At 72.1% G+C, this 57077-nt stretch carries 46 protein-coding genes and 3 pseudogenes (1 of these 49 running past the window's edge); 18 read left to right on the top strand and 31 right to left on the bottom strand.

The window, feature by feature from the left end:
* Nucleotides 1-266 carry the 3' portion of a Dps family protein gene (locus ACGFZK_RS02890; protein WP_393847265.1) on the top strand. Its footprint begins 205 nt before the window's first position, so only the last 266 of its 471 coding nucleotides appear in the window; its start codon lies off the left edge, out of view; the stop codon is at nucleotides 264-266.
* A gap of 75 nt (nucleotides 267-341) precedes the next feature.
* Here ACGFZK_RS02890 and rph read toward each other — a convergent pair whose 3' ends face one another.
* Nucleotides 342-2942 (bottom strand): rifamycin-inactivating phosphotransferase, encoded by a 2601-nt coding sequence (rph, locus tag ACGFZK_RS02885; protein WP_393847031.1) that lies wholly within the window; start codon nucleotides 2940-2942, stop codon nucleotides 342-344.
* Between the two features lie 184 nt (nucleotides 2943-3126).
* Between rph and ACGFZK_RS02880 the strand changes: the two genes are divergently transcribed.
* Together ACGFZK_RS02880 and ACGFZK_RS02875 are read left to right on the top strand one after the other, a co-directional pair.
* Entirely contained in the window at nucleotides 3127-3762 is a 636-nt protein-coding gene (locus ACGFZK_RS02880) for an HIT family protein (RefSeq protein ID WP_393847030.1), read from the top strand.
* Entirely contained in the window at nucleotides 3759-4232 is a 474-nt protein-coding gene (locus ACGFZK_RS02875; protein WP_393847029.1) for an SRPBCC domain-containing protein, read from the top strand. The genes ACGFZK_RS02880 and ACGFZK_RS02875 overlap by 4 nt, the downstream gene beginning before the upstream one ends.
* Here ACGFZK_RS02875 and ACGFZK_RS02870 read toward each other — a convergent pair.
* The 4 genes from ACGFZK_RS02870 to ACGFZK_RS02855 all read right to left on the bottom strand — a co-directional run bounded on the left by ACGFZK_RS02870 (nucleotide 4216) and on the right by ACGFZK_RS02855 (nucleotide 10611).
* Nucleotides 4216-5703: a SulP family inorganic anion transporter gene (locus ACGFZK_RS02870; RefSeq protein WP_393847028.1), complete on the bottom strand. Its 1488-nt coding sequence runs from the start codon at nucleotides 5701-5703 to the stop codon at nucleotides 4216-4218. The two genes, ACGFZK_RS02875 and ACGFZK_RS02870, sit on opposite strands and share 17 nt — an antisense overlap.
* Nucleotides 5704-5862: 159 nt before the next feature.
* Complete coding sequence (xdhC, locus tag ACGFZK_RS02865) at nucleotides 5863-6732, bottom strand: xanthine dehydrogenase accessory protein XdhC (RefSeq protein ID WP_393847027.1); 870 nt, start codon at nucleotides 6730-6732, stop codon at nucleotides 5863-5865.
* A gap of 1 nt (nucleotide 6733) precedes the next feature.
* Nucleotides 6734-9139, bottom strand: a complete 2406-nt coding sequence (xdhB, locus tag ACGFZK_RS02860; protein WP_393847026.1) for a xanthine dehydrogenase molybdopterin binding subunit — start codon at nucleotides 9137-9139, stop codon at nucleotides 6734-6736.
* On the bottom strand, nucleotides 9136-10611 hold the full coding sequence (locus tag ACGFZK_RS02855) for a xanthine dehydrogenase small subunit (protein WP_393847025.1): 1476 nt from the start codon (nucleotides 10609-10611) through the stop codon (nucleotides 9136-9138). Before ACGFZK_RS02855 ends, xdhB begins: the two co-directional genes overlap by 4 nt.
* A gap of 475 nt (nucleotides 10612-11086) precedes the next feature.
* Here ACGFZK_RS02855 and ACGFZK_RS02850 point away from each other — a divergent pair, with 475 nt between their 5' ends.
* Nucleotides 11087-11377, top strand: a complete 291-nt coding sequence (locus tag ACGFZK_RS02850; RefSeq protein WP_393847024.1) for a hypothetical protein — start codon at nucleotides 11087-11089, stop codon at nucleotides 11375-11377.
* Nucleotides 11374-11964 (top strand): hypothetical protein, encoded by a 591-nt coding sequence (locus ACGFZK_RS02845; protein ID WP_393847023.1) that lies wholly within the window; start codon nucleotides 11374-11376, stop codon nucleotides 11962-11964. The genes ACGFZK_RS02850 and ACGFZK_RS02845 overlap by 4 nt, the downstream gene beginning before the upstream one ends.
* A gap of 77 nt (nucleotides 11965-12041) precedes the next feature.
* Here ACGFZK_RS02845 and ACGFZK_RS02840 read toward each other — a convergent pair whose 3' ends face one another.
* The 3 genes from ACGFZK_RS02840 to ACGFZK_RS02830 are packed head-to-tail and all read right to left on the bottom strand — an operon-like array spanning nucleotide 12042 to nucleotide 16113.
* On the bottom strand, nucleotides 12042-13238 hold the full coding sequence (locus ACGFZK_RS02840) for an NAD(P)/FAD-dependent oxidoreductase (protein ID WP_393847022.1): 1197 nt from the start codon (nucleotides 13236-13238) through the stop codon (nucleotides 12042-12044).
* Complete coding sequence (locus tag ACGFZK_RS02835; protein ID WP_393847264.1) at nucleotides 13235-14659, bottom strand: FAD-dependent oxidoreductase; 1425 nt, start codon at nucleotides 14657-14659, stop codon at nucleotides 13235-13237. The genes ACGFZK_RS02840 and ACGFZK_RS02835 overlap by 4 nt, the downstream gene beginning before the upstream one ends.
* A gap of 14 nt (nucleotides 14660-14673) precedes the next feature.
* The gene (locus tag ACGFZK_RS02830) at nucleotides 14674-16113 is read right to left on the bottom strand and encodes an FGGY family carbohydrate kinase (RefSeq protein WP_393847021.1); all 1440 of its coding nucleotides are present in this window, start codon (nucleotides 16111-16113) and stop codon (nucleotides 14674-14676) included.
* Nucleotides 16114-16602: 489 nt separating this feature from the next.
* On the opposite strand from ACGFZK_RS02830, the gene ACGFZK_RS02825 reads away from it, so the two are divergent.
* The 3 genes and pseudogenes from ACGFZK_RS02825 (at nucleotide 16603) to ACGFZK_RS02815 (ending at nucleotide 19711) form a co-directional block, all read left to right on the top strand.
* Nucleotides 16603-17583 carry a hypothetical protein gene (locus ACGFZK_RS02825; RefSeq protein WP_393847020.1) on the top strand — a complete coding sequence of 327 codons (981 nt, stop codon included), beginning with the start codon at nucleotides 16603-16605 and terminating at the stop codon, nucleotides 17581-17583.
* 219 nt (nucleotides 17584-17802) lie between these two features.
* A pseudogene (locus ACGFZK_RS02820) lies at nucleotides 17803-19226 on the top strand (amino acid permease).
* A gap of 80 nt (nucleotides 19227-19306) precedes the next feature.
* Nucleotides 19307-19711 (top strand): hypothetical protein, encoded by a 405-nt coding sequence (locus tag ACGFZK_RS02815; protein WP_393847019.1) that lies wholly within the window; start codon nucleotides 19307-19309, stop codon nucleotides 19709-19711.
* A gap of 73 nt (nucleotides 19712-19784) precedes the next feature.
* Here the strand turns inward: ACGFZK_RS02815 and ACGFZK_RS02810 are convergent, their stop codons facing one another.
* Nucleotides 19785-21002, bottom strand: coding sequence for a cytochrome P450 (locus tag ACGFZK_RS02810; RefSeq protein WP_393847018.1), 1218 nt, complete (start codon nucleotides 21000-21002; stop codon nucleotides 19785-19787).
* A gap of 984 nt (nucleotides 21003-21986) precedes the next feature.
* On the opposite strand from ACGFZK_RS02810, the gene ACGFZK_RS02805 reads away from it, so the two are divergent.
* From ACGFZK_RS02805 to ACGFZK_RS02795, 3 genes are all read left to right on the top strand, one after another.
* Entirely contained in the window at nucleotides 21987-22220 is a 234-nt protein-coding gene (locus ACGFZK_RS02805; RefSeq protein ID WP_393847017.1) for a hypothetical protein, read from the top strand.
* A gap of 70 nt (nucleotides 22221-22290) precedes the next feature.
* Entirely contained in the window at nucleotides 22291-22794 is a 504-nt protein-coding gene (locus ACGFZK_RS02800) for a nucleoside deaminase (RefSeq protein ID WP_393847016.1), read from the top strand.
* A gap of 232 nt (nucleotides 22795-23026) precedes the next feature.
* The gene (locus ACGFZK_RS02795; protein ID WP_393847015.1) at nucleotides 23027-23518 is read left to right on the top strand and encodes an SRPBCC family protein; all 492 of its coding nucleotides are present in this window, start codon (nucleotides 23027-23029) and stop codon (nucleotides 23516-23518) included.
* A gap of 92 nt (nucleotides 23519-23610) precedes the next feature.
* Here ACGFZK_RS02795 and ACGFZK_RS02790 read toward each other — a convergent pair whose 3' ends face one another.
* The 3 genes from ACGFZK_RS02790 to ACGFZK_RS02780 all read right to left on the bottom strand — a co-directional run bounded on the left by ACGFZK_RS02790 (nucleotide 23611) and on the right by ACGFZK_RS02780 (nucleotide 26618).
* On the bottom strand, nucleotides 23611-24057 hold the full coding sequence (locus ACGFZK_RS02790; protein WP_393847263.1) for a DUF2809 domain-containing protein: 447 nt from the start codon (nucleotides 24055-24057) through the stop codon (nucleotides 23611-23613).
* A 52-nt stretch (nucleotides 24058-24109) separates the two neighbouring features.
* Nucleotides 24110-24754, bottom strand: coding sequence for a GAP family protein (locus ACGFZK_RS02785; RefSeq protein ID WP_393847014.1), 645 nt, complete (start codon nucleotides 24752-24754; stop codon nucleotides 24110-24112).
* A gap of 241 nt (nucleotides 24755-24995) precedes the next feature.
* Entirely contained in the window at nucleotides 24996-26618 is a 1623-nt protein-coding gene (locus ACGFZK_RS02780; protein ID WP_393847013.1) for an MFS transporter, read from the bottom strand.
* Between the two features lie 708 nt (nucleotides 26619-27326).
* On the opposite strand from ACGFZK_RS02780, the gene ACGFZK_RS02775 reads away from it, so the two are divergent.
* From ACGFZK_RS02775 to ACGFZK_RS02760, 4 genes and pseudogenes are all read left to right on the top strand, one after another.
* Nucleotides 27327-28316 carry a hypothetical protein gene (locus tag ACGFZK_RS02775; RefSeq protein ID WP_393847012.1) on the top strand — a complete coding sequence of 330 codons (990 nt, stop codon included), beginning with the start codon at nucleotides 27327-27329 and terminating at the stop codon, nucleotides 28314-28316.
* Entirely contained in the window at nucleotides 28313-29428 is a 1116-nt protein-coding gene (locus tag ACGFZK_RS02770; protein ID WP_393847011.1) for an NAD(P)/FAD-dependent oxidoreductase, read from the top strand. The genes ACGFZK_RS02775 and ACGFZK_RS02770 overlap by 4 nt, the downstream gene beginning before the upstream one ends.
* Nucleotides 29429-29558: 130 nt before the next feature.
* Entirely contained in the window at nucleotides 29559-31361 is a 1803-nt protein-coding gene (locus tag ACGFZK_RS02765; RefSeq protein ID WP_393847010.1) for a carbamoyltransferase, read from the top strand.
* A gap of 73 nt (nucleotides 31362-31434) precedes the next feature.
* A pseudogene (locus tag ACGFZK_RS02760) lies at nucleotides 31435-32109 on the top strand (histidine phosphatase family protein); the annotation flags it as partial.
* A 37-nt stretch (nucleotides 32110-32146) separates the two neighbouring features.
* Here ACGFZK_RS02760 and ACGFZK_RS02755 read toward each other — a convergent pair.
* The 7 genes and pseudogenes from ACGFZK_RS02755 to ACGFZK_RS02725 all read right to left on the bottom strand — a co-directional run.
* A complete protein-coding gene (locus tag ACGFZK_RS02755; protein ID WP_393847009.1) occupies nucleotides 32147-32824 on the bottom strand; it encodes a potassium-transporting ATPase subunit C in 678 nt (225 codons plus the stop codon).
* A gap of 6 nt (nucleotides 32825-32830) precedes the next feature.
* Nucleotides 32831-34930: a potassium-transporting ATPase subunit KdpB gene (gene kdpB / locus ACGFZK_RS02750; RefSeq protein WP_393847008.1), complete on the bottom strand. Its 2100-nt coding sequence runs from the start codon at nucleotides 34928-34930 to the stop codon at nucleotides 32831-32833.
* Nucleotides 34927-36591: a potassium-transporting ATPase subunit KdpA gene (kdpA, locus tag ACGFZK_RS02745; RefSeq protein WP_393847007.1), complete on the bottom strand. Its 1665-nt coding sequence runs from the start codon at nucleotides 36589-36591 to the stop codon at nucleotides 34927-34929. The genes kdpB and kdpA overlap by 4 nt, the downstream gene beginning before the upstream one ends.
* An 8-nt stretch (nucleotides 36592-36599) precedes the next feature.
* On the bottom strand, nucleotides 36600-36689 hold the full coding sequence (gene kdpF, locus ACGFZK_RS02740) for a K(+)-transporting ATPase subunit F (RefSeq protein ID WP_393847006.1): 90 nt from the start codon (nucleotides 36687-36689) through the stop codon (nucleotides 36600-36602).
* 404 nt (nucleotides 36690-37093) lie between these two features.
* Nucleotides 37094-38239, bottom strand: a complete 1146-nt coding sequence (locus tag ACGFZK_RS02735; RefSeq protein ID WP_393847262.1) for an RNA polymerase sigma factor — start codon at nucleotides 38237-38239, stop codon at nucleotides 37094-37096.
* Between the two features lie 8 nt (nucleotides 38240-38247).
* Entirely contained in the window at nucleotides 38248-38655 is a 408-nt protein-coding gene (locus tag ACGFZK_RS02730; RefSeq protein ID WP_393847005.1) for a YciI family protein, read from the bottom strand.
* A gap of 129 nt (nucleotides 38656-38784) precedes the next feature.
* A pseudogene (locus ACGFZK_RS02725) lies at nucleotides 38785-39042 on the bottom strand (diaminopimelate decarboxylase); the annotation flags it as partial.
* A 481-nt stretch (nucleotides 39043-39523) separates the two neighbouring features.
* Between ACGFZK_RS02725 and ACGFZK_RS02720 the strand changes: the two are divergent.
* The gene (locus ACGFZK_RS02720; protein WP_393847004.1) at nucleotides 39524-40132 is read left to right on the top strand and encodes a response regulator transcription factor; all 609 of its coding nucleotides are present in this window, start codon (nucleotides 39524-39526) and stop codon (nucleotides 40130-40132) included.
* Nucleotides 40133-40225: 93 nt separating this feature from the next.
* Here ACGFZK_RS02720 and ACGFZK_RS02715 read toward each other — a convergent pair whose 3' ends face one another.
* The 8 genes from ACGFZK_RS02715 to ACGFZK_RS02680 form a co-directional block, all read right to left on the bottom strand.
* On the bottom strand, nucleotides 40226-41995 hold the full coding sequence (locus ACGFZK_RS02715) for an ATP-binding cassette domain-containing protein (protein ID WP_393847003.1): 1770 nt from the start codon (nucleotides 41993-41995) through the stop codon (nucleotides 40226-40228).
* Nucleotides 41992-43848, bottom strand: a complete 1857-nt coding sequence (locus ACGFZK_RS02710; protein WP_393847002.1) for an ATP-binding cassette domain-containing protein — start codon at nucleotides 43846-43848, stop codon at nucleotides 41992-41994. Before ACGFZK_RS02710 ends, ACGFZK_RS02715 begins: the two co-directional genes overlap by 4 nt.
* Nucleotides 43849-43921: 73 nt before the next feature.
* Nucleotides 43922-44065 carry a SapB/AmfS family lanthipeptide gene (locus ACGFZK_RS02705; protein WP_375931643.1) on the bottom strand — a complete coding sequence of 48 codons (144 nt, stop codon included), beginning with the start codon at nucleotides 44063-44065 and terminating at the stop codon, nucleotides 43922-43924.
* Nucleotides 44062-46710, bottom strand: a complete 2649-nt coding sequence (gene lanKC / locus ACGFZK_RS02700) for a class III lanthionine synthetase LanKC (RefSeq protein WP_393847001.1) — start codon at nucleotides 46708-46710, stop codon at nucleotides 44062-44064. Before lanKC ends, ACGFZK_RS02705 begins: the two co-directional genes overlap by 4 nt.
* A gap of 162 nt (nucleotides 46711-46872) precedes the next feature.
* Entirely contained in the window at nucleotides 46873-48138 is a 1266-nt protein-coding gene (locus tag ACGFZK_RS02695; protein ID WP_393847000.1) for a TerD family protein, read from the bottom strand.
* Between the two features lie 149 nt (nucleotides 48139-48287).
* Nucleotides 48288-48500 (bottom strand): hypothetical protein, encoded by a 213-nt coding sequence (locus ACGFZK_RS02690; RefSeq protein WP_393846999.1) that lies wholly within the window; start codon nucleotides 48498-48500, stop codon nucleotides 48288-48290.
* A gap of 190 nt (nucleotides 48501-48690) precedes the next feature.
* Nucleotides 48691-49896, bottom strand: a complete 1206-nt coding sequence (locus ACGFZK_RS02685; RefSeq protein WP_393846998.1) for a beta-ketoacyl-[acyl-carrier-protein] synthase family protein — start codon at nucleotides 49894-49896, stop codon at nucleotides 48691-48693.
* Complete coding sequence (locus ACGFZK_RS02680) at nucleotides 49893-50144, bottom strand: acyl carrier protein (protein WP_393846997.1); 252 nt, start codon at nucleotides 50142-50144, stop codon at nucleotides 49893-49895. The genes ACGFZK_RS02685 and ACGFZK_RS02680 overlap by 4 nt, the downstream gene beginning before the upstream one ends.
* Nucleotides 50145-50351: 207 nt before the next feature.
* Here ACGFZK_RS02680 and ACGFZK_RS02675 point away from each other — a divergent pair, with 207 nt between their 5' ends.
* Entirely contained in the window at nucleotides 50352-51131 is a 780-nt protein-coding gene (locus ACGFZK_RS02675) for a lysophospholipid acyltransferase family protein (protein WP_393846996.1), read from the top strand.
* Between the two features lie 39 nt (nucleotides 51132-51170).
* Here ACGFZK_RS02675 and ACGFZK_RS02670 read toward each other — a convergent pair whose 3' ends face one another.
* The 4 genes from ACGFZK_RS02670 to ACGFZK_RS02655 all read right to left on the bottom strand — a co-directional run bounded on the left by ACGFZK_RS02670 (nucleotide 51171) and on the right by ACGFZK_RS02655 (nucleotide 56164).
* Complete coding sequence (locus ACGFZK_RS02670) at nucleotides 51171-52208, bottom strand: beta-ketoacyl-ACP synthase 3 (protein ID WP_393846995.1); 1038 nt, start codon at nucleotides 52206-52208, stop codon at nucleotides 51171-51173.
* Between the two features lie 10 nt (nucleotides 52209-52218).
* A complete protein-coding gene (locus tag ACGFZK_RS02665; RefSeq protein ID WP_393846994.1) occupies nucleotides 52219-53673 on the bottom strand; it encodes a hypothetical protein in 1455 nt (484 codons plus the stop codon).
* A 19-nt stretch (nucleotides 53674-53692) separates the two neighbouring features.
* On the bottom strand, nucleotides 53693-55165 hold the full coding sequence (locus ACGFZK_RS02660) for a hypothetical protein (RefSeq protein ID WP_393846993.1): 1473 nt from the start codon (nucleotides 55163-55165) through the stop codon (nucleotides 53693-53695).
* Nucleotides 55166-55465: 300 nt separating this feature from the next.
* Nucleotides 55466-56164, bottom strand: a complete 699-nt coding sequence (locus tag ACGFZK_RS02655) for a TetR/AcrR family transcriptional regulator C-terminal domain-containing protein (protein WP_393846992.1) — start codon at nucleotides 56162-56164, stop codon at nucleotides 55466-55468.
* 141 nt (nucleotides 56165-56305) lie between these two features.
* On the opposite strand from ACGFZK_RS02655, the gene ACGFZK_RS02650 reads away from it, so the two are divergent.
* A partial coding sequence (locus ACGFZK_RS02650) for a DUF4386 domain-containing protein (protein ID WP_393846991.1) occupies nucleotides 56306-57077 on the top strand: 772 nt, incomplete at its 3' end.

Raw genomic sequence — 57077 nt, 5'->3', positions numbered from 1 at the left:
AGCGCGCCTCCGCCCTGGGGATCACCCCGGACGGCCGGGCGGCGACGGTGGCGTCCGCCACGGCGATCACCGGCGTGCCCGAGGGCTGGATCAAGGACGTGGACGCCGTCCGCATCCTCGTCGACGCCCTCAGCACCGTGATCACCCGCATGCGCGACCGCATCCGGTCGACGGACGAGCCCGACCCGGTCACCCAGGACCTTCTGATCGCCGTGACGGGTGAGCTCGAGAAGCACCACTGGATGTTCGCCGCCGAGAACGCCTGAGCGAACCGGGGGCGTGGCCCCGGCGGGGGCCGCGCCCCCGCCGGCACGTGCCGGGGCGGCCGTGGGGTGGTTCGGTCAGGGCAGGATCTCGATGTACCCGTCGGTTCCGTGCACGCGGATCCGCTGCCCGTCGTGGATCAGCCGGGTGGCCTGCTCCACGCCCACGACGGCCGGCAAGCCGTACTCCCGGGCGATCACCGCGCCATGGGTCATCAGGCCGCCCACCTCCGTCACCAGGCCCGCGATTCCGACGAACAGCGGCGACCAACTGGGGTCCGTGAAGGTCGTGACCAGGATGTCGCCCGCTTCCAGATCGGCCTCCGCCATGTCGAGGACGACGCGGGCCCTCCCCTCGACGGTCCCGGCGGAAACCGGCAGGCCGACCAGCGCGCCGGCCGGCACGTCGTCGCGCCGGTACGCGCCGGTGAGCGCCTCACCCTCCGAGGTGAGCACCCGGGGCGGGGTGAGCGCGTGGTACGCCGTGAACGCCTCCTTGCGCTGCTGGAGGAGCTGTCGGTCGACCACCCGGTTCGAACGCACGACCTCGTGGAGTTCCTGGAAGGTGAGGTGGAAGACGTCCTCCTTCTCCGGCAACACGCCCGCCCGCACGAGGCGCTCGGCCTCCTCCAGCAGGGCCTGCTTGTACACGAAGTAGCGGCTGATGATGCCGTACTTCGGGTACTCCCGGTACCCGATGAAGGTTTTGACCCGGTCGATCATCCGCTTGGCCTCGTCGGCCTTGCGGTCCCCGTCCGGCAGGGCCCGCAAGCGTGACAACACGTCCTGTTCCTTCTCCTGCGCCTTCTGCCGCCCCTGCTCGAAGCGCCGCTCGGCGGCGCCCGCTTCGAAGTTCCGCACGTTGTCGAGGATCACGGGCACCAGCGTGGTGGGGCGCTCGCGCCACCGCGGCCTCGTGATGTCGATCTCGCCGACGCACCGCATGCCGTACCGGTCGAGGTACGCCTCCATGGCGTCGCGCGCCTCGGTCCCGCCCGCGAGCTTCGCCAGCTCGTCCAGGAAGCCCTCGTCCCGGGCGCCCTGAAGGAACGCCACCACCTCCGGCAGCGGGCGGATGACGTCCGCGACGTCGAGCAGAGCCAGTCCCATCTCCGACGTGATGTTGTCGGGGGCGGACAGGGTCAGCGTGTCGGCCGCGTTCTTCTCGCCCAGCCATTCGTGCAGTTTCTCGTTGAGCCACCACGTGGCTTCCATACCCGCCATGATCGCCTGATGGCTCAGCGGATCACTGAGGACCCGCTTGTGCTCCTCGAAGGCCTCCAGCAGGAAGTCGAACAGCGCCGGTCCGCTCTTCGTCCGGATGTCGCGCTCCAGGGCGGCGATGGACACCCGGCTGCGCTCGATCAGCTCGGTGACGATGGCCGGATCGGTCTCGATCGGAGCGGGCGCACCGCCGGCCGGCGGCCCGGCGGGACCCGCGTCCGGGAGCGACGGGACGAAGTCGTCGCGGTCGAGGACGGTCTCCAGAGCATCCCTGATCAGCGGATCGCCCTTCCCCAGGGCGTCCAGGAGGCCGGCGCGGCTCGCAGGCGAGGCCAGGCGCCGGGTGACGTCGACGAACAGCCTCCCGCCGGCCTCGTGCATCGGCACCATGGCCGTCAGCTGCCACATGGAGAACCCCAGGGGCTTCATGGGGTCGGTCATCATCTGCCCGTGACCGACGGAGACGTAGACGTGGTTCTCCTGGTCGCCGGCGTCCGGGATGGGGAACAGCGTCGTGATCGGCCGGCTCTGAACGATCCGGAAGCCGTCGTCGACCAGGCACCATTCGATGTCCTGCGGTCGGCCGAAGTGAGCTTCGATCCGCCGCCCGAGCTCCACGAGCCGCACCACCTGCGCATCCGTCAGCGCCGGCTGCTCCTGCCGCTGCGCGTCGATCGCCACTTCCTGCGTACCACCGGCCGGCAGGGCGTGCACGGCACGCTGTTTGGCGGCGATCGTCCTGGCGACGACTTCGCCGTTGCGCACCGTGAAGACGTCCGGGTTCACCAGGCCGGAGACCAGGGCCTCGCCGAGGCCGAAGCCGGCGTCGACGGTGGAGAGCTTCCGGTTGCCCGTGACGGGGTCGGCCGTGAACAGGATGCCGGACGCGTGCGGGAAGGCCATCTGCTGCACGACCACGGCCATGTCGACCGTACGGTGGTCGATGCCGCTGCGCTGACGGTAGGTCACGGCCCGCTCGGTGAACAGCGAGGCCCAGCACCGGCTGACGTGCCGGAGGATCGCCGTCGGCCCCACGACGTTCAGGTACGTGTCCTGCTGGCCCGCGAAGGAGGCCGTCGGCAGGTCCTCCGCCGTCGCGCTGGACCGGACGGCGTAGGCGGTCTGCTCACCGCGCCGGGCGAGCGCTCCGGTGATCGCCGCCGCGAGGTCGTCCGGGACGGCGATCCCTTCGATGGTCCGGCGGATCTGCGCGCTGAGCGTGCGGATCGCCTCCCGGTCGTCCGGGTTCACGCGCGACAACCGATCGAGCAGATCGTCGATCGACGGTGCCTGCGCCATGATCTGCCGGAAGGCGTGCGTCGTCACGCAGAAGCCGGGCGGTACGCGGATGCCGTCGATCCGTGACAGCCCGCCCAGGTGTGCACCCTTGCCACCGACGACCGCAACCTGTCCCTCGTCGACCTCTTGAAGATCCAACACGTACTGCACGATCACGTCGTGGCTCCATTTCCGCAGGTTGTGGCTTCGGTTGACGATTCTGCGCTGTGACCCGGGCCTTGCGGCAAGCCCCCCGGCGCGCTATAAATTGAGAGTGGCAAGGAGAGGGCTCTCCTTGCCTTTGTCTTTGCCGCCCATGAGAGTTGACGAGCTCCGGCGGACCGGCGTGAGGCGAGTGGGGATGGGCGGAACCGAACCGTCCGAGCCGCAGCCGCAGCCGCATGCTTCGGCCGGCGGGCGGCGGCCCATGGGTCTCGACTCCTACGAGGACCGCGCGCGACGCGGGCCGTGCTTCGTCTGCGCGTTCCTGGGCGGGCATCCGGACTACGCGCACGAGCTGGTCCTCGAGGACGAGGATCACGTGGCCTTCCTCGACCGGTGGCCGACCCTTCCGGGGAAGGTCCTCGTCGCGCCGAAGGCGCACATCGAGCACGTCGTCCGCGACCTGGACGAAGCGGCCTACACCCGGATCATGCTGTTCGTACGCGAGATCGCCCTGGCGGTCGAAGACGTGTGCGGCGCGGAGCGGACGTACCTCTACTCCCTGGGCAGCCGGCAGGGCAACGCCCATCTGCACTGGCACATCGCCGGCCTCCCACCCGGTACTCCCTATCGTCAGCAGCAGTTCCACGCCCTGATGACCGAGAACGGCGTGCTGTCCGTGTCCGCCGAGGAAGCTGCCGACCTGGCCGCGCGTCTGCGCGGAGCCGTTGCCGCCCGCAGGGCCGGACCGGCCGCCGGAAGCGCTCGCCCGTCACCGGGTCCGGGGCCGTGCTTGCGCACATTCGGGACCGGACGGGGCAGAATCGGTCCATGAGCAGGAAGGACCGGGCCGGCCGGATGATCGCCGCTCCACCCGCGGCCGTCTACGCAGCCCTCCTCGACCGGGAGTCCCTGGAGACCTGGCTGCCGCCGGACGGGATGCGCGGGCGGATCGAGCGGTGGGATCCCCGGCCCGGCGGGGGGTTCCGGATGGTCCTGACCCATCTCGATCCCGCCGGCGGCCCAGGCAAGACCTCCGATGCGACGGACGTCGTCGAGGTCGTCTTCGCCGACCTGGCGCCGCCGGAACGTGTGGTGCAGCGGGCCGTCTTCGAGGCCGACGACCCGAAGTACGCCGGGACCATGACGATGACCTGGCACCTCGCCGCTGCCGGTGACGGGACCGAGGTGGCCGTCACCGCCGAGGACGTGCCGCCCGGTATCGACCAGGCCGTACACGAGGCCGGGATCGCCTCCTCGCTGGCCAACCTGGCGTCGTACGTCGAGGTCAGCCGGCGGCGGTGAGTTCGCCGCTGAGCGTCCTGTGCAGGCGGGCACTGGGCCCGTTCAGGCCGGTGATCTCCACCGTCTTGCCGCGCTGCGCGTAACGGTGCTCGATCGCGTCGAGCGCCGCGACCGACGAGGCGTCCCAGATGTGGGCGGCGGACAGGTCGATGACGATCTTGCCGGGGTCGCCGGCGTAGTCGAACCGGCCGACGATCTCGTTGGAGGAAGCGAAGAAGAGCTGGCCGCTGACGGCGTAGACGACCTGGCTGCCGTCGGGGTCGGTGACCGAGGTGACCTCGGCGAGCCGGGCCACGCGCTTGGCGAAGATGACCATCGCGGTGACGGATCCGGCGACGACGCCGACGGCGAGGTTGTGGGTGGCGACCACGCAGGCCACGGTGACGACCATCACGGTGATCTCGCCCGCGGGCATGCGGCGCAGGGTCCCGGGTGCGACGGAGTGCCAGTCGAAGGTCGCGAAGCAGACCATGACCATGACGGCGACCAGGGCGGCCATCGGGATGTCGGAGACGACCGGGCCGAAGACGATGCACAGCACCATCAGGAACGCGCCCGCGAGGAACGTGGACAGCCGGGTGCGGGCGCCGGAGACCTTTACGTTGATCATGGTCTGGCCGATCATGGCGCAGCCGCCCATGCCGCCGAAGAACCCGGTGACGATGTTCGCGATGCCCTGCCCGACGGCTTCCCGGGTCTTCGACGAGGAGGTGTCGGTGATCTCGTCGACCAGCTTCGCCGTCATGAGCGACTCCATCAGCCCGACGAGCGCCATGGCGAAGGCGTACGGGGCGACGGTGCTCAGCGTGTCGAGGGTGAACGGCACGTCGGGCAGGCCGGGAACGGGCAGGGAGGACGGCAGCGCACCCTTGTCGCCGACCGTCGGCACGGCGATTGCGGCGGCGACGGTGATCACGGTGAGGATCACGATCGACACGAGCGGGGCCGGGACCGCCGTCGTGATCCTCGGGAAGAGCACCATGAGGGCCAGGCCGGTGGCGAGGAGCGGGTAGACGGCCCACGGCACGTTGCGCAGCTCCGGAACCTGGGCCATGAAGACGAGGATCGCGAGCGAGTTGACGAAGCCGACCATCACCGAGCGCGGGATGAACCGCATCAGCCTGCCCACGCCGAGCGCGCCGAGGGCGATCTGGAACACCCCGGCCAGGATCACCGCGGCCACCAGGTACCCGAAGCCGTGCTGCCGGTTCAGCGGCGCGATGACCAGGGCCACCGCACCGGTGGCGGCGGAGATCATCGCGGGCCGTCCGCCGACCACGGCGATCGTCACGGCCATGGTGAAGGAGGCGAACAGGCCGATCGCCGGATCCACCCCGGCGATGATCGAGAACGAGATCGCCTCCGGAATGAGCGCCAGCGCGACCACCAGGCCGGCCAGCACCTCGGTGCGGAGCACCTTCGGCGACAGCCAGGACGGGCGGAGGCCGCGCAGGCGCACGGGTATGGACACGGCGGGGTGCGGCAAGGGAAGCAGACCTGTCAGGCGGGCACACCGCCGACGGGCAGGCGTACGGAAGGACGGGGAACGACCCTCAAAGGTACCGCGCGGGCCCAGGGCTACGTCGGCCCCCCGTGGGCCGACGTAGCGCCGGGACTGCTCGGGCACCTTCTAGGCGGCACCGGAGCGTACGTGGACCGCGGGGACCGCCGGCTCCGTGGCCGGCGCCGCCACCGGGAGGTCCTGTTCGAAGGCGCGGAGCAGGTCCGCCGCGACGCTCACCGCGATCGTGGCGGGCTCCTTACCGGTGATCTCGGTCAGTCCGATCGGGGTCTTGATCCGGGCGATGGTGGCGTCGTCGTGGCCCCCCTCGGTGGCCAGGCGCTTGCGGAACCGCACCCATTTGGCGGCCGAGCCGATCAGCCCGATGGAGCCGAGACCGGGGGTACGCAACGCGGCGTCGCACAGGGCGGCGTCCTCCGCGTGGTCGTGGGTCATGATCAGGACGTGGGTGCCGGGCGGCAGCTCCGCGAGCACCTCCTCCGGAAGCAGCGGTGTGTGGTGCACGTGGACCTGTGCCACCGCGTCCGCGAGCACGTCGAGCCGTTCGTCGGTGAGTATGTCGGAGCGGCTGTCGACCAGGTGCAGATCGAGGTTCTGGCGGGCCAGGATGCGTGCCAGCTCCAGTCCGACGTGCCCGACGCCGAAGATGGCCACCGCCTGGACCACCGGCAGCGGTTCGAGCAGCAGGCTGACGGCTCCGCCGCAGCACTGCACGCCGTGCGGTCCGGTCACCTTGTCGTTGAGTGCGAACTCCATCAGCTCCGGCTCCGGATCGGGTTCACAGGTCAGCTGGCGGGACCGGTCGATGGCGACGGCCTCGATGTTGCCGCCGCCGATGGAACCCCAGGTCTCGGTCCGTCCCACCACGAGTTTGGCACCGGCACCACGGGGAGCGTGGCCGCGCACGGTCGCGACGGTCACCAGCACGCCGGGTTCCCGGCGTGCTCGCAACCGCGCGACCGCGGCGATCCAGGTCATGTCAGGCATTGCTCAAAGCGCTTGTGTCGCTGGGGATCTCGCTGCCGATGTCGGCGTGGCCGCCCGGCTGAGCGTCGCTGCTGCGCGCGGCCTCGATCGCCCAGTACACCGCCTCCGGTGTCGCGGGGGCGCCGAGTTCCACGCTGACCCCGGCGGGCCCGAACGCCGCGGCGGCCTGCCGCAGCGCCTCGCGCACGCAGAACGCCAGCATCAGCGGAGGCTCACCCACGGCCTTGGAGCCGAACACCGCGCCTTCCTCGTGGGCCTTCTCCATGAGCGTGACGTGGAACTCCGCGGGCATCTCCGAGAAGCTCGGCAGCTTGTACGTGCTCGCGGCCTGGGTCAGCAACCGGCCGCGGTTCGGCCCGTCCGTCGTGTCCCAGCGCATGTCCTCCAGCGTCAGCCAGCCCGCGCCCTGCACGAAGCCCCCCTCGACCTGACCGATGTCGATCATAGGGGACAGGCTGTCGCCGACGTCGTGCACGATGTCCACCCGCCGGATGCGGTACGCGCCGGTGAAGCCGTCCACCTCCACCTCGGCCGCGGCGGCGCCGTAGGAGAAGTACTTGAAGGGCGAGCCCCTGAACGTCTTCGCGTCCCAGTGCAGACCCTCGGTCCGGTAGTAACCGGACGCCGACAGCTGGACGCGCTGGAAGTACGCGGTGCGTACCAGGTCGTCCCAGGCCAGCTCCTTGTCGCTGCCCAGGGTGCGCGCGACGCCCTCGACGATGCGCACGTCCGACGCGTTCGAGCCCAGCTGGCTGGCGGCCACCTGCAGCAGCCGCGCACGCAACTGCTCGCAGGCGTTCTTCACCGCGCCACCGTTGAGGTCCGCCCCGGAACTGGCGGCGGTGGCGGAGGTGTTGGGCACCTTGTCGGTTCGCGTGGGAGCCAGCCGTACCTTGTGCAGCGGGATGCCCAGCGTGGTCGCGGCCACCTGCAGCATCTTGGTGTGCAGGCCCTGGCCCATCTCGGTGCCGCCGTGGTTGATCAGGACGGAGCCGTCCTTGTAGATCAGCACCAGGGCGCCGGCCTGGTTGAAGGCGGTGAGGTTGAACGAGATGCCGAACTTGATGCCGGTGATCGCGAGTGCCCGCTTGGTGTTCGGGTGCGCGGCGTTGAAGGCGGCGATCTCGCGCTTGCGGTCGGCGATGCCGCCGTTGGTCTCGACCTGCTGCCAGACGGCGGAGATGCGTTCCGCCTGCGGGACCGGCTGGCCGTACGGCGTCGCCTGACCGAGACCCGGCTGGTAGAAGTTCCGCTTCCGCAGCTCGATCGCGTCCAGGCCGAGCAGCGGCGCGCACCGGCCCAGGATGTCCTCCATCACCAGCATGCCCTGCGGGCCGCCGAAGCCGCGGAAGGCGGTGTTGGAGACCTTGTTGGTCTTGGCGATGCGACCGGCGACGCGCGCGTTGGGAATCCAGTACGTGTTGTCGATGTGACACAGCGCGCGGGCCACCACCGGCTCGGACAGGTCCAGGCTCCAGCCGCCGTCCCCGGTCAGGGTGGCGTCCAGGGCCTGGATCCGGCCGTCGGCGTCGAAGCCGATCTTCCATTCGGCGTGGAAGCCGTGCCGCTTGCCGGACATGGTCAGGTCCTGGGTGCGGTTGAGCCGCACGCGGACCGGCCGGCCGGTGAGCTTGGCGCCGAGCGCGGCGATGGCCGCGAACCCGTGCGGCTGCATCTCCTTGCCGCCGAAGCCGCCGCCCATCCGCAGGCACTGCACGGTCACCTCGTGGCTGTGCAGACCGAGGACGTGCGCGACGATCTCCTGGGTCTCCGAGGGGTGCTGGGTGCTGCTCTGGATGAAGACCTGCTCGCCCTCGTCGATGTAGGCCAGCGCGGCGTGCGTCTCCAGGTAGAAGTGCTCCTGGTCGGAGAACTGGAACTCGCCGGTGAACACGTGCGCGGAGTCGGCGAAGCCGGCGTCGATGTCGCCGGTCACCATCAGGGGCCGCGCGCCGTGGAAGCTCTCGGCCGCGATCGCTTCCTTCAGCGTGATCAGGGAGGGCAGTTCGTCGAGTTCCACCTCGACGGCCGCCGCACCGAGCCGGGCCGCCTCCAGGGTCTCGCCGAGCACCCAGGCGACCGCGTGGCCGTAGAACATGACCTCGTCGGGGAACAGCGGTTCGTCGTGCTTCATGCCGGCGTCGTTGACGCCGGGCACGTCGGCAACGGTCAGCACGCGGACCACACCGGGCACCGCGAGCGCGGGCTCGGTACGCAGCGCGGTGATCCTGCCGCGGGCCTTCATGACCTGGACCGGGTAGGCGTGCAGCGTGTCCTTGGTGCGGTACACCAGGTCGTCGGTGTAGAGCGCGCTACCGGTGACGTGCAGGACCGCACTCTCGTGCGGCATGGAGACGCCGACTACGGGCTTCTCAGGACGCTCGGACAAATGGCTCATGACGACACCGCCTCGGGGGTTTGCGCGTGCAGCTTCAGCAGGCTCTGGCCGAGCATCGCGGAACGGTAGATGGCGCTGGCGCGGTGATCGCTCATCGGCGTGCCTTCGCCCCGCAGCACCCGGGCCGCGGCCTCGACGGTCTCCGCCGTCCAGGCCTTGCCCTCCAGGGCCGCCTCGGTGGCGAGGGCGCGGATCGGGGTGGCGGCCACGCCGCCGAGACCGATGCGTGCCTTGCGGACGATCCCGCCGTCGATGTCGAGCGCGAAAGCGATCGCCACGCTGGAGATGTCGTCGAAGCGACGCTTGGCGATCTTGTGGAAGGCCGTGAGCGGCGACAGCGGCAGCGGGATGCGTACCGCGCGGATCAGCTCGCCGGGACGGCGGACGCTCTGCCGGTAGCCCGTGAAGTAGTCGGCGAGCGGGACCTCGCGCTCACCGTCGGCATCGGCGAGCACCAGCGACGCCTCCAGCGCGAGCAGCACCGGCGGGCTGTCACCGATGGGGGAGCCGGTACCCAGGTTGCCGCCGAGGGTCGCACTGTTGCGGATCAGCCGCGACGCGAACTGCGGGAACAGCTCCGCCAGCAGCGGGACGCTGCCGTCGAGGCGGCGTTCGATCTCGGTGAGCGTCTGCGCCGCACCGATCTCGACGTGGTCGGCTTCGACGCGCAGCGCACGCAGCTCGGGCAGTCGGTCGACGGCGACGACGCAATCGGCGCGGCGGGACCGGATGTTCACCTCCACGCCCCAGTCGGTGCTGCCGGCGACCACCACCGCGTCGGGCCGCTCGCGCAGCAGCTGCAGCGCTTCGGTCAGGGTGCCGGGCCGCAGGAACGTGCTGCCGTCCTGGGTGTATTCGGTGGCGGCCGGCTCCGGCGGGGACTGCTCACGACGCTGCGCGAGCGGGTCGTCCTCGCCGGGGCTGCCGACGGCGAACGCCGCATCGCGAATCGGGCGGTAGCCGGTGCACCGGCACAGGTTTCCGCTCAGCGAGTGCAGGTCGAAGCCGTTCGGGCCGTGCTCGTGGTCGGTGCTGTCGGCCGCTTCCGCTTCCGGTTCCGCGTGCGCGCAGCGGTCGGGCCGGTAGTACTCGGAGGCCATGCTGCAGATGAACCCGGGGGTGCAGTAACCGCACTGGGAACCGCCGCGGACCGCCATCTCCTCCTGCACCGGGTGCAGTGCGGGCGGCGTGCCGGGCTTGCCGGGGGTGGCGAGGCCTTCGGAGGTGATGACCTCCTGCCCGTCGAGTGCCGCGGCCGGCACCAGACAGGCGTTGACCGCCACCCAGTCGGTGGGCTTGTTCACTCCGGGACGGGCCACCAGGACCGAACAGGCGCCGCATTCACCCTCGGCGCAGCCCTCCTTGGTGCCGGTGAGGCCACGCTCGCGCAGGAAATCCAGCACGGTGGTGTGGGGCGCATCCGGAGCGAGCGGTGTTTCTTTCCCGTTGACCGTGATCCGCGCCGCTACCATGGCACATCCTCATTTCGGTGCACGGTCGACCTGATTAGGCTAGTAGCCATTTTTGATGGGCTTTCTACTTCGATGGCGCAGCTGAAGAACAGCAGAGCGCGCACCGGCACGCAACTGACGTGCCGCAGGCGGTGTGAGAAATCGAAAAATGCCGGGGCCACAGACGGGCACACCGGAAGAGGGCTGTTCAGCAGCCGTGTGCTACAAGACCCGGAGCCCAGGCGATCTGATGGGCGAGGCGGTTCAGTTCGGAGATGGTCGACATCCGACTTCGCCTCCTTTCATCAGCTCACGGCTCGGTCCGTTCGAAGTTACGTTGCCGCAGGTCCATCGGTCAAGCGGTCGTACGGAGGTCAGTTGAACGTGCCGGATGCGGGATGCCGGCGGGGACCGAGGCGGGGGCGGCGCCGGGGCTGCCGTCGACCCCGTCAAGGAAATCTTGACAAAGAGGGGAGCGTCAAGAGAACCTTGACGCATGTCGATCTTGAAGCCGGAGAGTTCCTCCGAGGACGCCCCTCACCCCACCACGTCCGCCACCACGGCGGCCCTGCTCCCCCTCGCGGCGACCGTGCCCGCGCTGACGGCCGTGTTCCACGACCGCTTCGGGGTTGCCGCCTCGGTCGCCCTGGTCGTCGTGTCCCTCGCCCTCGTCGCCGCCGCCGGCGCTCTGGTCGCCCGGGCCGCGGCGCAGGCCGGTGCCGCCCGCGCCCGCCGCGACACCGAGGTGCTCGACGCGCTGGAACCCCTCGCCGGCGCGCGGCGATGAGCGACGAGGCCCTGCTCGGCCCACTGGAGGCCGCCCGGATCCGTGAGGGAATCGCCGCAGCCGTCATCGGCGCCCCCGACGGCCTGGCCGCGGCGCTCGAACGCGACGCGGACGGCTACCTGCGTCTGGTGGACGCGTCGCGGGTCGGAGCCGAGGAAGCGAGCAGGCTGCTGCGCGAGGCCGTACAGGGTGCCAGGGCCGCCGGACACAGCTGGGAAACGGTGGGCCGCGTCCTGGGAGTGAGCCGGCAGGCCGCCCAGCAGCGGTTCGCCGGGACCCCCGCCCCCGGCACACCGACCGGTGGGGAGCCGGGCTCCCCGGAGCGCCGCATCCTCAGCCCGGTGACCGCGTTCAACGAGATGGCCGCCCTGGAGGAGGCCGGACGCGACGGGTGGCACCTGGTCGGCTACGGACCCCTCTTCCTCGAGGTGGAGACCTCCGAGCACCCGTGGGAGCACTGCCGTGTGACGCTCTCCTCCGGTGGCCGCCACCGTCGCATGGAGGCGGAGGGCTGGATCCCCGTCGGCGCGGGCTGGTTCCCCTGGCGCTACTACAAGCGGGCGCTCGGCCCCGTCGGGAAACGCTGAGCCACAACGCTGCGCGCCCTGCGTCCACCCCTGTGCTTCCGCGAACCGGAGCCTTCGCGCCGGCGCCCGATACGGGGTCAGCCGATGCCCAGGAGAACCGGACCGCCCGCCCGGTCGACCCGGTGCGTCCACCCAGGCGGCAGCCGCAGCGACCGCGACGGTGACACCCGTCCCGGCACCCGTCGCCGCCACAGCAGCTGGCCGTCCTGAGCGACCGTCACCACCGGGCCGGTCAGCGGCTCCGCCGACCGCAGCAGCAACGGCCTCCCTGCGGCATCCGTCAGACGGTTCGGCGCCACCCACACCAGCGGGGCCCGCACGGCCAGCGCGGGACCGGGCTGCGGCCACGGCGCACCCGACAGGTGGGCCAGGACCGCAACCGCGGCGGCGGCGCCCTCCGCGGCCGCGGTGGCGGCCCGTTCGACGCCGTGCAGGGCGTTGCCGACTGCGAAGACCCCGGGCGTCGACGTACGGAAGGACGCGTCCACCGACGGACCTCGTGTCCCCGGGTCCAGGGCGATGCCGCCGCGGCGCGCCAGCTCGTGGTCGGGGATCCAGTCGCCGGTGAAGACCACCGTGTCACAGGCGAGCGTCCCCGAGCGGCCGTCCTCGTGCTGCACGGCCACGCCCGACAGACGGCCGCGGCCGCGCAGTTCGCCCACCCTCGTGGCCGTGAGCAGCGGGACTCCCGGGACGGCGGGGCCGCGGGAGAGCTCCGTGACCACGGCCACCACCTCCGCACCGGCCCGGCGCAACGTGCGTACCGCGTGGCGGGCCACCGGATCGGCGCCCACCACCACGGCCCGCCGGCCGATGTCCTGGCCGTACAGGTGGACCGACTGCTGCAGCTCCCCGGTGGTCAGCACGCCCGCCGGCCGGGAGCCCGGCACCAGCCGGGCGCTGCGCGGGCGCTCCCGGGCGCCCGTGGCAAGGACGACGGCCCGGGCCGTGATCCGTTCCAGGCCCGCCGGGCTCGTGGTCTCCAGGGACAGCGGACCCGCCCAGCCGGTGGCGGTGACACCGGTACGGAGCGTGGCCCCGGCCGTCACCGCCGCCTGTACGGCCCGCCGCGCGTACGCAGGTCCCGCGAGCCACGGGCGTACGGTCCCCCCGAACCCACCGTGGTGACAGTGGCGCGGCACCCCGCCCGCGTCCTGCTCGCGCTCCAGCACCTCGACGTGCCCCGCACCCGCGGCCGCCAGGCGGGCGGCCAGGGCCAGCCCGGCCGGGCCGGCGCCGACGACCAGGACCTCGACCGTGCGGTCGCGGTTCACCGGCGGGCCTCCTCGAACAGCGCGCGGACGGCGGCTCCGCAGTGGAACCCCTGGCAGCGGCCGCCCCGGGCGCGGGTGCGCCGCCGCAGGCCGTCCAGCGAACCGGGCGGGACCGTACCGCCCAGCGCGTCGCGGATCTCGCCGCGGGTCACGCGCTCGCAGTGACAGACGATCCGGCCGTACTCCGGGTCCCGCGCGATCAACTCCGCGTCGCGGTACGGCCGGGGGAACGCCTCGCCCAGGTTCGGCATTCGCACCGGCTCCGGATCCCGTGCTCCCGCCACCGGCAGACCGCCGTCGGCGAGCAGTTCCACCACGTGGGCGGCGATCGCCATCGAGGCCGTGAGCCCCGTCGAACGGATCCCGCCCACCGTGACGTACCGCTGCGCGGGGTGGGCCCGGATCGCGTAGTCGTCGTCACCGGTGGCGGCCCGCAGGCCGGCGTACACCGCGGTGACCTCCTCCTCCAGGAGGGCCGGCAGGATCCGCCGGCCCTTCTCCCGCAGCAGCGCGAGCCCCTCGGCGGTCGATCCGGTGTCCGTCTTGTCGTCCAGGTCCTCGGCGGTCGGCCCGAGCATCACGTTCCCGTACACCGTCGGGGACACCAGCACCCCCTTCCCGAGGGCGCCCGGTACCGGGAGCAGGATGTGCCGTACGAGGCTCCGGGCGAGCTCGTCGAAGACGATCAGCTGGCCGCGCCGGGGCGTCACGGCGAAGTCCGCGTGGCCCAGCAGCCGGTCGATCTCGTCGGCGTACAGCCCCGCCGCATTGACCAGGTGCCGGGTGCGCAGCGGGCCCCGGTTCGTGGCCAGGGTGTGCACATCGCCCGGCCTGACCGCTCGCACCCGGCAGTTGAGGTGGAGCTCGACACCGGCGCGCACCGCCTGCGTCGCATACGCGAGCGTGGTCGTCCAGGGGCAGATGACGGACTCGCCCGGCACGTCGAGCGCCCCCAGCACCCCGGGCCCGAGCTCCGGCTCGCGGGCCCGCACCTCCTCGGCCGGGATGATCCGGGCCGAGCGGTAGCCGTTGCGTACGGCCTTCTCCGCGAGCCCCGGCAGCGCGGCCAGCTGCTCCTCGTCCCAGGCGACGAGGAGCGCTCCGAGCGGCTCCACCGGGATGCCGGTCTCTGCGGCGTACGCGGAGAGCAACCGGTGTCCTTCCCGGACGAGCCGGGACTCCAGGGAGCCGGGCACCGCGTCGAATCCGGTGTGCAGGATGGCGGTGTTGGCCTTCGAGGTGCCGTCACCGACGTCGTCGGACGCGTCGACGAGGGCGACCCGCAGGGGGAGCCGGGCCAGTTCGCGGGCGATCGCCGAGCCCACCACGCCGGCGCCGACGACCGTCACGTCGTATTCCCCGCCGGGCAGGGCGCCGCCGGTGGTGACGGTGACGCCGGTCCTGCCGGTCGCGCCGCTCATGCCGGTCGTGCCGCTCACGCCGGTCCGTCGCCGAGCAGGGCCGTCACCGCCGTGCGGAACCGTGCGCGGCGCTCGGCCGCCTCCGCCGCGCCGGCCCGCGGCTCGTAGACGGCGGACGGCTTCCAGTCGGGGACGGCCTCGGCGACGGTGAGCGAGGGGTCGAGTCCGAGCCGGGCGACGGCCCCGACGCCGAGGGCCGTGACGTCCGGCAGCGCCGACACCTCGACGGGGATCCCGAGGAGGTCGGCCTGGGCCTGCATGAGCAGGGCGGAGCGGGTCAGCCCGCCGTCGACGCGCAGGGTGGAGAGCGGAGCGCCCAGGTCGGCGGCGGCCGCGTCCGCGAGCTCCGCCACCTGGGCGGCGACCCCGTCGCACAGGGCGCGCACCAGATGCCCGGCGGTGGTGTCGAGGCCCAGACCGGTGACCGAGCCCCGCAGGTCACCCCGCCACCACGGAGCGGCGAGCCCGGCGAGCGCGGGGACGAAGGTGACGCCGCCGGCGTCCGGGACGCTCCCGCCCACGGTGTCGATGTCCGCGGCGCCGGAGATCACCCCGAGATCGGTGAGCCAGCGCACGGCGGAGGCGGCCGTGTACACCTGCCCGTCCAGGCAGTAGCTGGTCCGGCCGGCGAGCCGCCAGGCCACACAGCCGACCAGGCCGGACGTGCTCCGCAGGGGCCGCGGGCCGGTCTGCGCGAGCAGGAACGCGCCCGTGCCGTAGGTGCACTTGGCCGTGCCGGGCTCGGTGACGCTCTGGGCGAGCAGGGCCGCCTGCTGGTCGACGAGCAGCCCCGTCAGCGGCAGTGCGGGCCCGAACGCGGTGGTGGTGCCGACGTGGGTGTCCGCGTCGACGACCTCCGGCAGTCGCTCACCGGTGAGGCCGAAGGCGTCGAGCGCCGCGTCCGACCAGCGAGTGGTGTCGAGGTCGAGCAGCTGGGTGCGGCCGGCGGTCGCCGCGTCGGTGACGAAGGCGCCGGTGAGGCGGTGCACGAGCCAGACGTCGCTGGTCGTCACGACGCCGTGCCGGGTCAGGTGGCGGCGTATCCAGGCCATCTTGGGGGCGGCAAAGTACGGGTCGAGCGGCAGACCGGTCGCCTCCCGCAAGGACGGCGCGTGCGCAGCCAGTTCGCCGCAGAGCTGTTCGGCGCGCCGGTCCTGCCAGACGATCGCGTCGGTCAGCGGCTCGCCGGTCGCCGGGTCCCAGGCGAGCACGGTCTCGCCCTGGTTGGCGAGGCCCACCGCCACCACGGGCTCACCGGCCGCCGCCAGCGCGGCGCGTCCGGCGGCGACGACCGAGTCGAGCAGCTCGCCGGGGGAGACCTCGACCCTCCCGCCCGGCAGGTACCGGGGCCGTACGGGGGCGGATCCGGAGCCGATGACCCCGCGTACCGGACAGACGACCAGCGCCTTGGTCCCCGAGGTGCCTTGGTCGACAGCGAGCACCGGGCCCGTCATCACCACTCCGTCCCTGGTGTCGCCGTGATCGAACGTCGATCGAAAGCCTTCACCAGCGAAGGTCGCTCGTCAAGATCCGCCCGCGGCGGCCCGGCACACCACTGACGCATAATCACAACTCTGTTCTGGCTTGATACTTGCGGTCGAACAAGAACCCGGGTGCATATGCTCGTCATCGCTCTATAGTGATCGCCGATCAACGGGCAGCGACATCGGCCGTGGGTCAACGGCGGGGGTTCGCCGAACAGTTCACGCATGGTTCACGCATCCCTGGCACCGGCACGGCTGCAGCCGACTGCCGGATGGACCCACCTTCCATGCGATCCGAGGACTGATGATCACGACCACCGCAGAACGCGCCCGCCCGGGCCGCCACAGCCCGGACAGCCGTCACCCGGACCGCCGTCGCCCGGACCGCCCTCGCCCGGACCGCCGTCGCCCGGACCGCCCTCGCCCGGACCGCAGCCGCCCGTCGACCGGGACGAGGTGATGGCGGGCAGCGATTTCCGGCCCGTCTACCACCCGGCCGGCCAGGACCACGAGCTGCGCTCCGCCGCCCAGGACCTGCGCACCGGCCGCTGGGTGTCCATGGCGCGCTTACTCGAGCGCACCGACGGCTGGGGGCTGTGGACCCAGCGCACCCAGGTCCTCGCCGCCATCGCCGCCGGATCCGACGTGGTCCAGGCCTGGCGGGCCGAGGAACCGCACAGCGTCGCCGCCCTCGTGATGCACACGCGCGTCACCGTCGAACGGGCCGTCCGCGCCCACCGCGCAGGACACCCCCGCACCGGCGAGCTGTGGCAGGAAGCCTGGGACACCTGCCGGGAGGCCGCCGGGGTCAGTCCCGCCGACCCCGTGCCCTGGGTCTGCCTGCTCGCCCTCGCCCTCCTCGACGAGCACCGCCAGATGGCCGAGCACCGGATCGCACCACCCGGCCCGATGCTGCCCCCCGGCCCCTGGGGCATCCTCGCGGAGGCCGACAAGCGCGACCCGCACAACCGCGAGGCCTACCACCGCATGCTCCAGTTCGTGTACGCGGGCGCGCCCGGACCGCTCTCCGAGGCCGCCAACTTCGTCCACTGGGCGGCCGGTTCCGCACCTCCGGGCTCCGCCCTGCACGTCCTGCCGCTCTACGTACGGGTCGAACGCTACCGACGCGAACGCGGCCAGGAGAAGGCGCTCGACCTGCACTGGGTGGCAGAGGACGCCGTCCGCGACGCGCTGCGCGCCCTGGACACCTGGTTCCACCACGCGGACCTGCCGCGCGCCTCCCCGCTCGACCTGAACCAGCTCGCCCATGCCCTGTGGGGAGCACTCCAGTTCGACGAAGCGGCCCGGGTCTTCGACCGGATCGGCCCGTACTGGACCACCCTCCCGTGGGCCCACCGGACCCGCGATCCGGCCGACCGCGCCCTGGCCGAGGAGGTGTTCCTGCAAGCCAGGTCACGCAGCCTGGCCGGCCGGAACTGACCCCCGCCTCCGTTCCCCGCGGCACCGGCGCCCGCTCCATCCGCACCCCCAGGCACCACCGTTCGCAGGCCCCACCGTCCCCGTGCTCCACACACCCCCGGAGGTACCGCCGTGTCCCGAACCGAATGGGCAGCCCGCCCGGACCGCAAGGCCCCACCCCAGCAGGACGAGGAACAACGCCTGCGGGAACTCGGCTACCAGCCCGTCCTCGCCCGCCGGATGGGCGGCTTCGGCAACTTCGCCATCAGCTTCTCCGTCATATCCGTCCTCTCCGGCTGCATGACCCTGTACGGCTTCGGCATGGGCTCCGGCGGCCCGGCCGTGATGCTGTGGGGCTGGGTCGGCGTAGGCCTCTTCGTCCTCTGCGTGGGTCTCGCCCTGGCCGAGGTGACCAGTGCCTACCCCACCTCCGGGGCGCTCTACTACATGGCCGACCGGCTCGGCGGACGCCGCTGGGGCTGGTACACGGGCTGGCTGAACCTGCTCGGCCTGCTCGGCGCCATCGCCGGAATCGACTACGGCGCCGCCCTGTTCACCGGCGCCTTCCTCAACCTCCGCTTCGGGTTCGTGCCCACCCCCGGCTCGACCTTCCTGATCTTCCTGTGCATCCTGCTGCTGCACGCCGCGCTCAACCTCTTCGGCGTCCGCCTCGTCAGCGTGCTCAACTCCATCAGCGTCTGGTGGCACCTGGGCGGTGTCGCCGTGATCGTCGGCGCCCTGGCCTTCGTCCCCGACCACCACCAGTCGGCCTCGTTCGTCTTCACCGAGTTCGTCAACGACACCGGCTGGGCCAACCCGTTCTACGTGGCGGCGGTCGGCCTGCTGCTCGCCCAGTACACCTTCTCCGGCTACGACGCCTCCGCGCACCTCTCGGAGGAGACCTCCAACGCCTCCGTCTCCGCCGCCAAGGGCATCGTCCGGGCCATCTGGGTCTCCTGGATCGCCGGCTTCGCCCTGCTCGCGGGCCTCACCTTCGCCATCCAGGACTACGCGGCCGTCCAGGGCAGCGCCACCGGCGTCCCGCCCGCCCAGATCTTCATCGACGCACTGGGCTCGGGCGGCGCCACCGCCCTGCTCCTCGTCGTCATCGTCGCGCAGCTCTTCTGCGGCAATGCCGAGGTCGCCGCCGCGAGCCGGATGGTCTTCGCCTTCAGCCGTGACAACGCCCTCCCCGGCTCCGCCCTGTGGCGCAAGGTCAGCAGCCGGACCCAGACGCCGGTCCCGGCCGTCTGGTTCGCCGTCGCCGTCGCGGGCGTACTGGCCCTCCCGTCGCTGTACTCCGCCACCGCCTACGGGGCCGTGACCGCCATCAACGTCATCGGCATCACGCCGGCCTACGCCATCCCGATCTACCTGCGCCTGCGCGCCGGCAACCGCTTCGAGCCCGCCCCTGGAGCCTGGGCCGCTGGAGCAAGCCGATCGGCTGGACCGCCGTGGTCTGGGTGGCGATCGTCACCGTCCTCTTCTGCCTGCCCCAGAAGTCCCCGGTCACCATCGACTCGATGAACTACGCGGTGATCGCCCTGGCGGTGGTCCTGGTCCTGGCCAGCGTCTGGTGGTACGTCGCCCGCCGCTCCTACGGCACCCCTTCGGCCTACGGCAACGCCCGCGAGCAGGCGGAGATCGCCGAGGACATCGTCTGACCCCGCCCGGTCGGCGTGGCGCCGCACCCCGACGCCACGCTCGACGGGCACACTGCCACCACGGAGGTTGAGGCACTGTGATGACGGTCCTGGTGGTCGGCGTTCCGGAGGGCGAGGAGCTGGAGCTGCTGCGATCGCGGATCCAGCGCAACCCCCACTTCCGGGTCATTTCCCATGCACACACGGTCGACGTCGCCCTCGCGCACGCCCGGATCCTGCTCCCCGACATCACGGTGCTCACCCTGTCCGGCGGCTTCGGCGACGACCCGGAGGCACTCGGCGTCTTCCAGGGGGTGCGGGCCCTGGACCCGCCGAGCGGTGTGGTGCTCCGCACGAGGGCCGGAGCGGCCCCCGGCGACCTCGGCTCCTTCACCGCCGACGGGGCCGTCCACCTCGTCCGCGCGGGTGACGAGGAGGGGCTGATGCGCGCCCTGCGCACGATCGGCCTGCGCCGCGCGAGCTGCGACCCGGACGAGATGCCCTGATCGCGGCCCTCGCCCCCCGCACCACCAGGAAAACGAAACCGGCCGTGGGACGCCAGGGGCCGGTTCACGTACGTCAGCCGAAGCGCAGCGGCAGCTCGTTGGGTCCCGTGATGCCGATCGCCGGGCGCCAGGTGACGGGGCCGGCGACGGACGGCGCGCCCAGCCGGCTCGCGAGCACCGGCAGCGCCTCCCTGATCTCCATGCGTGCGAGCGGGGCACCGAGGCAGTAGTGCAGCCCCCCGCCGAACTGCAGGACCGGGGTGCTCCGGGTGGCGGTGATGTCGAAAACGTCGCCGCCGGGGTAGGCCCGCGGATCGCGCTGTACGGCCTGTACGCCGACCAGGAGCATGGTGCCCGCGGGGATCAGCTCCCCGCGGAACTCGAAGTCCTCCGGGGCGTACCGGAAGAGGGCGTTGGTCGACGGGCGCCACCGCATGACCTCTTCCACCGCCCGGTCTGCCAGCTCGGGGTTCTCTCCGAGCAGCTTCCACTGGTCCGGGTACTCGGAGAAGGTGACCATGGCGTTGGCGAGCTGGAGCCGCGTGGTGTCATGGGCGGCGAAGATCATGGAGACGATGAGGTTCTGCAGTTCGTCACGGGACGCGGTGCCCTCCTTCTCCTGGAGCCCCACCAGTGCGGAGATGAGGTCCTCACCGGGCTCGGCCCGCTTGGCGGCCATCAGGTCGTCGACGTAGCCGTAGAGGCCGGTCACCGCAGCCTCGACGCGCGCGGGAATGTCCCCGCCGAGCGCCAGGGAGAAGACCAGGCCGATGTCGGAGGTCCAGGTGCGGAACGTGGCGAAGTCCTCCGGCGGAATCCCGAGGAGCTCGGTCATGACGACAAGCGGAAGCTGATCGGCGAATTCCTCGATGAAATCGATCTCGTCGGCGGAGGCGAGCTTCTCGGCCAGCCGCTGTGACGTCTCCCGCATCAGGGGGCGCAGGTTCTCCACCATGCGGGGAACGAAGGCCTTGTTCACCAGACCCCGCAGTCTGCGGTGGTCCTCGAAGTCACGACTGACGAGTCCATTGACGAACCAGTCGTAGATCGGGCCCTCTGAGACGCCGTTCTGCTCCATGAAGCGGACGCCGTTGTGGATCAGGCCGGAATCTCGTACCAGGTCCTTGGCCTCGGCATGACGCAGAACCAGTAGGCCGAGCGGGGTCTTCGCATACCAGTGTTTTTCCTGCGCCCGTGCTACTTCCGGAGTGGTGAACTGGAATGCGGGGTCGAGGACGTCAATGAATGCGACATCCTGGTTCTGATGCGTGAAATCTAATGGTGCCGACATGCCTAACCCTCCTGCACAGAAAGAGAATTGATTGCCAAGCGCTGGATGATTCGAACCGGCGGTTGGGGCTTAGTCAAGCGTGGCGTAATCATTTCTCAGGTTCTGGGATCGATGGGGTCGCGTGCGTGCTCGGGGCGTGACCGGTAGTGACCGACGCTCGGCCTCGCCAGTCCGCGCTCCTCGCCGCCCAGTTGGCCGCAGGCGGATGAAGCCGCCGGCGAGCGGGTGGGCGGACGGGCAAGGGGTCTCACGTGCAGGTCCACCGCGCACGCAGACAGATCCGCAGGCGCCGCAACACCAGCGGCAACTCCCGTCCCAACGGGCGGGGTTCGGGGCCCGGATCCGGTCCGGCTGGTGTATTGACCAGAGGTCACGGCCCGGGCCGGGACCGGCTGTTGTAGAAGTCTACGAAGAGTGGGTTTCAGCCAGACGACGTTTTCATGTCTTCCGTCCCTGTCTGACTTGACCCGGTTGGCTGTGTACTCCTCACACAAGTTGCAACGAAGCAGGGGTTCGTGCTCGCTGTGCCCGCACAGTGACCCCGTTCGACGGCGTTCGCGTCATGTCGGCTTGTCAGAGCTGATCGCGCTGCCCGAACGAAGGAGAGAGCCTTGACCGAGACGTTGTCCCGAGCGATCCGGACGTTATCCGCCTTCCCCGGAGGCCGGATCCCCGGCGTCCGCGTGGCAGGTACGTCGGGCGGTCCCCCGATCGACTGCCTCGGCGCCCGGAATCTCCACCCCTGCCCCTGGAGCACCGGCGACCACCTCCGCCGACATCGAACCAGCGTCATCACCCTCACAGGACAGCCTTCATAAGAACCCTCGTCACGCGAACGGACTGATCGAGAGCAATTCGCGTCGGCAGTGCCTGCCGCCCGATTGCCCGCCCAGCGGGAGCATGCGGCCCACCCGGCCCGAACCCTCGCGGCCCGAAGCGATTCGACCGGTCTCCGGCCGAGTATTCAGACAGAGGAGGCTCCTGATGGCCGAACCGACCTTTCCCGCACGCACCCCGCAGGACCTCGACGAGCGGATCGCCGGGGAATTCGGCGAAAGACCGCTCCGGCCGCACGGAAGGCTCGAGGCGAGCGGGGAGTACGCGTATTCCTCGGACCTCTGGGCGCAGAACTCGCCGTACGGTGTACGCGGTGCCGGCGAACCACCCACCATCTCCGCGACGCCGGCGGGCGTGAACGCCATCCGCGATCCCCACTAGTTGCCCCTGGTGCTGTCCCGTACGGGCAGCGCATTCGGGGGATTCCCCCACTGTCCCAGAAGGAGTTACCGTGACCGCGCACACCCAAGAAGCGACCATCCAGGACCTCGAGCGCACCTGGCTGGACGAGGCGATCAGACTGGCCACGAACAGCGTGGCGAACGGTGGCGGGCCGTTCGGCGCCCTGGTGGCCAAGGACGGCGAGATCGTCGCGATCGGCAACAACCAGGTCACCTCGACCCTGGATCCGACGGCGCACGCCGAGGTGAGCGCGATGCGTGCCGCCTGCAAGAAGCTGGACACCTTCTCGCTAGAGGGCTGTGTCCTGGTCACCTCGTGCGAGCCGTGTCCGATGTGTCTTTCCTCCGCCCTGTGGGCGCGGGTCGACCGGATCGTCTTCGCCGCGGACCGCGACGATGCGGCGGTCGCCGGGTTCGACGACCGCAAGTTCTACGACCTGTTCGAGAAGCAGCCCGCGTCGATGTGGCCGTTGGCGATCGAGCGGCTGGACCTGCCGAACCGCACCCGGCCGTTCGATGCATGGGTCGCCAAGACCGACCGCATCGACTACTGAAACGCGTGAACCGAACCGACCGCACCACTGTGACCGCCGGAACTTTCCGGCGCCGCAACACAAGGTGAACACCCACGAACAGGGGTGAACACTCCGCGAGCCGGGACCGGCTCTTGCAGAGGTCCGTGAAGGGCCGGTCTCACTCTTCGGCCGACTCCACCCGGTCGGCCGTGCACGTCCTTACGCACATTGCAACGAATCAAGGGCTTTCCCTCTCTGACCAGGAGTTCTCGTGGCGATCCAGCGCAAGCACACCATGCACCACTCGACGATCCTCGACGCCTCCCCGGACGCCGTCTGGGCCGAGGTCCGTGACCCCATGAAGGTGGTGAAGATCGTGTCCGGCCCTGCGGTGAAGGACGTGGGCTGGGCGGAAGGCGGCGCGCTCGACCGCGTCCCGGCGCGATACGACTTCACCCTGGTGTTCAACGACGGCCTCGTCCAGCAGGAGATCGCCGGCCGCAACGAGGTGGAGCGGTCCTCCACCTACAGAGCCGTCGCACCGACCATGGGCATCTACAGCTACGACGCCACCATCCGCGTCAGGCCGATAACCGACGACCCGGACCGCAGCTTCTTCGAGTGGTCCCGGGTGCTCGGCATCGCCGACGACGCCGACCCCGAAGTCGTGCAGGCGGTCATCACCATGATGGAGAACCAGACCAGCTCCGTACGGGACTACTTCGCGTCGCCGAAGAACCGGCCAGGGTCGCCCACGCCGTAGCCGGCGCCGAACCACCCGGTTCCGCGAGCCGGGTGGCCCCCGTCGTGACCTCGAAGCGCAACCGGCAGACGACGACGTCGGTGCCGCGGCGGTCACGCACTCCTGACGACCTGGCCGGGGGCCGCCCGGAGGCGGCGGCTCAGCGCGGTGTGGACGAGCCAGCCCGCTGCCGCGCCGGCCACGTACCAGAACAGGTCGGGTGCGTTGAAGGTGGAACCGAGGACGAGGCGGGCCACGGCGCTGTGCCGGGAGAGCTCGGCCGGCACGGCGCTGAGCTGGAGGAACTCGATGCCCCAACTGGCGGCCAGCGCGATCCCGGCCGCCCGCAGGGGCGTCATCCGGGGCGCGGCCAGAACGACGAGGGCCAGCAGCAGGACGGTGTAGAGCGCGTCTCCGCCGTACTTCCCCAGGCTCCCCGCCGCCACGGCCCGTAGGCCCAGCCCCGCGCCCACCGTCAGCGCCGCGGCCCCGGCTGCCACCAGCCGGGTCCGTACGGGGTCGGGGGCGGCGGCGCTGTCACGGGATCCGGGTACGAGCATCACGGGCTCATACTGCACGAGCGGCCCGGAGAAGGGCTTGCGCAGAGACGTGTCAGGCGACCAGCTCGAAGATGCTCCGGGCCGTCAGCCACAGGCCGGCGACCAGGGAGAGCGTGACGATCAGCTGCTCCTGGTGCCGCTCCAGCCAGCTCCGCAGGGCGTTCAGCCGGGCGTCCGCGGCCGCGGGCGCCCAGACCGCGTACATCTCCATGACGATGAGGCTGAGCGTGGCCAGCAGACAGTAGCCGGTCAGGGCGAGCCAGCCGGCGAGGGTGGAGAGGTTCGCGTCGACGGCGATCGCGGCGCCGGCGCCGACCAGTGCCCAGGGCTGCAGCAGCCATGCCAGGCCGGCCGCCGTGGCCGCGGAGGCGTCGTCGATCCGGGCGGTCCAGCGGGGCGGACCGTGCGGGCGGGGCGGTCGGCGGTACCGGTGTGCGCCGTACAGCACCAGTGCCACGCCGATGGCGAGTTTCGCGGCGACCGCGGCCGTCGAGGGCGCGCTGTGACGGGCCGGGGGCTGACCGCCGGTCAGCAGCAACACGCAGGCGATCACCGCGGTCAGGTTGGCCAGCCACGACAACAGGAACGCCAGGCCCTTGCGGACGCCGCGCCGTGAGGAGAGCAGCAGGATGAAGGCGCTGTTGTGCAAGGGCCCCAAGGTGACGGCCGTACCGATCACGACCAGGTCGAGGACCATCGGATCAGCCGCTCCTGGGTGTCAGGACCGTCTGCCACGTGTGGACGGGCGGGACCGGTCGGCATGGTCGGGCGGCGCTGCTGCGGTGCAGCATCTCGACTCTGCAGGCGGCGGCCCTGCCGGTCAAGCAGGCCACGCCCGCATCGTCTGTCGCGTCGATCCGGTCTTCGGAACTGCTGTCGGCGGCCGCGCGGCAGGTTCGCGCACGGCACGGTCGGCGACTGCCTGACCGACCGTCATCTCAGTGTCCTGGTCCGCTCGACCTCTCGGTTGCGGCGGGGGCGGAGTCCTCGGTGGCGTAGCGCCGCAGGAGTTCCCGCTCGGCGTCCCGGTGCGGGAACCTGAGGAAGACCAGCAGCGCACCCAGGGCGATCGCGGCCAGGCCGACGGTGTATGCCCAGTCGTCGCCGTGGAGGAACGACTGGCGTGCTGCCGCGGCGATCTGGTCGGCGTACTGGGGGTGCTGCCGGCCGACCTGCAGGGCGGAGGCGAACGACTTCGTCAGCTCGCTCTGGACCTGGTCGGACACGTCCTTGCTCTCGGGGGACGCGGCGATCGCTGCGCTGAAGGCCGAGGCGTAGCCGGCGGTGAGGAGCACGCCCATGACGGACTGCATGATGGCCCCGCCGAGGTCCCGTTGCAGGTCCGCGGTGCCCGAGGCCATGCCGGCCCGTCGCACGGGCACCGATCCGGTCAGCGAGTGGGATGCGGGCGTCCCGGCAAGGCCGGCGCCGATGCCGATGAACACGTAGGCGAGGCCGATCTGCCAGTAGCTGCTGTCCTCGCCCCAGAACAGCAGCATCCAGGCGAAGGCGAGGAAGAGGGACGCGTAACCGATCAGCAGGGTCGTGCGGGCGCCGCGTGTCTCGACCAGCTTCGCGGACTGTGGTGCCACGAGCACCATCATCACGACGAGGGGGAGGATGGCGGCGCCGGCTTCGACGGCGTTGTACCCGAGCACGTTCTGCAGGTACTGCTGGCTGATGAACGCCGACCCCATCATGGAGCCGAACACGATGATTCCTGCGCACGCGGCCACCCAGAACGTGCGCCGGCCGGCGACGTGGAGGTCGTACAGCGGGTTGGGAGCCCGGCGCTGGCGCCAGAAGAACGCCGCGCCGGCGGCGAGGGCGGTCACGGCGAGGCCGACGGCCAGCGCCCCCTCGTTGGGGACGACGGCGAAGTTGATCGCCAGCACCAGTCCCGCGACCAGGAGGACGGACAGGATGCCGCCGAGGTTGTCCACCGGTTCGGCGGACTCGTTGGCGTGCGCGGGGACGAACCGCAGGGCCATGACCAGCGCGACCACGGCGAGGGGCAGGGTGACCAGGAAGACCGAACCCCAGTAGAAGTATTCGAGCAGCGCGCCCGCGACCACCGGCCCGAGCATGGAGATGCCGCCGCCGAGGGCCGACCACAGCGCGATCGACTTCGTCCGCCCCGGCCCCGCCCACAGGGCGGTGATCAGCGCCAGGGTGGTCGGGTAGGCCATGCCGGCCGAGAGCCCGCCGAGGATCCGGGCCAGCACGAGGACGGTGTCGTTCGGCGCGTACGCGGCGAGCAGGCAGGCGGGGATGGACAGAGCGATGCCGAGGAGCAGCAGCAGCTTGCGCCCGTGGCGGTCGCCGATCGCCCCCAGATAGAGCACCGATGCGGCCAGGCCGAGGGAGTACCCGACGGCGACCAGGTTCAGCGCGGTCTGTGAGGAGTCGAAGGCCTTCCCGATCGCGGGCAGGGCCACGTTGGCCACCGACAGGTTCAGGTTGGCCACGGCGGCAACGGTGATCAGGGACGCCAGGACGAGCGGCGCGCGCGCCGGGGCCTCACGCGGAACGCCGATCTGAGGCGCGCCACTCTTCGACATGCAAACCTCCGGGACGAAGACGGGCTTCGCGAGAGTCTTGCCTGATCCGCCGTGCCGCACATCGCCCCATGGGAATGACACGCCGACTGTCACCGACGTGGTCCGCCCCCGCCGGTGCCCGCCGCGGTTTCCGGACCGCGGATCCGGGATCGGTACGGGGGGCGGCACCCCGTGACGGGACACGTCCCGGGAGCCCGGCGCTCCCGTCGTATGTGCTATCGGAACTGTCGAGAACTCCTGTCGATCGCGTTCCGGAACATGGTGTGACAGGGACGGTCGATCGTCCGATTTCCCAGTGTCGGCGGGCGATTTTCCGACACTCGGCAGCTGTCGGAGGCGGACCGCACCGGCGTTCCACTTGACCTGGTCCGGCGGCAATTGCGGAGTCAACTTCCGCTCCCACCAGCAGGGTTCGGCCAGGAGGGAGTCAGCCGGTTCATCGACCAGGCGTCACATCGTGAACAAGGGAAGACCCTTGTAGAAATCACCAAAGAGTGGGTTTCGGCCAGCGGGCCTTTTCATGTCTTCCGTCCCTGCCTGACTCCACCCGGTTGCCTGTGTACTCCTTCACACAAGTTGCAAACGAAGCAGGGGACTGTGCTCGCTGTGTCCGCACCGCCACCCCGTTCGACGGGTGTTCGCGTGATGCCGGAATCCCAGCCGGGGGCATCGATCCCCCTGACCTCGTACCGAATGAAGGAGAGAGCCTTGACCGAGACGTTATCCGGATCGATTCAGACGTTGTCCGGTCGGCTCATCGAGATTGCCTGGCCCGATCTGGGCATCACCGTTACCGCCGAGCTCGATGACCGCAACCCGGTGCTGGCCGATGCGCTCTGGGAATCCCTCCCCTATCAGAGCCTCCAGGGGCACGCGCTGGTCGCGGGGGCCCATCTTTACCACGCGGCGCCGATCCCCTCCCTGTTGCACCTGCACGCGTCGACCCGGATCCCGGACCGGCGTGAGGCACCCGACGGGACGGTGTTCTGTTCCGCATTGCAGCATCTCGGCATCAAGTACGGCACGTTGACCGAGCCGATGCCCGCATCCCCCGTCGGCCGCATCCGCGAGGAGGACCTGCCCGCCCTGCTCGAGGCCGGGCAGGCGATATGGGACGCGGTCTATTCGACGAAGAAGCCCCTTCTGGTCGAGGTCCGCAGGGCGGGCTCGCCGGGCGGCCACCACATCCCCCGCCTCTACGCCGCCCACCCCGACGCGGACCGTCTGATCCAGGACGTGCACGCCGAGACGGAACGCATCTGGCTCGAGGCACCGCCCGAACTGGCCGACCTGCACGAGGGCTGGATCCCCTCCGGGGCGGGAACCTTCGACACCGTCCTGCCCACCCTCCTCTTCGTCAACGGCGAGACCCGCCCCCTGGGCTACGCGAGCTACGGCGGCCTGATCCGCGCCGCGGTCGCCGACATGCCGATCGAGTCCCTCCACCAGATGACCCGCCTGCTCGTCGGCATCCCGGCGGAATTCCTCGGCTACTGCGGCCTGGAGAAGCTCTGGGCCTTCACCCAGCGCTTCCTGGCCTGTCTCGACCAGCTCGACCGCGAGGACTTCCTCGCCGTCGCCGGCCAAATGGCCCTCTACATCAACTGCCTCGGCGGCTGGAACCTCCACCTCTACCCCTGGAGCACCGGCGACCACCTCCGCCAGCAGAACACCACCACGGCGGGGCAGCCCCTATGAGCGCGCCGGGCGGACCGGGCGCCCTGCCCGAACGCACGGACGTCCTCGTCATCGGCGGGGGAGTGATCGGCACCTCGATCGCGTGTCATCTCGCCGAGTCCGGCGTCGGCACCGTCCTGCTGGAGCGCGGCACGCTCGGATCGGGATCGTCCGCGGCCACCGCGGGCGTGCTGCGTACGTACTTTCCCGGCAGCGCCCTGACCGGCAGCCTCGCCGTCCGCAGCCTGGAGGCGTACCACTCCTTCGCCGAACGGACCGGAACCCCCCTCGGCCTGCAGCGCGTCGGCTTCCTGGTGCTGTTCACCGAGGAGCGGCAGGTGGAGGACTTCCGGCGCGAGCACGCCGCCCAGCGCGCCGCGGGGGTCGACGTCGAGCTCGTGACCGCAGCCGAGGCGGCGCGGCTCAACCCGCTGCTGAACGAGCGGTCCATCCTGGCGGCAGCCTGGTCGCCCGAGGCCTACGCCTGCGACCCGGCCGCGATCGTACGCGGCTACGCCGCCGCGGCCCAGGACGCCGGCGCCGTCGTGCGCACCGGGACACCCGTCACCGGCATCGACCCCGACGGACGGGTCCACACCCCCGCCGGCAGCACCGTCGCCGAAACCATCGTCTGCGCGGCCGGTCCCTGGTCGGGCGCGGTGGCCGCCATGGCCGACGTCCACCTCCCCGTGAGCGCGGACCCGATCGAGCTGCTCCTCACCGATCCGCCCACCGGACAGCTCACCACGCTGCCGATGACCCTGCACGCCTCCACCGGCCTGCGGATCCGGGCCTGGCAGGACCGCATCCTGATCGGGATGGGCCGCCCGGGGCCGGACGAGTCCCGGCAGGGCTGGCTCGAACGGCTGGCACAGCAGCTCGGCACCACCTACCCGGCCGTCGACGGCATCCGCATCCATCGCGGGTGGAACGGCGCGCTCGAGGCCACCCCGGACGGGACCGCCCTCATCGGCCGCCACCCCACCCGTCCCTTCTTCTACGCGGCGGGATTCTCCGGCCAGGGACTGTGCCAGGCGCCCGCCGCCGGGGAGATCGTCCGCGATCTCCTGGCCGGCAAGCAGCCCTGGACCGACCCGGTCGGCCTCTCCGCCGAGCGCTTCCAGGTCGCCTAGTCACGTCCGCCTTCGCTCGAACCGCCCCGCACGGCCGGTGATGCGCTCCTGTCCGTCGCATCACCGGCCGTGCGGGCCGCAAGGCCGACGCCGCTGCTGCTGACGCTGCACAACAGAGAAGGAAATTCCCATGATTGTCCTAGGGTGTAATGGTTTCACGCGCGTCTCGGAAGTCTTCGCCGAGCACTTCGGCGCGGTCGGAACCGAGAAGCACTATCTCCTCGGCCATGACGCGGGCGCCGCGCTGCTGGTGGACGGCAAGCTCGTCGCCGCGGTGGAGGAGGAACGGCTCAACCGCGAGAAGAAGACCACCGACTTCCCGGTCAACTCGGTCAAGTGGTGCCTCGACCAAGCGGGACTGCAGTTCTCCGACATCGACCTCATCGCCATCCCCTGGAACTTCTCCTCCGAGGTCTTCGGCGAGATGCTGACGGACATCACGTCCGCGCCGATGGAGCCGTCGGCGAAGCTCGAACTCATCAGCAACATCGGCACGTTGTTCACCGAGGTCGTCAGTCACGAGGCGATCCTCGCCGACTTCGCCGAGCGGACCGGATTCACACCGGATCCGGACAAGGTGGTGTTCGTACCGCACCACCTCGCCCATGCGATGACCGGCTACTACATGGCCGGCATGAAGGACTCCGCGTTCCTCGTCAGTGACGGCCGGGCCGAGGTGTTCTCGTCGCTGACCGGTGAGATCCGCGACGGCCGGATCCGCGTCTTCGACGAGTCGGCCGTCGGCGCGCACTATTCCATCGGGCTCCTGTTCTCCGCGATCACGCGATTCCTGGGCTTCGTGCCCAACAATGACGAATACAAGGTCATGGGCCTGTCCGGCTTCGCCGAGCCGCCGGCGCCGAACCCGTTCCTCGAGCACATCGTCGAACTGCACGAGGACGGGCAGTACAGCTTCTGCAGGCCCCTGGACACCGGCGACCCGAGCAGCTTCGAGGCCCTTTTCGAGGAGCATTTCGGTCCTGTGCAGGACACCCTCGAGTACAAGGCCACGGTGGCCGCCGCGGCGCAGGAGATGCTCACCGTCGTCACGAGCCACCAGCTCCGCGCGCTGGAGTCCAAGACCGACCTGAAGCACCTGCTCTTCGAAGGTGGCGTGGCGCTGAACTGTCTCAACAACACCCCGCTGTTCGAGGGTTCGCGGTTCGAGGACATGCACGTGAGTTTCGGTGCCAGCGATACGGGCATCGTCATCGGCGCCGCCGTCCACGCCTGGGTCGGTCACCCGGACAGCGCCGGCAAGGAGAAGTCGCCTGCGCCGGTCACTCCGTACCTCGGACCGGAATACGACGACGCGGCGATCGAGCAGGCCCTGGGGGAGTTCGGCGGGCGGGTGGAATGGACCCGGCTGGATGACGACGAGGTCGTCGACCAGGTGGCGAAGCTGCTCACCGAGAAGGTCGTCATCGGCTGGTACGAGGGCCGGATCGAGCACGGGCCCCGGGCCCTGGGGCACCGCAGCATCCTTGCGAACCCGAAGTTCCCGGACATCAAGGACGTCATCAACACCCGGGTCAAGCACCGCGAACCGTTCCGCCCGTTCGCCCCGATCGTGCTGGAGTCCGACGCCCCGAAGATCTTCGAGATGGGCCGCAAGGCCCGTTCGCCGTACATGACGTTCGTGTTCCCCGTGCGACCCGAGTACCACGAGGTGATCCCGGGTGCGACCCATGTGGACGGAACCTCCCGGGTGCAGACGATCACCGATCGGGACACTCCGCGACTGGCGGCCCTGTTGCGGCGGTTCACCGCGCTGACGGACGTTCCCTGTCTGCTCAACACCTCGTTCAACGTGGCGGGCGAGCCGATCGTGTGCACCCCGGCCGACGCGCTGAACTGCTTCCTCGGCACGGAGATCGACTACCTCATGCTCGGCAACCACCTCGTCACGAAGGTAGCCGACCCGGCCGCATGACCTCCGTACCCGTCGCCGGGACGTCCTACGGGGACGTCCCGGCGACGGGTCTTGTCCATGCCGACCCCACCCAGGAGCAAGCAGCTTGAACGCCACGCCCGCCCGCCGTACCGCCCCTCGCGACCAGGACACGCCCACCACGCTCCTGCTGATGCGGCACGGTGAGACGGCCCTCACGCCCGAGAAGCGCTTCTCGGGCAGTGGCGGTACCGACCCGTCGCTGTCGCCGACCGGGCGCCGGCAGGCCGGGGCCACCGCGCAGGCGCTCGCCGCGCGCGGGACGGTGGAGGCGATCGTGTCCTCCCCGCTGCGCCGCTGCCGGGAGACGGCCTCGGCGGCGGCCGAACGGCTGGGGCTCGGGATACGGATCGACGAGGAGCTGCGGGAGGCGGACTTCGGGGCCTGGGAGGGCCTGCGGTTCGCCGAGGTGCAGGAGCGCCATCCGGACGAGCTGGCGGCGTGGCTCCGATCGCCGACGGCTGCCCCGCCGGGCGGTGAGCCCTTCGAGGACGTGGCGCTACGGGTGGCACGGTCGCGGGACGGGCTCCTGGAGCGGTACACGGGCAGGACCGTGCTGGTCGTCTCCCACGTGACGCCGGTCAGACAGCTGATCCGCCTGGCCCTCGGAGCCCCGCCGGAGTCCCTGTTCCGGATGGAGACGGCGGCGGCCTCCGTCTCGGAGGTCGCGTACTCCGCGGACGGGAACGCGTCGGTGCGATCCCTCAACGACACCTCACACCTGCGGTGAGTCCGGCCGCCGGCTCCCGGCCGCGTCGTGCGCAGCGTCAGCTCGTGGTCAGTGCCTTCAGGGCGATGTTCAGCCGGAGGAGGTTGACGCGGGGCTCGCCCATGAAGCCGAGCGTACGGCCCTCGGTGTTCTGCTCCACCAGCTTCTCGACCCGCTCGACGTCGAGGCCGTTGCGCTCGGCGACCCGGTGGACCTGGAGCCGGGCGTAGGCCGGTGAGACGTCCGGGTCGAGGCCGGAGGCGGAGGAGGTGACGGCGTCGGCCGGGACCTCCTGCGGCTGCACCGTGTACGAGGCCGTGGTGTTGTCGGCGACGACCGCGGCCTTGGCGTCCTCGACCAGCCTGACCAGGTCCGGGTTGTCGGCGGCCTTGTTGGTGGCGCCGGAGAGGATCAGCGCGTACCGGGTGTTGACGCCGTTGGACCCGAGGCCGTTGGAGGGGCGGGGCTGGAACCACCTGAGGTCCGGCCGGGGCGCTTCCCCGGGGTCGGTGGAGTTCTGCTTCGGCAGGTCGTAGGTCTGGCCGATGAGGGAGGAGCCGACGAACCGGCCGCCGCCATCCTGGATCTCGGAGCCGTTCGCCCGGTCGCTGAAGGCGACCTGGGCGATGCCGGTGACGGCGAGCGGGTAGAGGACCCCGCACAGCGCCGTGAGGACGAGGAGGGCACGCAGGCCGGCGCCGAGGACGCGGGCGGTGTTGCCGACGGAAGTGTTCATCGCAGGTCAGCCGATTCCGGGGATGAGGGTGATGAGCAGGTCGATGAGCTTGATGCCGACGAACGGCGCGACGAGGCCGCCGAGTCCGTAGATCCCGATGTTGCGGCGGAGCATCCTGTCGGCGCTGGTCGGCCTGTACCGGACGCCCTTCAGGGCGAGCGGCACGAGGGCGACGATGACCAGCGCGTTGAAGATGACGGCGGAGAGGACGGCCGACTCGGGGGAGGCCAGGCCCATGATGTTGAGCTTGTCGAGGCCCGGGTAGACCACCGCGAACATGGCCGGGACGATCGCGAAGTACTTCGCGACGTCGTTGGCGATGGAGAAGGTCGTCAGGGCGCCCCGGGTGATGAGGAGCTGCTTGCCGATCTCCACGATCTCGATGAGTTTGGTGGGGTTGGAGTCCAGGTCCACCATGTTCCCGGCCTCCTTGGCGGCCGAGGTACCGGTGTTCATCGCCACGCCCACGTCCGCCTGCGCCAGGGCCGGGGCGTCGTTCGTGCCGTCGCCCGTCATCGCGACGAGCTTGCCGCCCGCCTGCTCGCGCTTGATGAGGGCCATCTTGTCCTCGGGAGTGGCCTCGGCGAGGAAGTCGTCGACGCCCGCCTCCTGCGCGATCGCCCGGGCGGTGAGCGGGTTGTCGCCCGTGATCATGATTGTCCTGATGCCCATGCGGCGCAGCTCGTCGAACCGCTCGCGCATGCCGTCCTTGACGACGTCCTTGAGGTGGATGACCCCCAGGATCCGGGCGCCCCGCGCGTCCTCCACGGCCACCAGGAGCGGGGTGCCGCCCGCTTCGGAGATGCGGCCCGCCAGGAGGTCGGCGTCGGCGGCGACCCGTCCGCCCCGCTCCGTCACCCACGCGATGACCGAACCGGCAGCCCCCTTACGGGTCTTCCTGCCGTCGACGTCGACGCCCGACATACGGGTCTGCGCCGTGAAGGCGATCCAGCTGGCCCCCACGAGTTCGCCCTGGTGGCGCTCGCGCAGCCCGTACTCCTCCTTCGCCAGGACCACGATCGAGCGGCCCTCGGGGGTCTCGTCGGCCAGCGACGACAGCTGCGCGGCGTCGGCGAGTTCGGCCTCCGTCGTGCCGTTCACCGGGACGAACTCGGCGGCCTGCCGGTTGCCGAGGGTGATGGTGCCGGTCTTGTCGAGCAGCAGGGTCGACACGTCGCCCGCCGCCTCCACCGCGCGCCCGGACACGGCCAGGACGTTGCGCTGCACGAGCCGGTCCATGCCGGCGATCCCGATGGCGGAGAGCAGGGCGCCGATGGTGGTCGGGATCAGGCAGACGAGCAGTGCGGTGAGCACGATCATCGACTGCTCGGCGCCGGCGTAGATCGCGAACGGCTGGAGCGTGACCACTGCCAGCAGGAAGACGATCGTGAGGGACGCCAGCAGGATGTTGAGGGCGATCTCGTTGGGCGTCTTCTGCCGGGCCGCGCCCTCCACGAGCGCGATCATGCGGTCGATGAACGTCTCGCCGGGCTTCGTCGTGATCTTGACGACGATCCGGTCGGAGAGGACCTTCGTACCGCCGGTGACGGCGCTGCGGTCGCCGCCGGACTCCCGGATGACGGGCGCGGACTCACCGGTGATGGCCGATTCGTCGACCGAGGCGACGCCCTCGACGACGTCACCGTCACCGGGGATGACGTCCCGGGCCTGGCAGACGACGAGGTCACCGACACGCAGCGCGGTCCCGGGCACCAGCTCCTGCGCCGATCCGTTCAGCCGACGGGCGACGGTGTCGGTCTTGGCCTTGCGCAGGGTGTCGGCCTGCGCCTTGCCGCGGCCCTCGGCCACGGCCTCGGCGAGGTTGGCGAAGATCGTGGTCAGCCACAGCCAGGCCGTGATCGCCCAGCCGAACCAGTCCGCCGGGTTCCGCAGGGCGAGCACCGAGGTGACGACGGAACCGACGAGGACGACGAACATGACCGGGGACTTGACCATGATGCGCGGGTCGAGCTTCTTCACGGCGTCCGGGAAGGACGTGAGGAGCGCCTTGGGGTCGAACAGACCCCCGCCGACGCGCCCGGCCGACTGGTGACCGGTCGGCAGGTCCTCGTGCGGGGCGTGACGGGTCGGGGTGATGGTGCTCATGAGGCGAGCCCTTCGGCGAGCGGACCCAGCGCGAGGGCGGGGAAGTAGGTGAGACCGGTGACGATGAGGATCGTGCCGACGAGCAGCCCGGTGTAGAGCGGCTTGTCCGTGCGCAGGGTGCCCGCGGTCGCGGGTACCGGCTGCTGCTCGGCGAGTGAGCCGGCCAGCGCCAGCACGAACACGATCGGCAGGAAGCGGCCGAGCAGCATGGCGATGCCGATGGTGCTGTTGAACCACGGGGTGTCGGCGTTCAGCCCCGCGAAGGCGGAGCCGTTGTTGTTGGCGCCCGAGGTGTAGGCGTAGAGGATCTCGGAGAAGCCGTGCGCCCCCGGGTTGGCCATCGAGTCGCCCGGCGTGGGCAGCGCCATCGCCACGGCGGTGAAGCAGAGCACCAGCGCCGGGGTCACCAGGATGTAGCAGGCGGCCGGCTTGATCTGCCGGGTGCCGATCTTCCTGCCCAGGTACTCGGGGGTGCGGCCGACCATGAGGCCGGCGAGGAACACCGCGATGACCGCCATGATGAGCATGCCGTAGAGGCCGGAGCCGACACCGCCGGGTGCGATCTCGCCGAGCTGCATGCCCAGCATGGTGAGTCCGCCGCCGAAGCCGGTGTAGGAGGAGTGGAAGGAGTTGACCGCGCCGGTCGAGGTCAGCGTGGTCGCGACGGCGAAGATCGAGGACCCGGCGATGCCGAAGCGGGTCTCCTTGCCCTCCATCGCCCCGCCCGCGGCTTGGAGCGCCGGGCCGTGGTGTGCGAACTCGGTCCACATCATCAGTGCGGTGAAGGCGATCCAGACGGTGGCCATCGTGGCGAGGATCGCGTAGCCCTGGCGCAGGTTGCCGACCATGCGGCCGAACGTGCGGGTGAGGGCGAACGGGATGAGCAGGATCAGGAAGATCTCGAACAGGTTCGTGAACGGGGTCGGGTTCTCGAAGGGGTGGGCCGAGTTGGCGTTGAAGTAGCCGCCGCCGTTCGTGCCGAGCTCCTTGATGACCTCCTGGGAGGCGACGGCGCCGCCGTTCCACTGCCGGCTGCCGCCCATGAACTGACCGACCTCGTGGATACCGGCGAGGTTCTGGATCGCACCGCACGCGACGAGGATCAGGGCGCCGATGACGGAGAGGGGCAGCAGGATGCGGACGGTGCCGCGCACCAGGTCCGCCCAGAAGTTGCCGAGTTCACCGGTGCCGGAGCGCGCGAAGCCCCGTACGAGGGCCACGGCGACGGCCATGCCGACGGCGGCGGAGACGAAGTTCTGGACCGCCAGGCCGCCCGTCTGCACGACGTGGCCCATGGCCTGCTCGCCGTAGTACGACTGCCAGTTGGTGTTGGCGACGAAGGAGGCGGCGGTGTTGAAGGCCTGGTCCGGGTCGATCGAGGCGAAGCCGAGCGAACCCGGCAGGCTGCCCTGCAGGCGCTGGAGGCCGTAGAGGAAGAGGACGCTCACCGCCGAGAGGGCGAGGACGCCGCGCAGGTAGGCGGGCCAGCGCATCTCGGCCGACGGGTTGGCGCCGATGGCCCGGTAGATCCACTTCTCCGGCCGGTAGTGCTTCTCGGAGGAGTAGACGCGCGCCATGTGGTCGCCCAGCGGGCGATAGGCCAGCGCGAGGGCGGCGATCAGTGCGAGGAGCTGGAGCACACCAGCGATGACGGGGCTCATGTCAGTGCTCAGAACCTCTCCGGGTAAAGGAGGGCGAGGACGAGGTATCCGAGCAGGGAAACGGCCACCGCGAGACCGACGATGTTTTCGGCGTTCACAGCGTGGCCACCCCTCGGGCGATGAGAGCCACCAGCGCGAAGACCGCGACCGTGGTGACGACGAAGGCCAGATCGGCCATCGTGAGCTCCTGGGTGAAGTGATGAGATGGGAATCGGCCGTATGGCCGAAGACGAGCAAATCGCGCGCGCGGCGGGGCGTTAAGCCGCTTTGACGGGCTCCATACGGGGGCAGCGGATCTCTTGATGCCGCCCTGACGCGCACGCGGGTCGCGGGCCGCGGGCTGCGGGGCTCGGCCGTAGCCGTGCCCGCCGCCGACGGCGCGGAGCTCGCTCTCACCGCTCCGGCCGGCAGGCGGCCTCGGCGCCGCCCGGCTCCCGGCCGGGCGCCACAGGCGCCCGTCGTACTCCGGCATGGTGGAGCCGGCTCTGAGGAGCGCGGCCGGTCAGCTCGGCCGGCGGGCGTTGAGGCGCGCGGCCCGGCGCGTCAGGTGGTCGCGTTCGGCGAGGTTCGGGGCCCGCCGGGCCGCCTCGGCGTACAGCCGTGCCGCCGTCTCCACGTCGCCGTCGCGCTCGTGGAGGTACGCGGCCACCGCGGCGTGGCGGGGCAGCGAGTCGTCCAGCTTCGCGAGCTCCGCCAGCCCGGCGCGCGGCCCGTCGGCCTCGCCGACGGCCACCGCGCGGTTGAGCCGGACGACCGGGCTGTCGGTCAGGCGCGCGAGCTCGTCGTACCACTCGACGATCTGCACCCAGTCGGTCTGCGCGGCGGTGGGCGCGTCGGCGTGCAGTGCCGCGATGGCGGCCTGCGCCTGGAACTCGCCCAGCCGGTCCCGGGAGAGCGCCGCCTGCAGGATCCCGATACCCTCGGCGATCGCCGCCGTGTCCCACCGGCCGCGGTCCTGCTCGGCCAGCGGCACCAGGCTGCCGTCGGGCCCGGTCCGGCCGGCGCGCCGGGCATGGTGGAGCAGCATGAGGGCGAGCAGCCCCGCCACCTCCGGGTGGTCGATCGCAGCCGCCAGCTGCCGGGTGAGCCGGATGGCCTCGGCGGCGAGGTCGACGTCGCCCGAGTAGCCCTCGTTGAAGACCAGGTAGAGCACCCGCAGCACGGTGGCGACATCGCCCGGCTGGTCGAGCCGCACGCCGGAGACGGTGCGCTTCGCCCGGCTGATGCGCTGTGCCATGGTCGCCTCGGGCACCAGGTACGCCTGGGCGATCTGGCGGGTGGTGAGCCCGCCCACGGCGCGCAGCGTGAGCGCGACCGCGGACGACGGGGTCAGCGACGGGTGGGAGCACAGGAAGTACAGCTGGAGCGTGTCGTCCGCCGCGGGCGCGGGCCCGGGCGGCGGTTCCTCCTCGACGAGGTCCTCACGCCGGCGGCGGGCGGCATCCGAGCGGGTCGCGTCGAGGAACCGGCGCCAGGCCACGGTGACCAGCCAGCCCTTCGCATCCCGCGGGGGGTCGGCCGGCCAGGTGCGGACCGCCTCGATCAGAGCCTCCTGGACGGCGTCCTCGGCCGCCGCGAAGTCTGCCCCGCGGCGGACGAGGATCCCGAGCACGCTCGGTGTGAGGCTCCGGAGCAGGACCTCGTCCATCGGCGAGGTCACTCCGTGATGGTGGGGTGGCAGCCCAGGAACGGGCGCAGCTCGAGCCACTCGTGGATCGGCTTCCCGCCCGCCCCCGGGGCGGCCGACAGCTCCCCGGCCAGCTCGACGGCACGCTCGTGGCTGTCGACGTCGATCACCATCCAGCCGGCGATCAGGTCCTTGGTCTCGGCGAACGGGCCGTCGGTGACCGGCGGGCGGCCCTCGCCGTCGTACCGCACGAACGTCCCCTCGGGGGCGAGAGCCTGGCTCTCCACGAACTCGCCGGTCTGCTCCAGCCGGGCCGCGAAGTCGTTCATGTACTGCACGTGGGCCGAGATCTCCTCCGGCGTCCACTTCTCCATCGGCACGTCGTTGACGGAGGCCGGGGCGCCGCGGTAGTGCTTCAGCATCAGGTACTTGGCCATGGCGGTACTCCTCGGTGCGGGTGCGACCCATTGTGGCCGCCTTCACCCCGGGGACGGAGCCGGCCACGGGTTCTCGACATCATCTCCGAAGTCTTTTTTGACCCGGGTGTCCGGGCCGCAAGACGCCTCCTAGCTGCCGACGTCCCGGCTGCGGAAGTCCGCCAGGGTCTCGCGCCGCACGAGCAGGCGGGACCGGCCGCCGGCGACCGCGACGACCGGCGGACGGCCGACCAGGTTGTACCCGGAGGCCATCGACAGCTGGTACGCGCCCGCCACCGGGACGGCAAGCAGATCGCCGGGGTGGACGTCCCCGGGCAGCGCCACGTCGGCGGCCAGGATGTCCCCCGCCTCGCAGTGCCTGCCGACCACCGTCGCGACGCACGGCTCCGTGTATGCGTTGCCGGCTGCGGCGTCAGGAGGGCATCAGTGCAGCGGCCGCCGGTCCACCGCCGGCCGCTGCCGCTCAGAACCGGCGCGCGCGGTGGCGGGCGCGGTGGGGGCCGCCGCGGTGGACCAGCAGCAGGGCCAGCACCATGGGTGCGATCAGCAGGGCCATCGTCGTCATGGGAGTGCTCCTCTCCTCGTGATCCGTTACCCCTACGCGTGTGGCCGCCGGGGGGTGTCCGAAACGCCAGACCCCCCGAATGCGCGCGGAATCAGCCCATCCGGATTTTCGCGTCCCGAAGGGTTCCACGGGCGCTTCCCGGATCCCCGCCGAGGTGGGACGGCCGCCGGCCCCCGGGGGTGGCACGGGCGGAGCGCCCGGCTTAGGCCACGCGCCCCCGCGCGCCTCCCGCGGTGACGTTCCCGCACAGCGGTAGCTGGGCAGCCGCTTGATGCTGATCGTCCGTCACATGAGGGGAACCCGATGACCAAGGTCCTGGTGCTGCACAGCGTGTGCCTCGTGAGGTCCGCCCTGGCCGCGCTGCTGAGATCCGAAGGCGACTTCGAGGTCACCTCCTCCGGCTGGCGGGCCGCGGCGCGCCAGGCGGAGTTCTTACGACCCGACGTGGCCGTCGTGGACCTCGACTGTCCGGGGGTATCGGCCGCCCTCCTCGCGGACGCGGGCGCCGCCGGCCTGCTGCCGCAGTCGCCCGCGCCCCTGCTCGTACTCGCCCGGGCCGAGACGCCGGGCTCGCTGAGGCGCGCCTTCCGGACCCAGGCGCTGGGCTACGTCGACAAGGACGGCTCTCCCGCCCGGCTGGTCCGGGCCATCGCCAAGGTCGCCGCGGGGGAGCGCGTCATCGACGCCACGCTCGCCTCGGCTTTCATGGAGGCCGATCCCATGCCGCTCAGCCCGCGCGAGCTGAGCGTTCTGGCCCGGGCCGCCGAGGGCGACTCGATCGCGGAGATCGCCCGCGCCCTGCACCTGGCCAGCGGAACCGTACGCAACTACATGGCCGCCGTGACACGGAAGACCGGTGCCCGCAATCGGATAGACGCCATCCGGATATCCCGGCGGGCCGGCTGGGTCTGAGCCGTCACGGCCGTCAGGGCCGCCCGAGCCGCCTGAGCCGCCCGGGTCGTCCGAGGCGCCCGAGCCGTCGGCCCGCCTCCCTCCCGCCCCGCGTCATCCGCGCTCGTTCCACAGACCCACCAGATCCCGGTACAGGGGCGACCTGGCCGGGAGCTCCGCATGCGTGCCGCACACCGCCCGGGTCCCGTCGAGTACGAGGACCCGGTCGGCCCTGGCGGCGGAGGAGATGCGGTGGGCGACCACGACCAGGGTCCCGGGGCGCTCGGCGAGCGCCCGCTCGGCGCGTTCCTCGGTCCGGGGGTCGAGGTGGCAGGTGGCCTCGTCCAGCAGCAACAGGGGGGCGGGGGAGAGGTAGGCGGCGGTGAGGGCGAGGTGCTGCCGCTCGCCGGGGGAGAGCCGGCCCGGGTCGACGGCCGCGTCCAGCCCGCCGAGCCGGGCCACGAGTCCGTCCGCGCCGAGGACGGCCGCGGCCCGCTCCACCTCGTCCCGGGGCACCGGGCCGGGGCACAGGTGGGTGAGGTTCTCGCGGACGGTGCCCGTGAAGACGTACGCCTGCTGGGGCAGCAGCGTCCGGCGGACGTCGGGGCCGTGTGCCGGGACGCCCTCGGCGGGGGCGCCGGCCACCCGTACGGTGCCCCCGCCGGGCGGGAGCAGGCCGGCGATCAGCGCGGTGAGGGTGGACTTGCCGATGCCGCTCGGTCCTACCACGGCCAGGTGTTCGCCCGGCCCGACCACCAGGTCGAGGCCGTCGATCACCGGGTGCGCGCGGGGACCGTAGGCGAAGCGGACCCGGCGGAGCTCCAGGGCGGGCGCGGGCGCGGCGGTGGCCGCGGGCGGGGCAGCCTGCACGGGTACCCGGGTGCCCGTCCCCGGTGGAGCCGGGTCCGGATCGCAGAACCGGTCCAGCACCACCAGCAGCCGGGTACCCGCCGCGCCCACGGCCGTCATCAGCGCGTCCAGGGCGGGGAGCAGCGACTGCACGAGGTAGGTGAGGGCCCCGGCCACCGCCCCCGCGCTCACCCCGCGCCCGAGCAGCCACGGCGTACCGGCCAGCAGCACGACGACCGGCAGCCGGCCCGCGACGCCCAGGGCCAGCGTGCGCAGGGCGGTCCACCGCGCGAGGCGCCCGGCCAGCCGCTCCTGCTCGGCGATCAGCAACTCCGCCGGGGCTCCGGCGCTCGCTCCGCCCCCGCACGCCACGACGTCGCGCAGCCCCGCCGCCAGCGCGCCGGCGCGCGCGGCCAGCGCCTCGTCGGCGTCGAGCGCCGCACGCTGCACGAGCGCCATCGGGTGCAGCGTGGCCAGGAAGCCGGCCGCACCCAGCAGCAGCGCGGGCAGGACGAGGACCAGCAGCACGGGGTCCAGCGCGGCCAGTCCCAGCAGTGCGCCCAGGGCGGTGAAGACGAACGACCGGGCGATCAGGACCAGTCCGGCGAAGGAGTCCCGGGCCATCTCGGTCTGCTGCGTGAGCCGGGAGACCGCACCCGTGTCACCGGCCCGCCCCGGATCGGCGACGGCCCGCCCGATCGCCTGGCGTACGGAGCGCCGCACCAGACCGTCCCGCAGCGGTTCCACCAGGTCCGCGAGCCCGCCGAAGACCCCGCGCAGGGCCAGGGCGCCGAGCAGGGCGCCCGCGCCGGCCACGCCAAGCCAGCCGATGCCGGTGCCGGTACGGCCGGCGAGAAAGCCGTCGTCGAGGGCGCGGGCCACCGCGTAGCCGCCGAGGAAGGTGTGCGCGGACTCCAGCAGGGACCAGAGCGCGAGCCGGCGTAGCGACCGGGGCCGGCCGCGCAGGAAGCGGCGGCCCTCGCGGGACACCCGGCGCCAGGTGCCGTGTCCGCCGTGCCCGTCGTGCCCGCTCATCGGACCGCCTTCCGGCCGGGCGTCATACCCGGGCCCGGGCCCGGGCCTTCGGCCGGTGTCGGCGCGGTCTCCGCGGCCGTCGTCGCCGTCGCCGTCGTCGTCGTCGCCGTCGGCCCCGCGCCCGGCTCCGCCCCGTCGGCGAACACCGCCCGGTAGCCGGGGTCCCGCCACAGCTCCGCGTGCGTACCGGTCGCCCGCACCCGTCCCGCGTCGAGCCATACGACGAGGTCGGCGCGGGCGGCCGACGAGATGCGGTGGGCGACGACGAGACGGGTGCCCGGCCGGACGTCGCGTGCCAGGGCCCGCTCCACCTCGCGAGCGGTGACGGTGTCCAGGCTCGAGGTCGCGTCGTCCAGGACGAGCAGCCGCCCCGCGCGGCAGAACGCCCGTGCCAGGCCCAGGCGTTGCAGCTCCCCGCCGGACATCGGCGCGTCCGTGAGCGCCGTGTCGTACCCCTCGGGCAGCCGGCGGACGAAGGCGTCGGCCCCGGCTGCCCGCGCGGCGGCACGCACCGTCTCCGGGTCCGCCGCCGGCCCGCCGCCGAAGGCGATGGCGTCCGCGACGCGCTCCCCGAAGAGGGCCGGACGTTCGAAGGCGTGGCCGACCTCACGGCGCAGCTCCTCGGCCGACACTTCTTCCAGCGGCACGCCGTCGAGCAGGACCCGGCCCTCGTCGCACGCGGTGAGCCGCCCCGCCACGGCGGCCAGCGTCGTCTTGCCGGAGCCCGAACGGCCGACGACGGCGGCGGTCGTCCCGCCGGGGATCCGCAGGTCCACATCGCGCAGTACGACGGCGCCCGCACGTACGACCCGTACGCCGCGCAGCTCCAGCGTGCCCGGCCCGGCCTCGGGGAACCGGCGTGCACCCTGCGGGAGTTCGGGCAGGTCGAAGAGGGCCGCCGTGCGGCGGGCGGCGGCCCAGCCGCGCACCACGGCCGCCAGCCGCCCCGTCACGGCGCCGACCCCGGCCGCGAGACCCGCGTAGCGAACCGCGGCGAGGAGCCCTCCGACGCCGAGGGCCCCGTCAGCGAGGCGGACCCCGCCGACGCCGAGGACGACGTAGAGCAACAGGGGCATGAGGGCGCCGGTACGCGCCATGGTCGCGCCGTAGATCCGCCACGTCCGCCGTCCCTCGGTGCCGAGCTCCGGCAATCGGGCCAGCACGCGTGCCTGTTCGCGCTCGGCGGTGCCGGCGGCGGCGATGGTACGGGCGCCCGCGAGCGCCTCCACGAGGCGGCCTGCCATGGCGAGCTGCACCTCCTGGTAGCGGCTCACGCTGGCCCCCGATTCGCGGGCGAACGCCCTCAACAGCAGGGCGAGCAGCGGCAGTCCGGCGAGGAAGGCCAGCGCGGTCCACACGTCGACCAGGATCAGCGCCACGAGTCCGCCGAGCGGGGGAAGCAGTGCCACGGCCGCGCTCACGACGGCCGCCGGTACGGCGCCGGCGGCGGTGGCCTGCGCGGTCAGCCGCGCGGAGAGCTCACCGGGGGAGTGCCGGGCCGCGTGGTGCGGCGCGGTGCGCAGCAGACGGCCGAGTCCCAGACGCCGCAGCCACGCGGTGGAACGCGCGTCGACGCCGCCGGTGAGCCGGGCCGTCGCCGCGTCGAGGAGCACCTCGGCGGCGATCACCGCCGCGCACCACGCGGTCCACCGCGCGCCGGCGGGATCCTGCCGCAGCAGCAGGTCGAGGGTGTGGCCGAGCACCGCCGGTTCGGCCAGGGCCGCGCCGGCGGCTGCCACCGAGCAGGCGGACACGGCGGTGAGACGGCCGGCGCTGTGTCGCGCGGCCGCCCGCAGGGCCCGGTCGGCGCCGCGCGCGGCCGCCGCCTCGCGGGTGGGATCGGGCGCAGTCATGGGCGGCGGCTCCAGGGGTGTGGTGCGGGCCCGGGCGGTGAACCGCCCGGGCCCGGAAGGACCTGATCCCTGATCAGTTACAGGTCGTGATGCTCAGGCTGCTGTCGCCGCAGAGGAGCAGGCTGGCGCGGCTGCCGCCACCGCCACCGCCACCGTGCGCGGCCTCGCTGGTCTCTTCCTTCGGGGTTTCCATCGACTGCAGGTCGAGAAGCGTCATATCCGATTCCTCTTCACTGTGGTGTTCCGATGGGTCACGGCCCCCACGAGGGGGACCGGCTCTGGGGCCGCCGCGGCCGACCGCGGCGGAGGGAGGAACGGCAGGTGCGCGCGCCCACCGGGCGCGGCGCTGCCGAGGGCGAGGAGCGCGCCGGCCGTGCCCGTGGACAGGTCCATGGACAGGCGCATCATCTGCTCGCCGGGGAAGGCCAGGAAGCCTCGGTACGGGACCGCGTGCCGGGCCAGGGCTTCCACCTGCCGGGCGATGTCCCCGGGCGCGGAGCCCGGGCCCGGCGTCGTGGTCCGCGCCAGGTGGAGGATCATTCCGGCGGCGCCGCGGAACAGGCCGGGCTGCGCGTAGAAGGTCGCCTGGGCGGCGCGGACGATCTCCGGCCGGGCCCGTTCGAAGCGGTCGTCCCGCGCGTGCTCCAGCCAGTCGTCCAGCACCATGCCGATCCCGACGCTGCCGCCCCCGAGGTAGGGCATCGTGCGCCACCCCTCGTCGACCTGCAGGGTGCCGAAGGCACTGGTCACGCAGCGGTCGAGATCGCGGTGCAGGGCCCGGCCGGCCCGGAGCAGCGACTCCGGGTCGCCGGTGCGTTCGTGGAGCCGTAGGTGGAGCAGCGCGGGGCCGCTGTGGCCGTGGAGCAGACCGGCCCGCTTCGGTCCGGTGGCGCTCGCGGTCCCGCCCCCGGGTCCGGTCTCGCAGAGGAGGTCGGCGCAGCGCAGGGCCGCGGCGTGCAGGGCGCCCTCGCCGGTGGCCGAGCCCAGGGAGTCCAGGGCGAGCCCGATACCGGCGAGGCCACTGTGCAGGTCGGGTCCGGCCGACTGCCAGGGCTGCTCCAGCAGTTGCTCGGCGAGGGCGAGCGCGCGGTCGCGGTGGCCGAGCCGTTCCAGGGTCCATGCGAGACCGGCGAGACCGTCGTAGAAGCCCAGCGGCATGCCGGAGGCCGGCTCCTTCGTCCGGGCCAGCAGCCATTCCTCGGCCTCGGGCCACGGGTCGGCGCCGGTCTCGGCGAGCGCGTACAGCACGCCGGCCGCTCCGTAGCCGAAGCCGATGCCGCCGCCGGCGGTCGCGAACTGGGCCGTGTCCCCGGGGAAGAGGCGGTCCTCGCGGTCGAAGGTGGCACTCGCCCGCAGCGCGGCCGTCATCGAGTCGCGGGCCGCCCCCCAGTCGCCGGGCTCCACCGGCAGGTAGGGGTGGCGGGGCCGCTCGGGGACGACCGTGGTCCCGGAGAGGATCTCGCGCACCGCCTCGTCGAGGAACTCACGGGGTACCGGAAACTGCTCGGCGGCGATGTCGGCCAGGTGTGCCGCCTTGGCCCGGTCCAGCACCAGCAGGCTGGTCAGCGGCAGGAACAGGGTCAGGCGCAGACAGGCCAGGGCGTACCGGTCGACGGCGAAACCGCGCCGGTCGGCCGGGGCGACGAACGCCGGGTTGGCGACGGTCTGGCGCAGCCCCTCGTCTACGTGGGCGGCCGCCTCGAAGTCGAGGAGGGCGACCGACATCCCACCGGTCGCCTCGTCCTCCGCGACCATGATGTTGAACAGGTGCAGGTCGTTGAAGACGATGCCGCGGGCGTGCACCGCCTCCACGGCTTCCGTCACCCGCCGGTGGACCTCCAGCGCCCACCGGGTGTACTGCGCGAGTTCCGCGGGATCCGGGTCCGCCTCGATCAGCGGGTGCCGCCGGGCGAAGTAGGTGTTGAGGGGCTTGCCCTCCAGGTGCTGCATCACCAGGAAGTGGTGGTCCCCGACGGTGAAGGTGCCGTGGACCGCGGGTACGCAGTCCAGCCCGGCCAGCTGCTCCAGGGCCCTGCGCTCGCGGTGCAGCCGGGTCACGGCGTCCGCCCCGTCGGCCGCGAGCCCCGCGAAGGGACGCGCCTCCTTGAGGACGACCGCCTCGCCGCTGCGGACGTCACGGCCGGCGTAGACACCGCCCCCGTTGGAGAAGTGCAGGGCTCGTTCGACCGTGTACGGGAGCCCCTCGAGCGTGACGGCGGCCCGTCGGGCCAGATGGGGCGCCAGGAACGCGGGCAGCTCGACCCACTCGGGCGGCTGGAACACCGGACCCCGCGGATCCGGAACGAGCTCGCCGTCCGGGGCCTCGATCGCCGGAACGAGCTCGCCGCGCTCGTCGTAGCAGTGCCGCAGGGTGAAACTGCCGTAACGCAGGTGTACGGGACCGTCGTTCCAGCGCAGGTCACTGAGGATGTACGGGCCGGGCTCGCCGGCCAGTAACGCGTCGAGCTGCTCGGCGATGCGCCTGCACTGCTCCTCGTCCGCCGGGTACACGGTGAGGAACTTGCCGCTGGCCGCGCGGTCGGCGTACTTCGCGTTGCGCAGGTGCAGCAGGTACCGGCTCGGCACGAACTTGAACGCGATCCGGCGCTCCACGCAGTAGCGGTGGACCCGTTCGAGGACGGACTCGGCGTTGTCCAGGCACGCCGAGACGTGGATCTTCCAGCCCTGGGAGGGAAGGTGGGCGTCGACGGGCCGCAGCGCCAGCCAGTCCCCGCTGCGGTGTGTCTGCCACCCCGCCGGTACGGGGGCGAGCGCGGCCGGGTAGTTCTGCTCGGCGCGCCGGTACGGCGCGTCGTAGAACCAGCGGTCGGCGTCGCAGAAGGCGGCGTAACCCTTGTTCACACCTGCTCCCTCGGTCGGTGACGTCCCCACGCTGTCACGGGGATCGAGGGCCGCGACAGTCACGGCTGTCACCGATGGGGTGTGCAGTACGCATGAGTCACCGGGCGCCGGAACAGGCAGGCCGGCAGGGGCGAGCGGCGGGGCCCGTCGCGGGGCGAGCGGTCAGTCCTTGCTCGCAGGCTGCCAGCTCAGGCCCCAGCCGTACTCGAGGTCCGCCGCCTGTTGCTTGAGGATGCCGGGCGGCAGCAGGAGGTACTTCGCCTCGCGCCGGACGATCAGCTCCCCGCCCACGTTCTCGATCAGTGCGATCGCGGCCACCGGCGAGGGAACGGTGCACTCGTCCAGGCGCACCTCGATCGGCGGTCCGGCGGGCGGGTACAGCGTGGCGACACCCTGCAGCCCGGCGAAGCTGGTGGCCCCGGTGTAGATGACCACGAACACCAGGAGGCGCTTGATCTCGGCCGCGTGATCAAGATTGATCACGAGGTTCTCGCCGGCCTCGCTCCCACCGGTCCGGTCGTCGTGGTCCAGCTGGACGTACGGCGGATGGGCGAACGAGCCGAACTGGTTGTTGATGGGGTGGACGATCCCCATCGTTCCGTTCTGCAGCTCCCACAGGCAGGAGAGGTCCAGGTCGACGTCCTCCAGCCGGACGGCGTCGCGGCCCTTCCTCATCCAGCCGCGCGGCGGCGTCGCGGCGCTCCAGGTGAGGTTGACGCGCAGGCCGCCGGAGGTGGCTCCCTGCTTGGTCAGCGACACCACGGGCGCCGCCTTCGTCAACGTGATCTTCGACAGCCGTACCGGCTGGGTGGGTGCGGGCGCGGGCGCGGGAGGCGCGGGCGGGGTCGCGGCCTGCACCGGCACCGGCACCGGGGATGGAGGTGGGGGCGGAGGCGGGGCGGGGTCGTCGACGGTGATCCCGAAATCGGTGGCGAGCCCGGCCAGACCGGAGTCGTATCCCTGTCCCACCGCCCGGAACTTCCACGCGCCGCCCCGCCGGTACAGCTCCCCGAGCACGAGCGCGGTCTCCGATGTGGCGTCGGTGGCGTCGAACCTCGCCGTCTCGGCTCCGCTCTCCGCGTCCAGCACGCGCACGAACAGGCCCGGCACCTGCCCGAACGTGCCGTCGGTGGACGCCGCGACCACCACGGTCGCTATCTCCTGCTCCACGGCGGACAGCGTCACCGAGATGGTCTCGAGCACGCCCGTGCCGCCGTCCTGGCGCCGCCCCTCGTGCCGCACGGCGCCACTGCCGTGAACCGGCTGGTTGTAGAAGACGAAGTCGTCGTCCGACCGCACCTTGCCGGCTGCCGTCAGGAGCAGGGCCGACACGTCCACATCAGGCGCTCCGGGACCGCCGCGCCAGCCAAGCTCCACCCGAACCCTGGTACTCGGCACCGGTACGTTGGCGCCCTTCCGCAAGGACATGTGGGTCCCCCTTCCGAAACGACTCCCACTCCCGCAGCGTACGAGGCTTCGGCGTGATCTCCTCCCCGAAGATGCCGATTGCTGCCGTTCCGGGGGAGGTTGCGGGATCCCGGTCGTCCAGTGAGGAGCGACCCGTGACAGCCCTCGGGTCAGGACTCGCGGTCCATGACGCGACGTGCCGCCTCGGCCTCCGCCGCGGGCGGGGACAGCTCGTCGAGGGTGTCGAGCTCGTCGTCGGACGCCAGCTCCTGCTCCCACGCGGACGCGAGTCGTTCCTGGTCCTCGCGCGGCCTGCCGGTGACGGCCTCCCGCTGGTGGGGTTCCAGAGCCGCCAGGAAACGCCCGACCGGATCCGTCGGCATGCCGTACTCCTTGTCGCCGTGGGGAGCGGCAGCGGCGATCGCGATGCCGTGCCCGGCTCAGGATGGCGAACCCGGCCGACCCCGGCGGCCCGACACGACGGACCGGCACCCGAATGCCCGAGGCCGAGGAAGTGACGGCCCGCGGCCTCGGGCCCGGGCCCCGCCCTCCACCCCCGTTCCGGCCCGTTGCTCAGGCGCGGGCGAGGACCGCCACGGCGTTGTGGCCGCCGAATCCGAAGGAGTTGCTGAGGGCGACGGACGACGGGTGGCTCCGGGCCGTCCCGCCGACGATGTCGATGTCCATACCGGTGTCGGTCTCGCGCAGTCCGGCGGTCGGCGGCACGGTGCTCTCGGCCAGGGCCAGGACGGTCAGCGCCGCCTCGATGACCCCCGCCGCCGCGAGCGTGTGGCCGAGGCTGCCCTTGGCCGAGGTCACGGGCGGCCGGTGCGGGAGGACGCGCCGCAGGACGGCCGCCTCGATGTCGTCGTTCTGCCGGGTCCCCGTGCCGTGCGCGTTGACGTGGTCGACGTCCCCGGGGGCGACGTCCGCGTCCGCGAGCGCGGCGCGGACGGCCTGTTCGGCGCCGCGTCCCTGCGGGTGCGGAGCCACCAGGTGGTGGGCGTCGGTGGAGGCCGCGTAGCCGATGAGGCGGGCGAGGGGCCGGGCCGTGCGGGCCGCGGCGTGGCCGGGGCGTTCCAGAACCATCGCGCCCGCGCCCTCGGCGATGACGAATCCGTCCCGCGCCGCGTCGAAGGGCCGCGATCCCGTGCCCGACAGGGCGCCCAGCTGGGCGAATCCGATCACGTTCAGCCGGGTCACGCCCGCCTCCGCACCGCAGACGAGCGCGATGTCGCACTGTCCGGTCGCGAGCAGGTCCCGGGCGAGGCCGAGGGCCGTGGTGCCCGAGGCGCAGGCCGTGGACGTGGACAGGGCCGGGCCGGTCACCCCGAACCACAGGGCGATGTTGGCGCACACCATGTTGCCGAGGTAGCCGGGGAGGAAGTACGGCGAGACGAACTCCGGCCCGTGCTCGGCCAGTCGGGCCAGCGCGGTCTCCTGTGTCCGCGCCCCGCCGAAGCCGGCGCCGGTGACCACGGCCACCCGGCTGCCGTCCCACTCCCGCGGATCGAGTCCGGCCTGGTCGAGCGCCTGCGCGACGGCGGCCAGACCGAAGCGGGAGACCGGATCCAGCCGGGCCGCGCCGCGCCGGCGCAGGACCGGGTGGTCCAGCTCCGGGACGCGGCAGCTCAGCGAGACGGGCAGACCGTCCAGTGCGGGGTCGGGGGCGGCGGTGGAGCGGCCGGCCCGGACGGCCGACCAGGTGCTGTCCCGGTCGCACCCGGCCGCCGTGACCAGGCCGAGCCCGGTCACGACGGCCTCGGGGCGCCGGGTCAACGGTCCGTCCGCCGCGCCTCGACGGACCCGGCGAACTCGGCGAGGGTCGCCTCGCGCAGCTCCTCCTCCTCGACCTTGACGCCCAGCACCTCGTGAACGGCGATGGCCATCTCGACGACCATGAGGGAATCGGTCAGCAGGGCGCGCATCGGCGCGTTCGCCCGTACCTCGTCGGAGGGGACTTCGAACCTCTCGACGAGCAGTTCACTGATCACGTCGAGGACGGATTCCGGCGCGGAAGTGGTCACAGAGGGCTCTCATTTGCGGTATCGAGGCCATTGCAGCATGGTGTCGCAACGACCGGCGGCCAAGGGGGAGTCGCGGTGGCGATTCCCTGACGTGGGCGTTCTCGTGCTCAAATAACTATCACGGCAGGGTATTTACTCAAAACCCGTCCCCAAAGGGCTTCCTGATGATTCGAAATATGAGAGTGGGGATCATTTGTGTCGGAAAGCATGACTGATGTGATCGAGGTGCTGGGTGCGGCCGGCGCCGAGCTCAGGCACGCGAAGCGACTGCTCGGGGACGCCGGCGAGACCGCCTGGGGCCAGCTCCTCGACTGGCTGGTCGACGACTGGTTCCGGCTGGACGTCCTGGGCCTGGAGAACATTCCGGCCGACGGTCCGGCGGTCGTCGTCGCCAATCACTCGGGCGCCTGGGGCCTCGACGCCTTCGTCCTCCAGAGGGTATTCGCCCGCAGTCTCCACCGCCCCCTGCGCGTCCCTGCGGCCCCCCTGGTATTCCGGGTCCCGGTGATCGGTTCGTACGCCCGGAAGAACGGCGCCATTCCGCTCGACCCGCTGCTGGGACTGGAACACCTGAACGCCGGGGAACTCGTCGGAGTGTTTCCGGAGGGAATCTCCGGGCTCGAGAAACCCTTTCACAAGCGATACCGGCTGCGTCCCTTCAGCCCCGGATTCGCCATCACCGCCGTCCGGGCCGGCGCCCCGGTCGTGCCCGTGTCCGTCATCGGCGCCGAGGAGGCCTGCCCCCGGATGGGGGAGATCCCGGCTCTGGCCCGCCTCTTCGGCCTCCCCTACTTCCCGATCACCCCGCTCTTCCCACTGCCCTCGAAGTGGCGCGTCACCGTCGGAGAGCCGATCCCCGCGCCGTCCCGTCCCGAGTCCTATGCCGAACGCTCCGCCGCGGCCCGGCGGTTGTGCGCCGGCACCCAGGCCGCGGTGCAGGCCCTGGTGGACCGGGAACGGCGCGAGCGGGACAGCCCGTTCTGGTAGCGCGACGGCGGTGACCGGACCCGGAACCGGGCAGGCGGTTCAGCCGCCCTCGGTCACCGCCCGCACCTCGGGCCAGACCAGGGTGGTCGAGCCCCAGGCCAGCCCGGCCCCGTACGCGGTGAGCGCCACCCGCTGCCCGGGCACCAGGGTCCCGGCGGCGGCCGCCTGGGCCAGCAGGACGGGGACCGAGGCGGCCGCCGCGTTCCCGTACGCCGCGATGTGCGACAGCACCTGCCCGGGCGCCAGTCCCAACTCGTCGGTGATGCCGTCCAGGATGCGCTGGTTCGCCTGGTGGGCGACCACCACGTCCAGCTCGCCCAGCGACCACCCCGCCCGGTCGAGGGCCCGCGTCAGCGAATCGCACATCCCGACGACCGCCTGCTTGCGCACGGCCGGCCCGTCCATCCGGAAGTACGGCGACGGCTCCTCCCCGTCCGGCTCCGCAAGCATCCGCTTCCGGGCCCGCGCGCCGCCGCCGGGGACCTCCAGGAGGTCGGCCTGCGCGCCGTCGCTGCCCAGGTCGAACGGCCCGAACGCGCCGGGTGCGCCACGGGCGCCCGCAGCGCCGGCCCGTAGGAGCACCGCGCCCGCCCCGTCGCCGAAGATGGCCGACATCAGCCAGTCCTGCGGATCGAGGAAGGCGCTGAACACGTCCGAGGCGACCACCAGCACGCTGTCGAAGGTCCCGCCGGCGATCATCGAGGAGGCCACCCCCAGGGCGTACAGGAACCCGCTGCAGCCCGCGGCCAGGTCGAACGCCGGTACGGTGCCCAGCCCCAGCCGCGCCGCGACCTCCGGGGCCCCGGCCGGAAGCAGCCGGTCCGGGGAGATCGTCGCCAGGACGACCGCGTCGGCCCGGGACGCCCCGGCGGCCGTCAGGGCGTGCCGGCCCGCCCGTACCGCCAGGTCGACGGTGGCCTCGCCGTCGGCGACGCGCCGGCTGGCCACCCCGATGCGCTCGCGGATCCACTCGTCGCCCAGCGGTCGCCGCCCGCACAGCTCGGCGTTGGTCACGGCGCGCGGCGGCACGTACGCGCCGAGGCCGGCCAGGACCGATGTACGCAGGGGGCCTTCCACTACAACCACCTCAGTCCGCCAGCCGCTCGGCGGCCCGGCGGACGCCGTCGGCGGCCCTCGCGCACCGTTCGGCGTGCCCGAGCAGGACCATGCGGAACCGCTCGCCCGCCTCGTCCTTGTTCCAGCCGCTGTTGCCGGCACAGGCCGCGAGGCTCTCCGCGTGCCGCTCCAGCCGGTCGGCGCTGGCGTGCGCCAAGGCCCCGTACGAGGCCGGCGCGTACCCGTGCGCCGAGACCGGCACGGCCGTCGCCGTGCCCACGGTCACCCGCCCGTCGCCCGGCAGGTCCTGCGCGTCCTGGAGCGCCACGAGCAGCGTCCGCGGATCCAGCGCGTCCGGCAGCCGGTCCGCGGTGAACCCCGGGGCGATCAGCACCGGACGGACCCGCGCCGTGACGAGCCGTACGACCGCTTCGGCGACCAGCGCCGCGAACCGCGCCGCCGCGCACCCGGCCGGGGCCCCGCACAGCGCGACGGGGGCCGGATCCGGGTCCGGGCCGTCCGCGCCGTCCCCTGCGCGCACCCAGCCGGGCGCCCGCAGGATCTCGGTCCCCGTCCCGATCGCCAGGTCCTCCCACACGAACGGCGCCCGCACCCGGTACACGGCGGCGGCCACCGGCGGATAGCGCCGCAGGGCCTCGCCGACGGCGTCCCGCGGGGACACGGCCGCGCCCGCGGCGAGCAGCGCCAGCGCCTGGAGCGCGGTCCCGGCCGCGGCCTCGGATACCAGCGCGAGGGTGTGCGCGAGGGCCGGGGCCGCGGCGTCCGGATCGGCGCCACGAGCCGTCAGCCGCCCGGTCAGGGAAGCGGGATCCGGGTCGGTCAGGTGCAACTCCAGCCGGCGGCGCAGGGCCGCGGACCCGGCCGCGTACGACCGGTCGCCCGCGGCCGCCGTCGCCACCGCGACCACCTCGCTCAGCAGGGTGTCCTCGACGGCCCCGGCGCCCGCCACCACGCGCCGGCTCAGCCGCAGCATGCCGCGGTACCAGGCGTGCCAGTCCAGCGTGCCGTCACCGCGGCGCGCCGCGATCGCCGCGTCCACGTCATCGGCCAGCAGGGCGTCGTCCAGGGCCTCCAGAGGCTCCGGAGCCTCCGGGCCCAGCGGTGCATGGGGCGACAGGCCGTACCGCTCCCCGCCCGCCGTGAGCCCGTACGCGGGGCCCAGGACCCCCGCCTCCCCGGCCCGGGTGAGCAGCCTTTCGGTGTCGCCGGTGGTCAGGGGCACCAGGAAGGAGCCGTACGGGGTGCGCAGGCTGACCGGGCGCCCGGAGCGGGTGCGGCGCAGGTGCGCGAACAACCGCCGCGTCAGCCCGTCCCGGGTCAGCGCGTCCAGTCCGAGCGCGCGGGCCGGGGCGTCCGTCCACGGCAGGCGCTGGGCGACCATGGCCGCGCTGAGCACGGCGTTCTCCAAGGGCCAGGCCGTCGCGGGACGTCGCGCCGCCGTGGCCGGGCTGTCGGCAGTGGTCATCGGTCGGTCTCCCTCGTGGTCACTTGTCGCGGAGCATGTACGGCTGGTTGCCGACGACTTCACCGTCGTAGGCGCTGATCAGCTTGTTGACCTGCTCCCGGTAGTGCGTCAGCTCCCCGCGCAGGGTGTCGGAGTACGCCTGCGGGGCGTGCGACAGCGGGTAGTCGTACGACTCGTCCAGCCAGGCCAGTTCGACCCAGCTCCCGGGGATGTCGTTGGGCGAGGCGGGTCCGCGCCCGTCCAGCATCGGGATCACGTCGTGCTTGTTGACGAGGCTGATCACCTGCGTGGTGTGGTCGGCGGGCCGCTTGCCGTCGATGGGGGAGCCCAGCGTGATCACGTGGGTGACCCGGTAGGTGGACGACACCTCGACGTCGGTCGCGAGGTTCATCGCGGTGAGCCCGCCCAGGCTGTGCCCGACGATCATGAGCTCCGAGCCGGCCGGGACCCCGGCGCGCAGCAGCAGCTTCTTCGCGGCGCGCGTGTACGTGGTGTCCGTGCGCAGCATCCCGTCGAAGGCGCCGACCAGGTCCTGCGGGGTGCTGTTGCTCAGCAGGCCGAAGCTCGTTCCCGGCAGCAGCAGGACGTGCCGGACGGCGCCGTCGGCGCACGCGACGCGGCGCAGCAGCACCAGGCCGTGGTTGCCGAGGGCGCCGATGTCGTTGACGTAGCTGACGATGTCGTTGCGGGAGGTGGCGAGGACCTTGGCCAGGATCGGGTCCGGCTCGGTGCGTTCGGCGCGGCCCGGCCCGGGGTTGAGGAACCCCAGCACGGAACTCGGCAGGCCGAGGAAGGGGTCGGTGGTCGGCACGCCTCCGGCGAGCGTCACCCAGGAGAAGTCGTCGTTGACCGGGTTCTCGTCGAGCAGTCCGAGCAGGGCCAGCAGCTCCATGACCACGGGGCTGATCGTGGTGAGGGCGCGGGTCACGCCGAGCAGCTCGATCAGCGCGCGCATCGCCCGTAGCGCCTCCAGCCGGTTCCCGGCCACCATCGCGTCGGTGACGCGCCGGGCCGGCGGCGAGTCCAGGTTCGGGTGCTCGACGGCGGCCGCCCTGATCCGCAGGGCGAAGGCGTCCACGGCCATCGCCACCTTGGCGGGGCGCCGGTAGGCGATGCTCCCGGCCATCCGGGCGAGTTCACCGATCAGGCCGCCGTTGGCGCCGAACCCGAGCCCGGACGGGCTGGTGAGTGCCTGGGCGCAGGCCACCGCCGTGCCGAGCGCCCAGCCGGGGCGGCGCAGGGCCTCCAGCGCGAGCCGCCGGCTGAACAGGGCTCCGGTGAGTTCGGCGCCCGACTGCTTGGCCGTCAGGGCCGCGTCCGCGAGCAGGACGGACGCGGCGATGAGGAGCTCGGCGTCGGTCCGCTCCGGTGCCGGGGCGGCTGCCGCGGGGACGCGGGCCGCCGGGACCGGGACGGCCGTGGGGGCCGGCTCTCCGCCGGCGGCATCCGCGCCCTCCCGCAGGGGGAGACGCTCATCCGTTTTCTCGACCACCCGAGGCGCCACTTGCCGTACCTCTCATCCCTGCGCACCGGCCTTGCGGCCGCGCCGCCCGTACCCGCTGTGTGCGGTGGAATGGTGGCACCCCATGTGATCGTTTCCGCCCGCTCCGGAGGTCGTCCGCGGGCGGTGAACACCTCGGGGAGCAGCGCCGACCGCCTGCCGGAGGCCCTCGCGGGCCCGGATCCAGGGGGCGGCCGCCGGTCCGTGCGCGGCCGGCGCACCCGACGGGATTCGACTCGCCCACAAGGGTGATCACAGGACTTCGGTGTTGACCGAGGCGTGGTGGTCGCCCTACGGCGTGGACGTCCAGCCCCGTACGTGGAGCCGTTCGAATCCGTCCAGAAGGAGGTCCAGAGCGAACTCGAACTCGAACTGGTCGTCGCAGCCCTGGCCGACGACGGACCGCCGGTCGTGGGCCACCGCGCGGGCCAGTTCGGTGACGTGGGGGTAGCGCCGCGCCATCGCCTCGTACGCGGCCGCCTGCGTCCGGTCGTCCTGCGGTGCGGTGCTCGCCGGGTCGTCGAACAGCTCCTCGGTGAAGCCCAGGGCCCGGCTGCCGAGCGCGTGCATCACGTGGTGGGTGAGGTCGAGCGAGAAGCCGCCGGCCCGGAACATGCCGATCACGGAGTCCAGGTACGTGAGCACGGCGGGCGTAGGGCTGGTGCGCGACCGGATGACCTGGGCCGCCCAGGTGTGCGCCAGGAGCGCGCCGCGCGCGCCGAGGATCCGCCCGCGGATTGCGCTCTTCCAGTCGGATCCGGGGGCTTGGCCCTCGATCTCCGCGACGACGACTTCGACCATGCCGTCGAGGAGCTCCTCCTTGTTGGCCACGTGCTTGTAGAGCGCCATCGGAACGACGCCCAGCTCCTGGGCGAGGCGGCGCATGCTCAGCGCCTCGATCCCGGCGCCGTCGGCGAAGGCGACGGCGGCGCGCAGCACACGGTCCCGGCTCAGGGGGGTCCGGCGTGACTCCTGCGGCTGCTCGGGCATGTGGGCTTCTCCCTCGGTGCGTTGGCTGCGGTCGGTGCGTTCCGGTCGGGCGTCCTGCCTTGACGAGTGTACGACGTACACCTAGGGTGGGCGCCATCCGTCAGGTGTACGCCGTACACCTCCAGAGGGGGTCTGTTCCGCATGAGCTCAACCAGGAGAACCGCGATCGTCGCGGGTGTGCTGTTCCTCGTGACCGAGGTCGCCGCGATCGGCGGGCTCGCGCTCTACCGCCCCGTTCTGCACGACCTCGGCTACGTCGTCGGTCCCGGCGACGACAGCCGGGTGTTCCTGGGCGCGTTGTGCGAGTTCGTGCTCGCGCTGGCGGTCACGGGCACGGGGGCCGCGTTGTACCCGGTCCTGCGGAGGCGGAACGAGGGGGCGGCCGTCGGCTACGTCTGCGGGCGCCTGCTGGAGGCCGCGGTCATCGTCGTCGGCATCATCAGCGTGCTGTCCGTCGTGACGCTCAGGCAGCAGGCCGAGGGCGCGACGGTCGCCGACGACGCTACGCCGGCGACGGTCGCCAGGGCCCTGGTGGCGTTCCACGACTGGACGTTCCTGTTCGGGCCGAACTTCGTCCTCGGGGCCAACACCCTGGTGCTGGCCGGCCTCATGTACACCTCGCGGCTCGTGCCGCGGTTCATCGCCGTGCTGGGGCTGGCCGGCGGGGCGCTGATCTGCGCCTCGGCGACCGCCGTGCTGTTCGGGGTCTACGAGCAGGTCTCGGTGGCGGGAGCGCTGGCGGCCCTTCCCGTCTTCGCCTGGGAGGTGACGCTGGCCGTCCGGCTGCTCGGCAGGGGCTTGGGGGGGGGGGGCCCCCGGGCGAGCCCCCGCCGGGGTGGGGGCCCCCCCCCACACCACACGGTGTACGGACCACCGGGGGCGCGCCCGCCGAAAGCCACCGCCCCGGGGCCCC

It is taken from the genome of Streptomyces sp. NPDC048257, assembly GCF_043201855.1.
Classification (GTDB): domain Bacteria; phylum Actinomycetota; class Actinomycetes; order Streptomycetales; family Streptomycetaceae; genus Streptomyces.
Note: the sequence above shows the minus strand (reverse complement) of the source record. Positions and strands in the feature narration are given on the sequence as shown.

Bases quoted from the DNA above. Each gene is read 5' to 3' on its own strand.
- ACGFZK_RS02880 (WP_393847030.1), top strand. From the start codon at position 3,127: ATGGGCGGAACCGAACCGTCCGAGCCGCAGCCGCAGCCGCATGCTTCG.
- ACGFZK_RS02875 (WP_393847029.1), top strand. From the start codon at position 3,759: ATGAGCAGGAAGGACCGGGCCGGCCGGATGATCGCCGCTCCACCCGCG.
- xdhC (WP_393847027.1), bottom strand. From the start codon at position 6,732: ATGACCTGGATCGCCGCGGTCGCGCGGTTGCGAGCACGCCGGGAACCC.
- xdhB (WP_393847026.1), bottom strand. From the start codon at position 9,139: ATGAGCCATTTGTCCGAGCGTCCTGAGAAGCCCGTAGTCGGCGTCTCC.
- ACGFZK_RS02855 (WP_393847025.1), bottom strand. From the start codon at position 10,611: ATGGTAGCGGCGCGGATCACGGTCAACGGGAAAGAAACACCGCTCGCT.
- ACGFZK_RS02850 (WP_393847024.1), top strand. From the start codon at position 11,087: ATGTCGATCTTGAAGCCGGAGAGTTCCTCCGAGGACGCCCCTCACCCC.
- ACGFZK_RS02845 (WP_393847023.1), top strand. From the start codon at position 11,374: ATGAGCGACGAGGCCCTGCTCGGCCCACTGGAGGCCGCCCGGATCCGT.
- ACGFZK_RS02835 (WP_393847264.1), bottom strand. From the start codon at position 14,659: ATGAGCGGCGCGACCGGCAGGACCGGCGTCACCGTCACCACCGGCGGC.
- ACGFZK_RS02830 (WP_393847021.1), bottom strand. From the start codon at position 16,113: ATGACGGGCCCGGTGCTCGCTGTCGACCAAGGCACCTCGGGGACCAAG.
- ACGFZK_RS02825 (WP_393847020.1), top strand. From the start codon at position 16,603: ATGGCGGGCAGCGATTTCCGGCCCGTCTACCACCCGGCCGGCCAGGAC.
- ACGFZK_RS02815 (WP_393847019.1), top strand. From the start codon at position 19,307: ATGACGGTCCTGGTGGTCGGCGTTCCGGAGGGCGAGGAGCTGGAGCTG.
- ACGFZK_RS02810 (WP_393847018.1), bottom strand. From the start codon at position 21,002: ATGTCGGCACCATTAGATTTCACGCATCAGAACCAGGATGTCGCATTC.
- ACGFZK_RS02805 (WP_393847017.1), top strand. From the start codon at position 21,987: ATGGCCGAACCGACCTTTCCCGCACGCACCCCGCAGGACCTCGACGAG.
- ACGFZK_RS02790 (WP_393847263.1), bottom strand. From the start codon at position 24,057: ATGCTCGTACCCGGATCCCGTGACAGCGCCGCCGCCCCCGACCCCGTA.
- ACGFZK_RS02785 (WP_393847014.1), bottom strand. From the start codon at position 24,754: ATGGTCCTCGACCTGGTCGTGATCGGTACGGCCGTCACCTTGGGGCCC.
- ACGFZK_RS02780 (WP_393847013.1), bottom strand. From the start codon at position 26,618: ATGTCGAAGAGTGGCGCGCCTCAGATCGGCGTTCCGCGTGAGGCCCCG.
- ACGFZK_RS02770 (WP_393847011.1), top strand. From the start codon at position 28,313: ATGAGCGCGCCGGGCGGACCGGGCGCCCTGCCCGAACGCACGGACGTC.
- ACGFZK_RS02765 (WP_393847010.1), top strand. From the start codon at position 29,559: ATGATTGTCCTAGGGTGTAATGGTTTCACGCGCGTCTCGGAAGTCTTC.
- ACGFZK_RS02755 (WP_393847009.1), bottom strand. From the start codon at position 32,824: ATGAACACTTCCGTCGGCAACACCGCCCGCGTCCTCGGCGCCGGCCTG.
- kdpB (WP_393847008.1), bottom strand. From the start codon at position 34,930: ATGAGCACCATCACCCCGACCCGTCACGCCCCGCACGAGGACCTGCCG.
- kdpA (WP_393847007.1), bottom strand. From the start codon at position 36,591: ATGAGCCCCGTCATCGCTGGTGTGCTCCAGCTCCTCGCACTGATCGCC.
- ACGFZK_RS02735 (WP_393847262.1), bottom strand. From the start codon at position 38,239: ATGGACGAGGTCCTGCTCCGGAGCCTCACACCGAGCGTGCTCGGGATC.
- ACGFZK_RS02730 (WP_393847005.1), bottom strand. From the start codon at position 38,655: ATGGCCAAGTACCTGATGCTGAAGCACTACCGCGGCGCCCCGGCCTCC.
- ACGFZK_RS02720 (WP_393847004.1), top strand. From the start codon at position 39,524: ATGACCAAGGTCCTGGTGCTGCACAGCGTGTGCCTCGTGAGGTCCGCC.
- ACGFZK_RS02715 (WP_393847003.1), bottom strand. From the start codon at position 41,995: ATGAGCGGGCACGACGGGCACGGCGGACACGGCACCTGGCGCCGGGTG.
- ACGFZK_RS02710 (WP_393847002.1), bottom strand. From the start codon at position 43,848: ATGACTGCGCCCGATCCCACCCGCGAGGCGGCGGCCGCGCGCGGCGCC.
- ACGFZK_RS02705 (WP_375931643.1), bottom strand. From the start codon at position 44,065: ATGACGCTTCTCGACCTGCAGTCGATGGAAACCCCGAAGGAAGAGACC.
- ACGFZK_RS02695 (WP_393847000.1), bottom strand. From the start codon at position 48,138: ATGTCCTTGCGGAAGGGCGCCAACGTACCGGTGCCGAGTACCAGGGTT.
- ACGFZK_RS02690 (WP_393846999.1), bottom strand. From the start codon at position 48,500: ATGCCGACGGATCCGGTCGGGCGTTTCCTGGCGGCTCTGGAACCCCAC.
- ACGFZK_RS02675 (WP_393846996.1), top strand. From the start codon at position 50,352: ATGACTGATGTGATCGAGGTGCTGGGTGCGGCCGGCGCCGAGCTCAGG.
- ACGFZK_RS02665 (WP_393846994.1), bottom strand. From the start codon at position 53,673: ATGACCACTGCCGACAGCCCGGCCACGGCGGCGCGACGTCCCGCGACG.
- ACGFZK_RS02655 (WP_393846992.1), bottom strand. From the start codon at position 56,164: ATGCCCGAGCAGCCGCAGGAGTCACGCCGGACCCCCCTGAGCCGGGAC.